Below are 57671 nucleotides of genomic sequence, written 5' to 3'. Positions count from 1 at the left end.
AGATAGTGTTACTCAAGGGCCAATAGGCCCTTTTTTATTGTTTTAAATAAAGTTAGAACATTGAAGCATAATTACAGATCAGACTTTAACTAACCTAATCATGTTGGATCACGATTTAACTACCTGAGTAAATTTACAGATCAGAGTTTAACTAACCTTTCATAAAACGACCTTTTTTAGGTGATTTTGCTGTAAATAGCGTTTACAGCAACTAAAAAAAGCGGATAAGTGACTGACTTTTGCTTTAATAGACAAACAGAGGAAATTTATAAACCGATTTTTTACTAACTTCTCGTTGCTATAAAACAAAATTTTACTAACTGAGAGGGTATAAACAGTGACTCAAACCGATATTTTACCAACTCAAGTTACAAAAAAGGCTATAAACCGAAATTTTACTAACTGAAGCTTTAGCTAAGTCCGATATTTAACTGTCACAGAAGTGTAAAGGGGGTTTACAGTTTGAATACTATAGCGGTAAATATAAAAGCCACTTATTTGAAGTGGCTTTTATTTGAACTATAAATTTTATACATAGAGTTTAGGGTCTGTTAATCTTTCAAGGTTAAATTTGCAGCAGCCTGTTTGGTATTCGGGCGAGGCAGAGCCTACATAGTGTGGTTATTTACCATAAGTAGGTGATGGCAAGCATAAATGACACTCGCTGCTATTTAGGTTTGACTTGGTGATGAAACCCTTTTGTTACCCAGTATTTTACTTATTCTTACAAGGATACAGCCATTAGAGTAATGCGGGCCGTATGAGGTGACTTGGTTACACATTTCACGCCGTGATTAAATAGCCTTTAAATTGAAATCATTTAACTCCGAAAGCTCACATACCTTATTAACTAAGAGGCTAAACTAATTTTATAGAACATTAAAGCAATCATAATAAAAACTACAAGTTGCGAATGAAAACTGTTAGTATTTTTGTTTTCAAACTAAATTTAACATCAATGAAACTCTCATCTATTTTATTTATTACGTTTGTTACTTTACTTGCTAAAAATTATGTACATGCAAGTTCGCAGCCTCTTAATCCACAGCGAATAGTGGTTGCAGGGGGCTCAATAACAGAAGTTATTTACGCCCTTGGTGAACAACAACGCATTGTTGGCGTTGATAGCACCAGTGTTTATCCAGCCGCTGCAACTCAGAAGCCACAAATTGGCTATGTTCGCAAAATAAGCGTTGAAGGTGTGTTGTCATTAAATCCAGATCTTATCCTCGCTGAATCAGATATAGGTCCTAAAAAAATGGTTGAGCAATTAAAGCTCACTGGCGCTAATTTGGTTATCTTGCATGAAAACGACAACTTTTGGCGTATTGAAAACAAAATAGAGCAAATAGCCAAACAATTAAATGTTGTGAGTAAGGGCGATATGCTCGCACAATCTTTGCAAGCGGACCGCAAGGCCTTGTCATATATTTTAGAGCAAACAAGTACTAAACCTAAAGTTTTGGTTATCCGCAGTAGTCAACTTATGGTTGCAGGGGCAGAGACGACTGCTGATGAGTTGGTAACTATTGCAGGTGGAGTGAATATGATGGCTCAAACAGTGGTTAATTGGCAGACGATTTCAAGCGAGGCTGCATTGGCACTAAATCCTGATGTGATTATTAGTATGGGAATTGGCGCCAATGATCAGCAACCAAGCGCTGAAATATTATCTGTTTTTAAATATTCAAATGCGATAAAAAATGGGCGTATTTACAATTTTGATGCGCTCTATTTGTTAAGTATGGGGCCTAGAACGCCTCAAGCGGCCGTAGAACTAGCGCATGCATTTTATCCTAAAACACGCTTGCCAGATGGCTATCAATATAGATTTTTAAAATTAGCTGAAAACAGCACAAAACAACAGGACGAGCGATAGTTATGCTGGCGTTAGGAAATAGGTTATTAGCGCAACAACGGATACGGGTTTTATCTATTCCTGTTTTGTTTATTATTTGTATATTGGTATTTTTTATTGCTCTAAGTCAGGGAGGGGTTGTGATAACGCTGCGCGAGACGATGCTTATGCTAACCCAGCCGGTAGATGATCAGCTTAAACACGCTATAATTTGGCAGATCCGCCTTCCTCGTATTCTACTTTCGATGGTTGTTGGAGCTGGTTTAGCAACCTGCGGTGCTGCAATGCAAGCTTTATTTAGAAATCCATTAGCAGATCCTGGTTTGATTGGCATTGCCAGTGGTGCAGCGTTAGGTGCAGTAGCAACTATTGTATTAGGAACAAGCTTGTTTGCTAATTTTAGCGACAACTTAGGCTACTATGCGGTGCCTGTAGGGGCATTTTTGAGTTGTATTGCGGTATGTATGTTTATCTATCGGTTGGGCGCGCAAAATGGGCGTTTTACTATTGTTAGCCTACTACTGGCAGGGATTGCCGTAAATGCGATTGTAAACGCTATTATCGGTATCTTAACACTGGTAAGTAATGAGCAACAATTACGTGATTTAACATTTTGGAGCATGGGCTCTTTGGCGGGGAATCACCTTGCGATGATAATGCCAACACTCGGTATTATTATTGGTTGTTGTATTGGTTTATTACGTTTATCTAAACCTCTTAACGTGTATTTATTAGGAGAGGCTCAAGCGAAGCATGTCGGCATTAATGTGACTAAATTGAAAAAGCAGGTTTTTATATATACGGCACTTTGCACTGCAGCAGCCGTAGCAATTACGGGCGTTATTGGTTTTGTTGGCTTAATAGTGCCGCATATTATGCGCTTAATATTAGGCCCTGATCACCGTTATTTATTACCAGCTTGTATGTTAGGGGGAGCATTAATGCTTAGCCTTGCTGATTTATTTGCCCGTACCATAATGCTACCAGCAGAAGTGCCCATTGGTCTAATAACCAGTGCTATTGGCGGTCCATTCTTTTTGATTATGCTGCTAAAAACTTACCAAGGAGCAAAGTGAACTATGTTAATTGGCAACCAGCTTAGCGTAAAAATTAAACATAAAACGTTGCTGGATAATATTGATTTTTATGTAAAACCACATGAAATTGTAGTTATCATTGGTCCCAATGGCGCAGGTAAATCATCATTAATGAAAGCATTATCAGGAGATTTGCCGTTAAGTGGCGGAACGGTAAATATTAATCAACGAGAGTTAAATGAGTATAGTTTGCTAGAGCTTGCTAAATTAAGGGCGGTATTAACCCAGAGCTACGAGTTAGATTTTCCTTTTACCGTTAATGAAGTTGTTGATATGGCGCATTTTAGTCATCAAGAACAGTGCACGCAGGCTACTTTGAAACAGTGCTCTAATGATGCAATGAAAGCCGTAGGGATTACTCACCTAGCACAGCAATGCTTTACTCAGCTTTCTGGTGGTGAAAAGCAACGTACTCAATTAGCTCGTGTATTGTGCCAATTACAGCCAAGTTTAACTCAGCAAAAAAATGCTTATTTATTAATTGATGAACCAACTGCTAGCTTAGATTTATATCATCAATATGAAGTCATGAACCAAGCCGTTACAACGGCAAAACAAGGCGCGGGAGTTGTTGCTGTTCTTCATGATTTATCACTTGCTGCGAGCTTTGCAGATCGAATTTACATGCTTGATAAAGGAAAAGTTGTTGCTCATGGCTCGCCTGAAGAAGTACTAACACAGCGCCATTTAAGTAATGTTTATAATATTAATGCAAAGCTGCAAACAGATATTGAAGATGTACTTCCTCACATTATGGTGGCGGAAAAAACACTCACAAATATATGATTTTAAGTTGTATCGATTACATATTATTGAGTGTTTTTATAAAGGGGTAACTAGGGCGTGTTGAATTTTGGTGGTTGAATTTGCAGAGGCCTGTTTGGTTCACTGCCCATAAATAGGCGATAACGCAGCATAAAGACCAAACATGCGCTTCCCTTTGAGGGACGATTAACTCTTTGTTGCCTTGTTATCGACACGATTTTCTTACCTCAAAATAGATCACTTAATTAAGCTAATTGGTATTACCGCAATGAGAGTGGACAAGTGTAGCTACATCTTGTAATTCAATATTTTCAGGTATCGCTATCTCTTTGGTTGATGCCTGCAGCCATGTTGCAGCATCATCAAGTGATTTAAATACGGCTCCAGGTATACCAAAGGCTTTTTGAACGCTCATATTCTGCAATTTTTGATATTGCTCCTCAGGAACAACGATAAGCATCGCTTGAACAAGTTGTAGCATTTTCTCTGCCGCACCATTTTTAAGCCATTCTTGTGTTGCAGGACCCGCCCCTTTAGGGTGTTGTAAGGATGCTTCATCTGTATAAACACGCACTACAATAAATGCTTCAGCTCTATCAAACCAACGATCCCATGATATTAAAGAGTCTAAGTGCATTGCTAGCGTGCACTCCCCCTTTGCTACTGTTACAGCTAATGGCCAGAGGCTGCTATCGTATTTAATTGTTGTCATACTTAATAACCTTTGTTATTGATTTTATAGATTTTTCCACGGCAAATGATTTAGCTTTGCCGTGGAAAAATCTGATTGATTAGAATGTATACTGTATGCCCGCACTAATAGTTCTTGGTTGGGTCAATACTGCTGTATCAAAGTTAGTATCAGGTTCATTGCTATCAGCAGGTGCTGTACCTGGATACAATGCAACAGGAGCATCTTCATCAAAAATATTACGTACTGAAAGATACACTTTAGCTTGCTCAGAGATAACGTAGTTCAAACTTGTATCAAAGGTCGCAAAAGCGTCTGTTTTACCGCCTTCATCGTTTGAAATACTGGTATACCAGCCATCAGTGTACTGGCCACTAACGTTAACAACCCAATTATTTGATTGCCATGTGGTCCCTAATTTCATAGAAGCAGAAGGAACCGTAAGTAATGAGTTCCCTTCTAGGCCTGAGTTTGGATAATCAGTGATCTCAGAATCTAACAGTGCAAAACCACCATAAAGATTGAACTGATCATTAATCTGCCAATCGGCATTAAATTCAAAACCAATAGTAGTTACTTCGTCTGCATTTCTAACTACATAAGCTTCATCACGTGAGTTTTCAGGTGTTAAATCAAAAGGTAGTTGCATGTCTGTATATTGCGAATAAAACAGGTTTTGAGATGTGCTTATACTGTTATTAGCCCATTGCTGACGACCATAGATTTCTAAAGAGTTTACGTACTCTTCATCATATTCATAGTTAACAATTGGTGCGCCAAAGGAAATGCCGCCGCCGCCTGCATTATACCCGCGAGATAATTGTAAACCGACAATATGCGTATCACTTACTTGGTAGCTGAGCCCAAGCTTAGGTAATAAGGCACTGTAGTCGTTATCAGATTCTATTTTTGCAATCGCTCTATCAGGATCACCGCCTTCACGTTTGCGGTTTTCTTTTTCGTAGCGTAAACCTGCCGTTAGCTCAAATTTGTCACTAAATGGGAGGGCACCCTCAGAGTAAATTGCAAAATTATCTGAATCATCAGTAAAGCTTTGTTTTACAATGAATTGGATCCAATCATCTTGTTTTGAAGTGTAGTAGCGACTACCAATAACCCATTGTTCGCCGTTATCACCTTGATAGCGTAGACGAGGTTCTATCACAAACTCTTTGTTATCAATATTCGCTTTAGAACCATCTGGCGTAGATTTACGTTCAAAATTAAAGTCTGTTGCTGAAGCCGTTACCTCTAACTGTAGTTGTTGAGTTAATGATGCGCTGTATTCAATGCCTAAGCTTTTAGTATGCGTAACATGAACGGGTTGTTGCGGAAAGTTAGAACGACGCTGATCAAATGGATAATCAATGATTTCACTATTTGGACCACTGTATTTGTTATCGGTTAGTGTGACAACAACGCGTGTACCGTATTTGTCATCGCCCTCATAAAGTAATTTCCCTCTAATTGCACGGCCTTCCATGTCAGCTGGGTCTTTAACACCAGGGTAAGATTCATAATCAACAGATGAACTACGTTCAAATTGATCTGCTGCAATTCGTAAGGAAAACTGCTCAGAAAGAGGTTGATTATAAATAGCTGAAAATCGTTTTTGGTCTAAATTCCCGCCTTCAGCACGAATTGTGAACTCTTGTTCAAACGTCGGATCTTGTGTTTCTACGCGTATTGTACCTGCTATTGCATTACGCCCAGCTAAAGTACTTTGTGGCCCTCTGAGAACTTCAATTTGTTCAAGGTCCCAAATACCTAAATCGCCAAAAACTATTTCGTTATAAGTAGCTGAACGACCATCAATTTGCCAGTTTAAGCGTGCTCTGCTGCCTGCAAAAAATGCATTCGCGTTTTCTGCGGCTCCAGTACCATCAATACCCCTTACTGTTGGAGCTTTACCAGTACCAGTGACCATTGTGATGTTTGGAATTTCGCTTAGTACGTCTCTTACTGTTCTTAATTCGGGGCGGCTTTCAAGTTCTTTACTATCGAAAACAACAACGCTATTACCACTTTGTAGTAGACTTCTTGATAATAACTCTCCAGTAACTTCAATAACGGTCATTTGATCCACTGCGTCATTGTTATCAGTATTAGCTAAAGCTGTAGTAGATGTAAGTGCTGCGAGGGGGATTAAAACATCCTTAAATTTCACAGGTATTCCCTTCTGTAAATGATAATGATAATTGCTTTCAATGCTATATTCAATTGTATTAAAATACAACACTAAAGTTAATTAATGTTGTATTTTTAACTTAATTGTTAATCAGTAGAGAGGTGGTTTGGCTGTTATTTCAATCTAGGGCGATTTAATCGCGGCGTGAGGTTTGTAACCTAGTGGGCTTGGTAACGGCTCCTGCGTTACCCTACTGGCAGCGCATATTTGGCATTTATTCAACGTTATCGCCTATTTATGGGGAATAACCACACTACATAAGCTCAGCCTTGCCTAAATACCAAGCATGCGGCTGAAAATTTAACCTCGAAAGATAAACAGGTCCTAGATAAATTTTTTATCTATTTGTTTCAAATAAAAATTTTAACGACGTATAGTGCAATTTAATTCGTTAAATTGCTCAAAGGTTTATGCAGGTTGGTATAACTAGGAATTTTTGAATTCGCACTCTGTGAGCACTACATTTTTGTCACATTGGTAAAATACGGTTAAGTAAGTGTCTTTAGGCACTTGCGGTGAAAGTGCTTGGGTTATTTTAAATTGCAGTTGTTGTTCATTAAAGGCAATGAGCGTAGCCGCTTCAAAGCCAAAAAATTGTTTCACACTTGCGTACAAAGCTTTAAAAATACTTTCTTTTGCTGAGAAGATAATGGTTAACGGGTGTGATACCTGCTCTGCGAACAATCTAAACTGAGGATAATCATTAGGGTGCAAAATTTGTTCTTGTAGCTCTCGCTCTTGTTTTGCGCTCATTAGCTGTTCGATATCAATACCAATGCCAGCGATATCTGTGCGCTGAGAGGCCATTGCCATTGCAATCCCTTGAGTATGGGTAATACTAGCGATAACTTTATCAGGCCATATCGGCGCGCGATCATTGCCAGAAAGAATATCAAAAGAGGAAATACCGAGTGCGTTTAGTACTTTTTTCGCACAAAATCGGCCAGCCAAATACTCGGCCTTTCGTTTTGTGACTGCTTTTTGAAGTTGCAGCGGTGAAAAAATCTGATAACTCGAAAAGTCACTATCAATAAAGTGGTTACTATCAAATTTACAACAAAAAGTGCTGTGGCTAAGGTAGGGTGTAAACTGAGTATAAGGGGAAAGTTCCATATGCTATTTGCATTTTTCCTAGAATTAAGAGTAGCGCTTTAATGGTACGTTAAAAATATAATAAATAAAGTAAAGTTTATGACCTGTGCTGAGCTTAAGCTCATTGCGTAATGTACAATATGAATGATTAATTAACCTGAGCTCTGGATAATAAATCTATATCGAGCAGCTATTTTCAGCGCTAACTGCGTTGAATTTACTTGCAATAGGCCCGCTATTGACGCGTAAATTCGTCTTTTTTTCACTGAGAATCTCTGGCTAGAGAAAATAAAGTTAAATATCACCATGGTTCAATACGTAGTAAATCTCTTAACCAGAGCCAGGTTACTTAGTTTTTGAGTGTTTAACGAGTTTGGCACAGAGCTTTGATCTCCTGAATAAGGGCAATGCTTGCTTCGTTATCGCTATGCACACATAAACTATCAGCATGTAAAGGTAATACCTTTCCCGATTGAGTTATTACACAGCCTGTAGTTAACAATTGTTTTACTTGCGCAATCAGTGCCGATTTATTATGCACGCTACCAGGAATATTCCGCGATACTAACAGTCCTGCATCGGTATATTGACGGTCCGCGAAGGCTTCTAAAATTAATGTTAATTGGTATGTTTTGGCAAGTTGCTGATGGCTTTGTGCTTTAGCCGTTGCAAGTAGCATGAGCTTTAATGGGGTTGGGTAGATGGCAATGGCATGCATGACAGTGTTTAATATTGTTTCATCAGCCATCATGTCGTTATAAAGCGCACCATGTGGCTTTACGTAGCTAAGTGTTAATCCCTGCACTTTTGCCATACCTTCAACCGCTGCAATTTGATAATGCAGGCAGTTTGTAAGCTCTTTTTCGCTAAGATTCATTGAGCGTCTACCAAAGCCTTGCCTATCGGGGTAACTTGGGTGAGCACCAATTTGAACATTATGCTGTTTGGCAAGTAGCAGCGCATTTGCCATTACGTCGGCGTCACCTGCATGGAATCCACAGGCAATGTTAGCCATATCAATATGTGGCATTACATCATCGTCTAGCCCCATTTTCCACGCGCCAAAACTTTCGCCTAAATCACAATTAAGTTTCATATTAGTGCGCCTTTTGCGATTTTATTGTAACAGGCAGTACGCCGTTAGCAGGCGCTTCACCAAGTAACACTTTTGCAAGGGCGGTAAAAGCAGGCCCAGATACAATATCGTTTTTATCTACATCAATATTATATGCGTAAGATGCAAGTACAGCATTTGCATAATTACCAAATTTAGCAATGTCGTAAGGGGCTCTTAAGCTTATAAACACAGTGTTTTTATTACTCTGCTTTGCCATATTTAATAATGACTCAAGTGCTTTTGGTTGCTCTGCATTATTAAGTGCAAAATTAGGATCGTCTTTTAAATCATCCATACCGCCAATTTCGACCGCACTTTGATTAGGCGTTGCATTGCCGGCTATAACTACATCAGCAGCGTGTATTTGTGTTTTTGCGAGTGCAGGGTCGAACCCTTGTAAGCTACTACAGCTATAGGTGAATTTTTGCAGGCTGGTAGCTTCAATTGCTTGCTGCATTGCCATACATTTACGCGTGTCGGGCATAATAATATGAACATTACTTCCTGCTTTTAAATTAAGCGGCAAAGTACTGTTATTATTTTTAACTTGCGTTATTGCCTCTACAGCAAGTTGCGCTTCTATTTCACGATGTGCTGCACTGCCAACAACCTGCTTAGCTTCAGTAAGCGCGGTAATAGGGTCAAAATTAGTGCTTAATCTAAATTTATTTTTAAGAGAAATTATACGCATCGCAGATTGTGCTATTTCTTGCTCATCAAGTTGGCTTGATTTAACCGCTGCAACAAGCTCTTTAATAAGGGCATCGAGCTTGTTTAAATCATCCGGTGTTCTTATTTCAACGGGCATTAGGGCAATGTCAGCCCCAGCCGCAAACGTATTTATTACCGCTTGAGTTGGTGTGAAAAAGTTACTAATGCCAGCCATATCAAGTGCATCGGTTACTACAACACCTTGGTAATTAAGCTCACCACGTAAAATGTCAGTAATGATTGCGCGCGACATTGTTGCCGGTTTTATCATAGTTTTGCCATCAATACTTACAAACGTTGTGCTATCGAGCGCTGGGTACTGAATGTGCGCCGTCATGATCATGCCAGGGTTTTGCTTGGCGATAATGTGTTTAAACGGTGCTAGGTCTTGCTCGTAAATAACTTCTTTTGCATGGTTTACTTTAGGCAAACCTGTATGGCTATCTACATTTGTATCGCCGTGGCCCGGGAAGTGCTTTAACGAGGTAATAACACCGTTGTTCTCAAATCCTGCTACCTGTGCGGCGCCTAACTTACTCACTAATGCAGGGTTTTCACCAAACGAGCGTACATTAATAACAGGGTTATCGGGGTTCATGTTTACATCAACCGTAGGCGCGTAGTTTACATTGATACCCAGCGAGTTTAGTTCTTTAGCTATAACAGTTGCTGTTTTTGTCGCAAAGCTTATACCGTGTTTTTTGTAGGTTGCGCCAATCGACATATTACCGGTAAATGATGTAGCAACATCGCGTGGTAACCGTGCTACACGTCCACCTTCTTGATCTATAGATATAAATAGAGGCAGCTTACTACTGGACTTACTTGCAGCTGTTTGCAATTGGCTATTAAGCGTAATGGTTTGTTCTATTGATTGAGTGTTTTCAGAAAATAAAATAACCCCACCAATATTATACTTTGTCACTATGTTTGCTAACTCACTTGGCAAACTAGTCATTGGCGTTCGGCATTGTTTACTCGCACCTTGCTCACAGTAGTAGCGAAAGTCGAGTATTAACTTTTGACCAAGCTGCTGTTCAAGAGAAAGTGTTGATTTAGCGAAAGAAGATTGTAATGGCATTAAACACCCAGATAAAAAAACGATAGACGATACAGCATACTTATTTAGCAAAACGCTCTCCAAAGCAAAGGTTTAGTCGTACTTATGTTATGCAAATATTTGTTTAGCTTAACTACTTTTGTAAACAACCGCAAAAGCGATTGTTATAAAGGCTACAACATAAAAGCATTTAGTTAAGTCAGCTGACTTAACTAATAAACACTTAAACGGGTATAATACTTAACTTCGTATAATACGCGCTGAATTTTAGTGCTTTGGGATGCAGCTTTGCTATATAAATTACTACCCGCTTCAAATTTAAGATTTCTTATATTGCTACTCGCATTCTCTGCAGCACTGAGCACATTGGTAGGGAGTTTTTATTCTACCTATCAGGTTCAAAAAGAGCAGTTAACATCATATACGCTAAAAAGTAATTTAGCCTATGCACAAAAATTAGCCTCCGCAACTGATAACTTTTTAAAGTCTGCGCTTCAGCAGCTTGAATACTCAGCTAAAATTATTGAGCAATCACCAAATAACTCCAAATTATTAAACGATGAAGCCATTCGTTTAAATCATCAAACGGATAGCTTTAACTCTGTTGTGATTAATTTACATGGTGTAGTTGCAGCGACGTCGCCTTACTTTGAAAGTTTAATAGGCCAACAAATACAGTCTCCAGGAGCAATAGAAGCACTAAAAGAAAAACGCCCATTAATTAGTGAGCCTTATTTATCGGCAGCTGATAATTTAATTGTTTTTATTTCGCACCCGCTATTTGATTCTGAAGATAAGTATTTAGGTTATATTGGGGGCTCTCTTTATTTAAAAGAGAAAAATATTTTAAATGAGCTTTTAGAACAACATTACTACAAAGGTGGTTCGTACCTTTATGTTGTTAGCTCAAATAAGCGCATTTTATATCACCCAGAACCTGCCAGAATCGGCAACGTTATTGCTAACAATGCTGTGATTGACGCTGTTATAGATGGCGAAATAGGCACTTCAACGGTTATTAATAGCTTAAATAAGCCGATGCTCGCAGGCTACGCACCCATTACTTTATCTAAATGGGGAATAGTGGCGCAAAGACCATTAGAATCAACGCTCTCTTCGCTAGATACATTAACTATTGAAGTCATTGAACAAACAATACCTATGGCATTAGTCACATTTATTTTTATTGGTTTATTCGCACACTTTATAGCAAGGCCGCTAAAGCGATTAGCCGATAACGCAAATACACTCGATGATCCAAAAAGCTTAGAAAAACTTAAAAGCGTGAAGTCGTGGTATTTTGAAAGTCAAAAACTGAAGTTAGCGATGTTAAGAGAGGTTACTTTATTACAAGCACAAATAGGTGTGCTACGCCATGACTCACAAACAGATCCCTTAACAGATACGCATAACAGAAGAAGCTTAAACGGCCTACTTAACCAGCTTATGCTAAAGCAAACCCCGTTCGCTATATTAGAAATTGATATCGACTTTTTTAAGCGTGTTAACGATACTTTTGGGCATGACAAAGGCGACGAAACTTTAGTTTCGCTAACAAATATAATTAAAAAACTATCAAGAAGAGACGACATAGTATCAAGAATCGGCGGTGAAGAATTTGTTCTTGTGCTACCAAATGAAAACAGCCAAAGTGCCTATAAAATAGCAGAGCGTTTACGTAAAACAGTAGAATCGACAGAAATAAACACCATTGGAAAAATCACTATTTCTATAGGTATTGCGACCTGGCCTGAGCATAGTACTGATATTGCCCAAGTATATAAATGTGCCGATAAGGCGCTATATCATGCTAAAGAGCATGGTCGTAACCGATGCGTAGTGGCCGATATTAGCTAACCACAGCTTTGTTAAGTAATACTCTTTATTACCTTAAATTGATAAATACTTTACACAGAGTGCATGAGTTTATTAAGCCAGCCATCTGCTTTTGATGGCTTGTAAATCATTTCTATGCCTTTGCTATAGTGACTGTTAACCCCCTTTACAGTTATTTTGTAAGCCCTAAATCGTCAATCACAAAGTTAGGTAAATACGCTAATCCCAAAGCAATTTCACTACTAAACTAACCTTTTAAAATCCGTTATATGTTGAAAAGCTAATGACAAATAAAACACAAAAAATGCATTTTCATTAGTAAAACTAACGCAGCAGCAAGGCTTGGTAATTCATAAAATACAAAGTAAACCAAGCTATGACTCGTTAAGATTAGAGCCGCTTACTAAGGGGGAGTATAACGGGGAATTAGAATGCGACAGCGCAATAAATACAACGCTTGCAAGTAAGCTAACGGCATGTTTTAAAAACGCCCCTAGCTATTTAGAAAACCAATACTTTGCGATTAATTAATTTATAAATAACGGCGATTTTGGCTTTAAAAGTGCTGTTTATATAAAGTGTTAATGGGCATTAAGTATGTAGAAGTGTACCTGAATATACTCACCATTAAGTAATTTGACTTGAGTAAATATGTGGCAGGTAAACGCTGCATACCCATGCAGCGTTTATTGCCATTTGTTTAGCCCTAATTAAAACTGATAGCTTACCCTTGCTGAAAAGTTACGCCCAGATTGGGTGTATTGGCTAAAATCAGCACTTTGCGATTGACCTGCAATCAACTCAAAAGGTACATATTCTTTATCGAGCAAGTTAAGTACACCTACATTTAGCTGCCACGCTTGCCATTCGTAGTGTGCGTATAAATCAACAACGCCGTAGCCATGCCCTTTCGTAGTTTTATCATCGTTTGCATCAAGTACTACATCCGATTGCGATTTAGCTAAACGCAACGCAGCGGTCCAGTTAATATTACCCAGCTCTGTACTTAACAATATTGAGCCATTTAACGGGCTAATACTGGTAAGTGGCTGATCGGTTTCTTTATTCTCACCATCAACGTAGGCTACGTTTGCCTCAAGTAGTATATTTTCAGCGACATACATGGCAATTCCTGCTTCTACACCGCTTATTTGTGTTTCGCTAATATTTTGATATTGATACAAAGTTTTGTTTACATTAGGAATGTACGTTGGCTCAACACCTACTACGGCGGTTTCAATAAAATCATCGAATGCTGCATAAAAAGCACTTAAATTTACGCTAATATCGCTGCTGGCGTATCTTAGCCCAAGCTCAAACGAATCACTGCTTTCAGGGTCTAAATCGGCGTTTGGTAATATTTGATAAAACGGCTCAACGCCGTGGCTTTGATAGGCTTGGTCGTGTGGTGGTATTTTAAAGCCTCGTACGTATTGCCCGTACCACGATAAGTTATCATCCACTTGGTATATAACACCTAGCTTAGGCGAAAAAGCAGACTCGGTAATATCGTCAAGCTGCGCATCAGCGTATAGCTCATCATTTTTAGCTTCAAGGGTGTAGTAATCATATCGCACGCCCGCAATAACCGACCATGCACTGTTTTTAAACGAAATACTGTCTTGTACATAAGCGCCAATTAAAGAGGTATCAGCTCCGGGAAATGCTTTTTGTTTTTGATCTGAAAAATCAACGGTGCCATCGGCTAAAATACGTGTTTTAAAACGAGGGCGGGTGGTGTCGTATAAGTCGATATCAACTCCATATACCACTTCATGATCGGTGGTTTCTCCTTTAAGCCCTTTATTAAATACCGCTTTTAAACCTAAAATATTTTGCTCAAAGCGATAATCGTTATAATCGGTGTAGGTGCTTGCGCCACTAATCGCGTCACTTTGCTGCTCGTAACTACTATAAGACACTTGCCCGTACCATTTATCAAACGCAGCTGTAGCTACTTCTGAATGATAATCTAGCGCCAGTGACCAACTAGTGTCGTCTTCCTCGGTTTCTTGAACCGTGGGGGTTATTACTTGCTCAGTCGTTTGATTAAAATAATCAAGGGTGTATTTAAGTGTGCGTTTTTCATCAAGCTGTTGCTCAAATTTAACTAATAAAGCGTCCGACTTTGCATCATAACCGGGTAAGTTTTCGTCGTAGTTTTGTACTTCTTCGCTGTCGCGATGGCTATAAACTGCGCTTACTGCAAAGTCGCCTAAGTCTTTTGCACCGGTAATATCAGCAGCAATTTGGTTACTTTGACCTTGATACCCCAGTGCTATTTTTACATAGCTACTGTTATCTTTTAGGTAATCGCTTGGATCTTTAGTGGTTATAACCACAATGCCACCGAGTGCGTCAGAGCCATATAAAGACGATGCAGCACCTTTGGCTACTTCTACTTGTTTTACGCCTGCTACATCAAAGTAATTGCGGCCAACTAAATAGCCCCCTCCGCCTGCATAACCATCGTTGGTGCGTCGGCCATCTTTTATAAATACAACACGGTTACCACCAACACCACGTACAGTAAGTGTTTGCGCGCCTGCACCACTGCCTGTGGTTGCAATGCTTGAATCGTATTTAAACATGGTTTGTAAATCTACAGCTAGCTGGCGCTCTATATCTTGCTCGGTAATAACAGTTACTGAGCCTGTTACATCTTTAAGCTTTTGTTCAAAACGCGAGCCACTCACAACAATATGATCGTCAATTATGTTTTCGGCAAATGCAGTGCCCGATCCGAGTAATAAGGTTGCTATAGCAGTAAATTTAAATGCAGAGGGCTTCATTTTAACTCCAAATGATAATAGTTATTATTTATGGCGAGGATGTTACAACTAAGTCAAATTAAGATCAATTAATTATGATAATCATTTTCATTTAGATTTAACTAGTTATAATAGCCGAAAAATAAAAGCCGGAGTTTGTAATGAAATACCTATTTATATTGTTTGCTTTAGTCGCTCAACCTGCACTTGCACAGGAGCGCGTTATTAGTGCTGGCGGCACCCTTACAGAAATAATTTATGCGCTGGGCAAACAAAGTACCCTTGTAGCGGTTGATCAATCTAGTATGTACCCACAGCAAGCTACGCAATTACCACAAGTGGGTTATTACCGTGATTTAGCGGCAGAAGGCGTGCTTTCTATGCGCCCAACCACCTTATTAGCGCTTGAAGGCGCAGGGCGAAGCCAAGCACTTAAACAAATTGAGGCAACTGGGGTTAAACTAATTCATTATAAAAAGCCCACCTCAGTTAATGAGCTACTTGAGCTAATTAAACGCCTTGGTACCAATTTAAACGCCAAGCAAAAAGCGCAATCACTTATTACGCACATTACAGACTCATTACCTGAAAAAGCAAAAGCGCAGACACACAGCGCGCTATTTTTACTCTCAGCTAATGAGCGCGGGCTTGTTGCCGCAGGGCAAGAAACCGTCCCTAATTTATTATTTAGCTATGCGGGCATTACTAATATAGGCGCTACACATTCAGGCTTTAAAGTAATTAATACCGAAGTACTTGCTGTAAATCAGCCTGACTTTTTAGTTGCGCCAAGGCATGTTGTACAAAGCATTGGCGGCAAGCAGGCTTTTTGTAAGCAACCGAACCTACGCTTATTAAAAGCTGCGCAAAGCTGTAACTTACTTGTTATGGATAGCCTGCTTTCGCTTGGCATGTCGCCACGTATTGCCACAGCAATTAATGAGCTTAACGAGTATAAAACCCGCTTATGAACACCCTAACATTGAGCCGCTTTGTGCCTATAACACTTAGCCAAACTCATAAATGGATGCTATTAGCCTCTGTTTGTATTTTTGCTTTGGCGCTACTAAGCATAGGATACGGCCCTGCAGGATGGGATTGGCGTTTAGCTATTGCTTGGCTTGCGCCCGAGTACTTTAATCAGTTTGATGCACTGCAAATTAATGTAGTAATGCAAATACGTTTGCCGCGTTTTGTGCTTGCTGTATTAGTAGGGTTGGTACTTGCCCAAACAGGCGCGTCAACCCAAGCGTTGTGCCGTAACCCATTGGCAGACCCATCTATTATTGGCATTAGTGCAGGTGCGGCAATGGTTGCAGTCGCGTTTATTGCACTTAGCGCGCAGTTTAATTTTAACGCTCAGTTGTATTTACCTTATGCGTCGTTTTTAGGGGCGCTTGGTGTTACCTCGCTGGTATATTTTATTGCCAAGCAGCAGGGGCAAATTAATATCACCACACTTATATTGGTGGGGGTTGCTATTAACGCGTTAGCATTCGCTGTTATTGGGCTACTGAGTTTTTTTGCCGACGATAGCGCGCTACGATTAATAAATTATTGGACCATGGGCTCATTAGGCGGAGCAAGCTGGAGCACGATTATTCAAGCTGCGCCGTTACTATTTATCAGCCTAATTGGCCTGTGGCGGTTAAAAAACCCCATGAACTTACTCCTTATTGGCGAGTCACAAGCTCAGTACCTAGGAGTAGACACTAATAAGCTTAAATTGTATGTCATTATACTCGTTGCATTAGGGGTAGGTGCGGTTGTAGCGCTTACCGGTTTAATAGGGTTTGTTGGCTTGGTAGTACCGCATATTGCCCGCTTAATGGTGGGGCCGCATTTACGTAATATGCTGCCGCTTTGTATGCTAATTGGCGTAGTGGTATTGCTACTTTCTGACTGGCTAGCACGCATTGTGATCATGCCATCAGAGCTACCCATTGGCATTATTACCGCGCTATTGGGTGCGCCATTGTTTATTTATTTAATAGTGAAAAATAAGCGAGGTTGGTCATGATCACGTTTAACAATCTAAGCGTTGGCTTTGATAATTATAGCATTTTAAACGATATTAATGGCAGCGCTAAACAAGGGCAACTTGTAGCACTACTTGGTGAAAATGGCGCAGGTAAATCTACCTTGTTGCATACCTTAGCAGGTATGCACTCCTTTACAGGCAGTGTACTTTTTAATGCTAAGCCGCTGGCCTCTCACGCTAAAAAACGCCTTGCAACACAGCGCGCAGTCATGATGCAAGCTAACCACGTAGGGTTTGATTTTAATGTATTTGAGCTTATTGCAATGGGCCGCTACCCGTATGTAGAGTCATTAAAAATGCAAAGCGAAAAAGTACATAAATACGCCGCTATTATGGATTTAAACCAGTATTTAACTCGCCGCGTAAGTGCGCTTTCGGGCGGAGAGCAACAGCGTGTTCATATGGCGCGTACTTTAGCGCAGCTCGATGCCTTTACACAATCGGCCGAGCCAAAACTAATGCTGCTCGACGAGCCTACATCAGCACTTGATATGCGCCACCAACATGCTTTGCTCAGCTGCGTTAAAACCTTTGTAGAGCAGGGCAACAGCGCCATTATTGCAATACACGATCTAAATTTAGCCAGCCTTTATGCAACCGATGCTATTTTACTGCACAACAAAAAAGTGTTGCAAAGTGGGCTTATAAACACCGTATTAACAGAACAAAACTTACAACAAATGTACGCCATGAAACTGCACGTAAATCCTCATCCTTATAACGATGCACCCATGGTTTTTTCTCAACGTCAGGAGTTTTTATGAGAGAGCAAGCATTAAACGATGCACGCACCTTGGTTTACAAAACCAATGCGGGTGTCATGTCGACTATTTCGAATAATTTACGCGGCTACCCGTTTGGCTCAGTAACCCCCTATATGTGCGACGAACAAGGCCGTATTTACTTTTTTATTAGCGATATAGCCCAGCACACTAAAAATCTAAAGCACGACTCTCGTATGAGCCTAACTGTGTTTGATGCCACCGACAGTGGCGATCAAAACGAGCACGGCCGCGTAACGCTCGTAGGTGATGGCTCTGTTGTGCCAAGTGAGCAAGCACACACTTTACTTGATAACTATATTGCCCTATACCCCGAAGCTGCTAGCTATCGCAATGCGCACGACTTTCAATTATGGCAATTAGACGTAATTCGTGTGCGTTACATTGGTGGCTTTGGCAAAATATTTTGGCTTGAGCAAAACGAATGGCAGGATGAGGCAAAAAACTGGGATGAAAACCAGCAGCAAAGCATGATAAGTCATATGAACGACGACCATCAAGATGCTATGTCGCTCATATTAATGCAGCACTACAGCGTAGCTGATAACACCCCAATAATGAGCGGCTTATTACCCACTGGTTTTTATATACAAAGCCAAAAGCGTAATTACTTTATTAACTTTAAAACCCAGTGCAACAGCCCGTTAGAGGTTCGTAAAGCGCTGGTTGCGCTAACCAATCAAGCACGCAATAACCTAACAGCAGAGGAAACAGTATGAAAAAATTAACACTCTTACTAAGCACTGCACTACTACTTAGTGCCAATGCGGCATATGCAGACGAATGTACACTCAGCCTAGATGCAAACGATATGATGCAGTTTTCAACTAAAACATTAAGCGCCCCTAAAAGCTGTAAAAAAGTAACCGTAAAGCTTAGCCATGTGGGTAAATTACCCGCCAATGTAATGGGTCATAACTGGGTGCTTGCTAGCGAGCAAAACATGCAAGCTATAATAACCGATGGCAACGCAGCAGGGCTTAGCAACCACTACTTAAAGCCTAACGATACACGCGTGCTTGCAGCTACAGACATTATTGGCGGTGGTAAATCAACGCAAGTTACCTTTAACACCAGCGGCCTAACCGCTGGGACTAATTACACGTATTTTTGCTCTTTCCCTGGGCATTACGCCATGATGAAAGGCACATTTACGCTTAACTAAATATCAAAGGTGTATTGCACTAACGCAGTGTAATACACCCAATTTTATTATTGGCAATACGTTTGCTCGCCTCGTTTAGCTAAAGCTTTAAAAGCAGCTTGCTGATGTTCTTTTTGCACATAACGGGGTGGCAAAGGGTTAACTTGCAACTGATACCCTGTTTGGCTAGCTTGCACACTTGTAACCGGCGATATCCACACAACATTTAGCTCTGGCGCTAAACGCTTAATAACGCGCGCTATACCTTCGCCATTTTTCACATGAAAATCGTCCGCTATATGCATTACCTGCGCATCTTTATGATTATTTAAATAGTTAACAATAGACTCCCCCATGGTTTCATCCCAGGTAACTTGCGCAGCATAATAGTTTTCGTTTTGACTTTGCGAACCATGGTGCATTGATTGCACAAAACGTTGTTTATAATCACTGGGGGATGTATCAATAGTGGCTGCAATATAGCTCTGCTGTGTTTCATCAAGTTTACTTAGGTAACTTATGCCTTGCCTGCCAATACAGGTGACTATATTTTTAGGGGCATTTGCAGCTATTACATCGCTATTGTTCGTTTTTGCCAGCTCTACCAGCGCACGGTAATCACTTTTGTAGTTAGGCCACGCTTGGGTGTTATCAATTAAGTATTGCTCACCAATTTCACTCTTAACGTACTGGTTTAAAGTATGCTGATCCGCGCGGCTAAATTGCTCAAGCGACAGGGCTGAGCGTTTATTACTTTTGCTTAATTGCTCAAATAACTCAGCCTGAAATAAATGCACGCCCGGATGTGTATGCAATTCACCCACTAAAACCACATCGGCATTTAATAGCTTGGGCTCTAATAATACAGAGCTAACAGGCTTTGCTTGTGCATTATAAAGTGCTGAGTAATAAAGCGATGAGCTTTTATCAGGCACCGTGGCTGTTGTGCTACAACCACTCAAACCCGTAACTAACGCCAGAGTTAACATAGACTTATTCATACACACCTTTAAAACCCTTTAATGCAAATAATTATCAATATCATATACTTGTAATACCTATTAAGCCAGCCAAACTGCTGCTTACTAACATAATCAAGGAAATGAGCGAAACGCGCATTTATATGCCTTAACTTTGCTTGTAAATATTAAATAGCTTTTGATAGCAATGCCTTAGGTAATTTGTTAAAACTGTATAAAGTAGAAACATGAGGGTGACATCGGCAGAAGTATGCTCGATTCGCGGCCTATAAAATTGTTAGATGTTAAATGGAGTTCTATGAAGCATCCACTTTTTAGTGAAAACATGGAAGATGGTTTTAGCCTATTCTTACTAAAATGTTCAGAATCAAGAAGCTGTCTCTTATTTGGTACCTCAGCTCTTTTGTTATTTATATTTGCAAGTCAAAACACCAGTTTTATGAGTTTCCTTAATGAACACTGGTTTGGTAACATTCTTAAGATTTTATGTGTAATTGGAGCTTTATTAAGTTGGTTTTCAGCACAAGCACATTCATATAAAAATGGACACTTTAAACTAGTAGCTTCCATATTCTTACTTTGGCCCATTAGCTATATATACTTGTTTTATATACAGTTAACTAAAAAACCTAACGTAAATATCAAATGAAAAAATTATAGCTGGCTGTTTTTTGTTCCTAAAACCATTTTGGTCAACTATATTTTTCCGCTTATGTAAGCGCTAGGCACTGGAGAAGGTTTAATAGATGGAACCAAATTATTCAGAATATTCTGTTACCGAATTGCAAGAAGCTATTACGTCTATTGATAGGGCTTTGTACCCTGAACGCTTTGAGCTATTAAAAGCCGAACTATTAAATAGAGACGAGGAAGAGCATAATGCTTCTCAATTAGTAAGTCTTTCATCAAAGGACTTACTTATTAAGCTCAGCAATGCATTTTTTGTAATTCCGTTGATGATCTATGTAGGAGTAGATGCACTTAATAGCGGTGAAATACTCCTTAAAGGAGCAGCTATATCAAAAAATGAAAACTTTATATTATTTACATTAAGCGTAATGTTTTGTTTTTTAATCTCAGCGGTACTGACATGTAGCCTGTTTGTGGATAAGAGCAAAAGTTCCTGACAAATACATTATGTCGTTCATAAATTCACTAGGACACAGTTCGATTGGTAGTGTTTTTCTGGAGGTTGATAATATTTTCAACTCAGGGCAAAACATGCTGCACAAGCTAAGCAAAAACAAGTTATAGAGAATAAGAAGACGGTGAAGTGTATTTAAAAACTCTATAACTGAAACAAAAAGGCCGCAGTAATAAATACTGCGGTCTTTGTTTTTAGCTAAGTGCTATTTAGTAAGCGCCTGCGCTGTAAATAAGCTCGTAGCTGTGGCTGTAAATCTCAAGGATGTTACCAAACGGGTCTTCCATGTAGATCATGCGGTACGGCTTTTCACCCGGGTAGTAATAACGAGGGGCTTGCATACGTTTTTTACCGCCAGCTTCTACAATACGCTCAGCTAAACCTTCTACATCAGGGTCTTGAACACAAAAATGGAAGATGCCTGTTTTCCAATATACAAAATTGTCTTTTGGGTTTTCTTGGTTTTTAAATTCGAAAATTTCGACACCAATACGATCCCCTGTAGATAGGTGCGCAATTTTAAATTTTTCCCACTTTTCGCCAAATACTTCTGTGCACATTTCGCCAATTGGACTTTTGTCTTCGGTAATTAAAGTGGGTTCCATTATGGTGTACCAACCCATAACCTTAGTGTAAAACTCAACTGCTTTTTCAACGTCGGGAACCGAAATACCAATGTGCGAAAAACTACGTGGATATGTATGACTCATAATGCTTCCTCTTTAACTTGTGACTTATCTTGTGACTAGTTGATGGAGTTAGTTTACGAATCGACCACCATTAAGTAAAATTATCATTAATCATCATTTTGAGTACGTTTTGTAATGATAAATCCAACATGGTTAAATACGTTTTGCACTTTGGTTGAGGTAAATCATTTTACCCAAACAGCTGAGCGCCTTTATATGACCCAATCTGGTGTAAGCCAGCACATTAAAAAGCTAGAGCAACAAGTTAACTGCGCTTTACTTGAGCGCCATGGTAAGCAGTTTTCGCTTACCCCTCAGGGCCAAAACTTATATCAGCAGGGCAGCTTACTTCTTAAAGATTGGCAGTTTTTAGAACAACAATTAAAAGATGATTCGCCGTACAGCGGAGCGGTAAAGATTCAATCTCCGGGCAGTTGTGGTTTAAAGTTTTATAATCAATTATTAGCACTGCAATCTGAGCATAAAGAGCTGATTATTGATTACCGCTTTGCGCCCAATGTAAGTGTTGAACAAGCTGTAGCAAACCACAGTACCGACATCGGGTTTTTAACTCAAGCTCCAACATTTAGCGAACTAACCAGCCATAAAATAAGCCAAGAGCCACTACTACTTGTAACGCCTGCAGGTATAAACATGCCTAATTGGCAAACCCTGTGTGAGCTAGGGTTTATTGCTCATCCCGATGCAAGCCATCATGCGCAGCTACTACTAAGCGAAAACTACAGTGAGTTTGAGCATATTGACCAAATAAGACGTACGGGATTTTCTAACCAAATTAGTTTAATACTAGAACCTGTAAGCTTAGGGCTGGGTTTTACGGTATTACCTGCTCATGCTGTAGGTGCATTCAATAAGCCACAACTTATAAAAACACATCATTTAGAATGTCCGGTTAGTGAATCTATTTATGTGTGCCATCACAGAAATAGGCCGTTGGCAAAACGTATGAATACAGTGATTGAGCTAATAAAGGTGGGAGTAAATAGTTAAAACGTAAACCCCCTTTACACCCACGGCACTTAATACCATAAGCAAAAGGGGGAATAGAAAATTAGTTAACGCTTTCTAATTTTGCTTTTAAATCGAGTAAATCGGTTGCAATAGTATTTGGCTGTATTTCCCACGGATCGAAAATTGATTCTTTAGATCGTTGAATCCACGCCGCGCGCATACCGTGCGATATGGCACCGGTTACATCAAACGGGTTACTTGATACAAGCCACGTGTTTGCGCCTGTTGAATTGGTTTCGCGTAAAAAGTGGCTATAAACCCCTGGGTTTGGTTTAAAGGTTTTAACGTCGTCGGCACTTACTACCCCTTCAAAAAGCTCACTAATGCCAGCGGTTTCTAATAAGGTATGAACTGCGTCGGCAGCTCCGTTTGAAAATGCAAACAAACGGTAATCCTTCGCTTTTAATTGCTCAAGGCCTGCTTTTACATCGTCGAACGCAGGAAGCGTTTTATAAAGCTCTAGCAGTTGCCCCTTTTGATCTTCGCTTAGCTCGGTTTTGTGCGCTAAGCAGGCGTAATCGAGTGCGTGTTTTGTACATAGCGAGAAAGGAATATAATTTTGCATTAACCCACGTCTAAATGAATACTCTAATTGCTTTTCGCGCCATGTATTTGAAAATGCTTGGGCGTTATCGCCAATCATGTCGTCGAGTAAGGACAGTACGCCGTGAGTGTTTATTAGCGTACCGTATACGTCAAATGCAAGTGTAGTTGCCATGTTTGCTCCGCAATAAAATAAATTAAGTTAGTTTTAGAGTACTTGCTTACAGCTTAACTTAATTTGAACAAACGCTCAAATTAATAAAACTTATAAGCATCGAGTGCTAAAATATCCATTTCTATATCTTCATGTATTTTTTCGGCTTTACCGTCACTACTTCCAAGCGCTGCAAAAAGAGGTAAAAAGTGCTCCTGGATAGGGTGATTAAATAAAGCATGGGGTGCTTCATTTAAATAGTTAAGTAACGCTTGGGTGTTTTGCGCTATTAATTTTTGCTCAACCCAATGAGTAAACTCATTAACCATTTGAACACGATTAGGTGTAGCAGGGCTTTTAAATATTTCACGTAGATTGTGACTAATCCCACCGGAGCCAATAATTAATACGTTATCGCTGCGCAGTGGTGCAAGTAACTGTCCGTATTTATACGTCGCCTGAGCGCCTAAACGCGTGTTAATAGACACCTGAACAATGGGAATATTAGCTGCTGGGTACATTAAGCGCAGCGGGATCCACACACCATGATCCCACCCTTGATCTGCACTTTGCACCGTTTTAATACCCGCTTTGTAAAAGTACTCACTAATAGTATTAGCAAGCTTAGGGTCTCCTGGTGCTGGGTATTGAATTTCATACAGGGGCTTGGGGAAGTTATAAAAGTCGTGAATAGTATGCGGCGCATCTCCTGATGTAATAACTATATCGTGCGCTTCATCAAAGTGGGCAGAAAACACCACAATAGCACGTGGTTTACTAAGCGTTTGAGCTAATGATGCAAGAAAATCTGACGTAGCCGATTGCTGAACAGCCATCATTGGCGAGCCGTGAGATATAAATAAAGCAGGCTGAGTCATACTAAAATCTTAAACAAATAGATGCGTTATAAACACTATATAAGTTTCTATTTTGACGATAAATATGATAATTATTTATACATTATCAACAAAGCATTGTTAAAAAATGGATAAGCTCACCACCATGAAGACCTTTTTAGCCGTTGTGCAAGAAGGATCGTTTTCAAAAGCGGCCGATAAGCTCGATATTTCGCCGCAGTTAGTCAGCAAATATATTTCTGCATTGGAAGATAATCTACGCACGCGTTTATTACACCGTACAACGCGAAAAGTAAGTGTTACAGAGGCTGGAAATCAATATTATCAGCGTTGTCAGCAGGTGATTATTGATATTGAAGACATGGAAAACTCACTAAACAACTTAAGCGAAAATGTATCGGGTGTGCTTAGTATTAGTGCGCCTATGTCGTTTGGTACTAAGCATTTAGCAGGTTTGTTGGTTGATTTTCAAAAGCAGTATCCAAATTTAAAATTAGACTTACGGCTCACCGACCAATATGTAGATATAGTAGAGCAGGGTATTGATATTGCTCTGCGCATTGGCGTATTAAAAAACTCAACGTTGATAGCTAAAAAAATTGCACCTATACACCTAGCGGTGTTTGCATCACCCGATTATTTAAAACGCCATGGCACGCCACAAACGCTTTTAGATTTACAATCACATAATTATTTACGCTATTTCCACAGCGAGCCCACAAAACGATTATTTGGAGTTAATGAGTTAAAAAGCGAGCTAAAGCTTGAAAGTAACTTTGCGGCTAACAATGGTGATTTGCTACTAAATACAGCCATTGCGGGTGGTGGTATTGCTATGCAGCCCACATTTATAGCAGGGGAAGCACTGGCTCAAGGTAAAGTAGTGCGCATTTTGAAAGACTATGAACCCGAGCCAATGGGGCTTTACATGGTGTATGCAAACAGACAGTTTTTACCCAGTAAAGTGCGTGCATTTGCTGATTTTACTAGTGGCTATTATGGCGATACACCTTACTGGGATTTAGCGTAATAAAAAGTAAACCGCTTAACAGGCATTATATAAAAGCTAAATTTTTAAAAAATTCCGTAGTAAATTTCTTAGTACTTTAAACACCTCTTGATTACTGTGTTGCTGATGCTGTAATACATCAACATTAGCCATCCAACCCATTTCTTCAAACTCAAGAGGAAGTTTAACCAGCTCCCCACTTTGTACTGCATCTACAGCTACATGGTTTGGTAATAAGCACCACCCGTTACCTTGTATTGCTAGCTCGAGTAATACAAAGTAATTATCGGCATACCAAATCTCTGGGCTAATTTTTAGCTGAAAGCTACTTGTTTGCGTATTGCGAGAACGAAGAAGAAGTTGTCGATGTAGCCGAAGGCCATCCATATTTTCACATCTGATCCCCGCTAAAGGGTGCGATTTAGCAACATATAAATCAAATTTTACCGATCCAATACATTCATAGTCTAAGTAGCTCGGTATATTTAATTCACTAAAAATAATACCCGTTATAGGCTTTTCGCTGTTTAGCATGTCAATTATGTCATGGCTGGATGCACTTAAAAACTCAAGCGATACGTAAGGATACTTACTTTGCAGCTTGCTAATAATACTCGCGATAGTTTTAAACGGGATCCCTTCGTCTAGTGCGATAGTGATTTCGGTTGGTGTTTTTTCGTTTAGTGCTAATGCAGAGTTTGTTAATCGCTGGTGTTGATTAAGCACGGCCTTAGCCTGGGGTAGTAACTGTTTACCGGCTTCGGTTAATTGTGGATAGCGCCCTGTGCGCTCAAATAATGTCGCATTACAGTCTATTTCTAAATTAATAATATGCTGGCTTATTACCGACTGCGCTTTACTTAAACCGCGCGCAGCAGCTGAAAACGATCCAGCTTCAACGGTAGCCACAAATGCTTGAAGCTGTTCAATACTAAACATATCGCTTTTCCCGATACTAAGTAACTAACACATATCTTTATAATGAATGAAAATACAGCCATCGTCATCAACTTAAGAAGTTATTTATATATGAACACAGCAGAACGTATTTTTCAGGCACTAATATTTGAGATGATAGCATTATCTTTTGTTGTACCTGCATCAGTTTATTTTGGTGGGTTTGCAACAGGAAAAATGGCAATAGTAGGTGTTGGTTTATCAATCTTCGCCATGCTTTGGAATTACATTTACAACATAGTGTTTGATAAAATAGTTGGGCATAACCGAATCGAGCGAGGTTTAGTAACCCGCATTACGCATGCATGTGGCTTTGAGCTGGGTATGTTAGTAATAACGCTGCCAATACTTGCTTGGTATTTAAATATTACATGGCTAGCCGCTACAGCATTAGAAGCTGGCTTTTTAGTTTTTATACTCATATACACGTATATTTTTAATGTGTTGTACGATAAGTACCAACCTTACAAAAGATGGGTTAATAAATCGCAATGTGCTTGATATTTTTAAGTTTATAAAAGCAACGCTGTGGAGTATTGAGATCGTTTTGGCAAAAGCGCAATGGCAATAAATAACGGTAAATGTGGCTTTTAATTAAACCAATTAGCACTGCTCAATTGACTAAGTAGTGCTAATTTACTATTTGTACTATTTACCGGCTAACTGTAATGGGGGTTTACAGTAACTTTTTGCTTTATATATTTAGCCCTTTCAATATGTTCCACACGCTCTCACCACTAGGATGAAGCGCAGCATGATACCGATACGCGTAATATGTAATAGGCACGTAATAATGCTTTTGACTACCTAATAACTAAGTTTAAAAACTTCGTTTTTAAACGCCAGCAAGCTGCGCTTATACAAATGCCCAACAATCAATGTACTTACTACTAAGCGTTGCTTAAAAATAAACCACACTGACTATAACGAGGTGTGCCAAGCAAATGGCACACCTATTTTGTTATGTGGGTATGGGGGCGTTTTCTGCAATAAGCTGTTTAGATTTCAATTCACTCCAAAATTCGCTTGGTATGGTAACTTTCATTGAGGCTACATTAGCTTTAATTTGCTCTGCCGTGCGTGCGCCAGGAATAATTGAGGATACCGTTGAAGGTGCCTCTGCGAATTGCAGTGCAGCTGTTTTAATATCAATCCCATGTTTAGATGCAATGTCGCTTATTGCATTAAACTTTTGCTGCATAGGCCCAGGAATTTTAGGTGAATAATTAAAGCGGTTACGACCGGCTAAAAAACCACCATTAAGCGGAGCACCAATGACTGCTGAAACACCTCGTTTATCAAGCATAGGAAAGGTTTTATCAAGTGCCTGCTTATGATCTAAAATTGAATATTGCAGCGCTAGTAAGCAAATATCAGGGTCTGACATATCAAGCGCTTTATAAATAGCATGAGGTGTATTTACTCCAAAACCCCAGCCTTTAATTATTCCTTCATCACGCATTTTAGTTAACTCAGGAATAGCCCCTTTTGCAGCCTGATCAAAATACTTAAGCCAATCATCTCCCATATCACTATTTTGCGGTGATAAATCGTGAATATAAACAATATCAAGTGAGGCGACACCAATACGATGTAACGTGTCTTCTATTGAACGACGCGTACCTGATGCAGAGTAATCATATTTATAATGAAAAGGTGAGTGATCAGCCCAATGCCAACTATTTTCTAGAGGCTCTGCTGAAGGGGTAAGAAGGCGACCTACTTTTGAGGATAAAACATAATCTTCACGCTTTTTGTTTCGAAGTAAATCACCGAAGCGCCTTTCACTTAAACTCAAGCCGTAAAAAGGTGACGTATCAAAATGACGAATACCAGAATCCCATGCTGCATTTAGCATTGTTAAAATTTCTGCATCGCTTGATATAGTATTAAAGCCATTCCCAGCGGCAAGACCGCCTAAGCCCATTCTTGATTCAGGCCGGTAATGCTTAGCGTTAGTAACATCGTTTGTGGGCAGAGCAGCGCTTTTATCTATTGATCCTTTAGTTTGCATAACACTGCCGTTAGACATTTTTACTTTTAATTGTTCAGCCAAAGCTGAAGCACTAAAAATAGAGCCTAAACTTAAAGCAGCGCCTGCTTTAATAAAATTTCTGCGAGATACCATGTAACTATTCTCCTTGAGTAAGGTTAAATATCTACGCTATAAACTAGTATAAATACCAACCAAACTCAAGCGAGAGGAAAGCAATAAATGTCAATACTTTCAATAAGATGGTTAAATTAACAAACGCTGAACGCGCACTTTAATTAACATTTTAGAATGATTATTTTCTTTACTCGTACAGTACTTTAATATGCACAAAATAGTGCACTTTAATAGCTTGATAAAAAAGCAAACTTCCAAATTGGTGCACGCCTTAATACTCATTTACACAACATAAAAATGGTTACATTTATTCAAGTGTAAAAATTAGTAAACAAAACCGGAATACATAAAAAGAGTGAATACCAAAGCTTAGTTAATCTCACTAGCAAAGCGATTGCGGTAACGCTTAGTTAATTTAACCGAGCGTAGCTGGTCGCTAATCAAAGTAAATATTGGTGAAGCGTTTGTTTTTACAGATTTGCCTTGGCCTAAACGGCGTATTTGCCTTTTTACCAGTGCCATAGTGGCAAGCCCTGCAAGGGTTTTATCTTGCCAAGTAACACTGGGTAATACGGCTAGTTGCAGTGGCTCATTTTGCCATTTGTTTGGTAAATTTGGTTGGTATGCAAGCGCAGTGGCAATACCCACGAGGGCCACTCCACTTTCAATCACGTTGTTGGCAATAGATAAGCGACTAATGCCGCCGGTGGTCATTATTGGGATTGATGAGCGGTGGCTAATCGCTTTTGCAAACTCTAAAAAGTATGCTTCGCGGGCAAGTGTGCGTTCGTCACCTGTTTTACCTTGCATGGCAGGGGCTTCGTAGCTACCACCCGAAAGCTCTACAAAATCAACATTGAGTTCATTCAATAAATCCACTACAACTTGCGCGTCACTGGGTTCGAACCCACCACGTTGAAAATCTGCAGAGTTTAACTTTACTGAAACCGAAAAGGTCGGGGAACAAACCGCTTTAATACTGCGGGTTATTTCGAGAAGTAAACGGGCTCTATTTTGTAAACTTCCCCCCCATTTATCGTCGCGCTTATTGGTAAGTGGCGATAAAAACTGGGCAAGTAAATAGCCATGCGCTGCATGTATTTGTACGCCATTAAAACCGGCTTTTTCGGCTAGTAGTGCAGTTTGTGTAAAACGGGTAATAACATCGTCAATGTCGGTTTGAGTCATTGCCTTTGGTACGCCAAATAAGTGCGAGTGCTTACCCATATTAAGTGCAACACTTGACGCTGATAGAGCCTTTCCACCCATTTTTTTAAATACTTGCCTACCAGGGTGATTAATTTGCATCACCACTTTGCAATTATTTTGCTTTGATAAACGAGCAAGCTCGGCAAAGGCTGTAATATCGGTACTTTGCTCAAGCACAAGGCCACCTGGGCCTGTCATCGCTAAATGATCAACCATTACATTGCCGGTAATAATTAGCCCTGTACCGCCTTTAGCCCATGCGCTATAAACGTTTTTAAGTGCTTGGGAGGGTGTTTGGTCCTCTTGTGCTAGGTTTTCTTCCATAGCGGCTTTGGCAATACGATTTTTTAATACTAAACCACTTGGCAAGGTAAAGGAGGTAAACACAGGGTTGCGCATAATTATTGGCTAATTAAATTGACATTAAAACAACTATAACCTTAAAGTTAGCTTGAAGGTCAACCTACTAAGTTTATGTAAAGTGGAGTTATTATTAGTTATGAAAATAGGCGAACTTGCAAAACTTACCAACATACCTGCCAGCACTATTCGTTTTTACGAAAGCAAAGGGTTATTAACACCAACCACTCGCAGTGCTAATGGTTATAGGCTGTACACCCAACAAAACTTGGAAAAACTGCAATTAATTAAATTTTCACAAAGCTTGGGTTTTTCACTCAACGAAATACCTTTATTACGTAACGAAAACGGCGAGCTAAACCACACAATAATAATCGAGCGTTTAGAAAAAAAACAAAAAGAAGCTGACATTTTGATTGAGCAAATGCAGAAAAAGTCACAGCGTATTGGCAGTTTAACTGCGTTACTAAACTCTTATTGGGATAAAGGCGAATGCCTACCAGAAAGTAAATTAAATGAATTACTAGAAGTGATGGATTACAAATAAACTAATACAGCTTATTCAGGGCCTGTTTATCTTTTGAGGTTAAATTTGCAGCAGACTGTTTGGTATTTAGGCAAGGCAGAGTCTATGTAGTGTGGTTATTCCCCATAAACAGACGATAACGTAGTATAAATGCCAAACATGCGCTGCCCGAAGGGTTCTGCCTAGGGGCAATTTACTCTTTGTTGCCTACATGGATGTAGGTAAGGGGCGAGAGCAGGACGCGGAAGCTTTGCTCGGTTTTTACTTATTATTACATGGATGTAAGCCATTAGAATAACGCAGGAGCAGTTATCGAGCCCACTAAATTACAAACCTCGCGCCGCGATTAAATAGCCCCTAGATTGAACAAATTTTATCCTGAGAGGTCAACAAGCCCCAGTAAGCTGTATTTTATTTATGTTACTTAAGCTTTTTAATGCCAATTAACACACAGATGGCACCGCCAATAATACCCGCCCATGCTTCTATTGGTGTATCACCACTAAATGCACGGCTTAGCTGCGAAGCCGCCGCATCATACACGTCATATCCCCACATAATTAAAGCGATACCTATAACGATTAAAACAATACCTATAATCTTATTATTCATAAACACCTCTGGTTTCTAACGTACATTATTTAACATACTTAATTGAAAACACTTAATAAATCTAATCAAGCTCTAGCTGCGCACGTTCAACGCTCTCACTAGGTAACTCTTTTTGTACCGATACACCAAGCTCTTTAAACTCTGATGCTTGTTTAATTAAATTACCTTTACCGCGGTATAATTGCGAGAACGCTTTGTCGTAACTTTCTTTCGCTTTATCAAGCTGCTTACCTACGCCTTCCATACTTAATAAAAAACCATTGAGCTTGTTATAAAAACGCTCAGCGCGATTTGCCAGCTCTTTTGAGTATTTGGTTTGCTCTTCAAAACGCCAAAGCTGTTTAACAATATTTAAACTAGTAAGCAAGGTAGTAGGTGTAGCTACCAGTATATTTTTTTCGATTGCTTGTTGGTAAATATCACTTTGATATTTAAGTGCTTCTACAAAAGCTGATTCTATTGGTACAAACATAACCACAACTTCAGGCGAATTAAGCCCTGGTAAACGGTCGTACGATTTACTCGCAAGCTCATTAATACGTGCTGTAACGGCGCTTACATGCTCTTTAATTGCTTGATTAGCATCTAGCTCATTTTCAGCGTTCACATAGCGTGTATAAGCATTTAATGATGTTTTAGCATCAATGACTAAGTGGCGACCTTGTGGTAAGTAAACAACTACATCAGGGCGCAAGCGGCCATCTTCAGTGTTAAACGACACTTCGCGCTTATAATCAACGCCAGCACGTAAGCCAGCGCTATCTAAGACGTTTTCGAGCATGAGTTCGCCCCAATTACCTTGGGTTTTCTTTTGCCCTTGTAACGCGTTGCTGAGCTTGTCGGCTTGATCTGTTATAGCTTGGCTTTTAGCTTGCAAATGCAATAGCTCGGTTTTAAGCGCGGTTCGTTGTTTTATGTCTTCAACATGTATTGATTCCATTTTTTCTCTAAAGCCTTTTAGCTCGCCTTGAACCGGTTTTAATAATTGTTCAATGCTTTCTTGATTTAAGGTTTTAAAGCTTTGTGATTTTTCTTCTAGAATCTTATTGGCTAGGTTTTCAAATTCTTTTTTGAGCATATTTTTACTTTGCTCAATTTGCGCGAGTTGCTCGGTAAAGCTTTGTTGTTTTTGCTCGAGGGTGGTGCGCATATTATTATATTCAACATCGCGTTGATTATATTGCTCACGAAGCGCTGCAAGCTCGCCTTCGGCTTTACGCCAAAAGTGATTGTATTGAATGCTTTGTTTTTCTTGTTCGCTAAAACGCGTTTTAAAATGCTGGGCTTCATCGCGCTGTTCTTGGTGAGTATGTTCTAGCAGTTCGTGATCTTCTTGCAAGGCGCTATATTGCAGCTCTTTATTATCAAATTGATTTTGTAATAGGGAAAGCTGTTGCTGCTGTTCGCTTATTTGTAGATGTAGCTTTTTGCGAAGCTGTGTTGATACAACGCCGTAAAATACAACGCCTAACGCAACACCAGCACCGGCGCTTAGCCAATCAATATTAGTGAGTACTTGAGTGAGCATAAAATAAACTTATAAAATTTAGAGACATGCCATCATAACCAATAACAAGCAATAGAAGTAGGGGAGCAAAGAAATTACAGACATAAAAAAACCAGCTCAAAATAAGCTGGTCAAATATTACTAAATTAAGTAATCAAAGGGAAAATCAACATGTGCCCGAGTAAGCTGTAACTTAAATACATAATCACCAAAATAACTAATATTACTGGGTGAGGCTATATAACAACAGGCATTAGAGTAGACCGGAAAACAAAATAATTAATTCAAATTAATTTACGAAAGATCATTTATTTTTATTCGGGTTGATTTAAACAAATCAAATTATGGGCATAAAAAAAGCCAGTTCAAAATGAACTGGCTTAATCATTACTAAAATTAGTAATCAAATAGGGGGAAATCAACATAAAACCTGTATTAACTGCAATTAATCAACAAGCATAATAGTAGACGCCGCTCTTTGAATTAAGTTCATAAAAAGATCAAAACTTTTAAAATAAAATTGAATGCTAAATTTAGGCATAAAAAAAGCCAACTCAAAATGGGCTGGCTCAATCATTACTAAAATTAGTAACTAAATCGGGGGAATCAACATGAAAACTTGTATTAACTGCAATTAATCAACAAGCATAATAGTAGACGCCATTTTTTAAATTAAGTTCATAAAAAAGTAAAAACTTTTAAAATAAGTGCCGAACGCTAAATTTTAGGCATAAAAAAAGCCAACTCAAAATGGGCTGGCTTAATCATTACTAAAATTAGTAACTAAATGGGGAATCAACATGATGCTTGTGCTAACTGCAATTAACCAACAAGCATAATAGTAGACGTCCGCTTTTTAATTAAGTTCATAAAAAGATCAAAACTTTTTAAATCAATTTAGTTTTTAATTAGCGATAACATTTGTTGTTCATCAAACTTTGTAAAGCTCATTGATTTATCAGTAAATAACGCATCTACAAGGGCTTGTTTGTCTTGTTGCATTTTAAATACTTTTTGCTCTATTGAATTACTCATTATGAGCTTATACACAAATACAGGGTTAGTTTGGCCAATACGGTAAGCTCTATCAGTCGCTTGCTTTTCTACTGCAGGATTCCACCATGGATCAAAGTGAATAACTGTATCGGCTTGTGTTAGGTTAAGGCCTGTACCGCCGGCTTTTAAGCTAATTAAAAACACAGATGTTTTACCACTGGTAAACTCGTCGATTACTTTATCTCGGTGGCGCGTTTGGCCCGTAAGCATACTAAAGTTAATGTTTATTTCTTCGAGGCGTTGGGCTATTAAATCGAGTGCTGATGTGAACTGACTAAATATAATAATCTTACGACCGAGACTTAACATAAGCGGTAAGTGTGTTGTTAACCATTCAAGCTTAGCGGAGCCTGCTTGAGTGTCTGGATCTATTAATTTAGGGTGGCAACAAATTTGCCTTAACTTTAAAAGTGCCTCTAAAAATGCAAGTTTACTTTTTTGTGCGCCTTGTTCGGCAAATAAGTCTATTAGCTTCTCTTCTAATGAACGTGTAATACCTTGATACATTTCTTTTTGCTTAGGCTCAAACTCAAACTCTTTAGTTAGCTCTGTTTTTTCAGGCAGCTCTTGCGCTACTTGTGCTTTAGTGCGGCGCATTATAAAGGGCATAATTAACGCTTTTAACTGCTCAGCTCTCTCCATATCAGCTTCACGCTCAATAGGCGTTTGAAAGTGCTGCTTAAAGTGGGCTTGAGACCCAAGTAACGATGGCATAGCAAAATCGAGTAACGATTTAAGCTCAAGTAAATTATTCTCGATTGGAGTACCACTTAAACAAAGTTTAAAGTCGGCATTTAAGCGTTTAACTAATCGCGAAACCTGTGCGGTATCGTTTTTAATGTATTGTGCTTCGTCGAGGATTATATTTTCAAAATATAATGGTGAATAATATGCAATATCACGCTTTAAAAGTGGATATGTAGTAAGTATACACTGCGCTTGCGCTAAGTGCTGTAAAGGATCGTTACGATTTGAACCAAAAATAGTGGTGACTTTTAAGCTTTTAGCAAACTTAATAATTTCGTTTTTCCAGTTACTCACCAAACTAGTTGGACACACTATTAGTGTAGGGCCCGCTTGCGGGCGGTTAAACGTACTGGCTAAAAATGCAATAACTTGCAAAGTTTTACCCAGGCCCATGTCATCAGCTAAAATACCACCTAATTGGTGACGTTTTAAAAAGCTAAGCCAGTCAACACCTTGCTGTTGGTACTCACGAAGTGTTACTGAGTCATTTAAGCCATGTAATGAAACCTTAGTAATTGCTTTATCGGGACTATTTAGCTCTTGTAAGTATAGCTCTAATGAGTCGTCGTGAAGCTCTACGTTTATAGCAGTGTGCTTTACTAATTCAGGTAAATACGAAAGAGGAATATTAAATTCGTCACGTGTTTTTACAAATTCAAAACGCTCTTTAAATTCATTTAATAAGTTAATTGCTGACTTATTAATAACCCCAAATTCACGACCAAGCGGATAGTAGTAAAATAGTTCACTTTGGCGATTTAATGACTGATATAGCGGGTCAGTATTAGTAAACAACAGCGATGCCTTAGCATCACATAGCAATACTTTGCAGTGCATTTGATGCCCTGCTGCGCGGTGTACATGTAAACTAACTTCACACTGCGGATTAGGACTCGTTACTTTACTTACACTTACTTGCCAACCGCGTTGCTTAAAGCCAGGGAATACTTCGTATATTAGCCAATGCAAATGGATTGAAGACTGCTTTGTAAATACCAGTTCACTTTGTAAACCCCCTTTACAAAATTCAAATCCTAAGTTAATTAGCTCGTTAGTTACAGTATTTTCAAATGCACTATTAATCGTACTTGCAGGTGCAGCACCTGCTAAATAGTTTTTATTTTTATACTTAAATAACAACGAAAGAGATAAACCTTGATCGCCCATAGTTACTTTTAAAACAGCATTACTAGAGATTTTAGGCAATGTTGGCTGTAAATTAGTAGGGTGGGGTATTACACCTGCACCAAAGTTATCGGCAAGCTGCTTGTATATTCTATCAAAATTAGCGTCATGCAAAGCAGGCATAGTTTGTAAATGTGCTATTTCGTCTGCACTCAATGGGGTGCGAAGACGGCCCGCTTTTAAATGATCTAAATCGAGGTAAGTAGGTGGTGTTGTTTTTAATAAAGCCCAGTTTTGTGTTTGCTCAAGCTTAATAACTAATTGTGAGAGATCTTTATCTTGCTCCCAACTAAAACTTAATGCTTGGCCAGATTGCGCTTTAATTGGCACTCGAGAACGCTGGAAAAACAGGCGTTCTGTAGCTATCAACTGTTGTAAGGCACTAAAACCCCACTGGCCTTTTAGCTCAATACTCCCAACTGCATTTTGTGAGCGTATCCAACTAAATAATCTAAAATCACTTTCGAGTAAGTCACTCGGCGTTACAAAACTATTTAACTGCTGCTCGGTCAGGTTTCGACCTAGCGTGTAATTCTTTTTAGTCTCAACATTCGCTATTTTAGGTGTTAAGAATACTTTGTTATTTTCAATATCTAATACAAATAATAATACTTGCGATGGCGTATTTTGATCACCACTTTTAAGTGCGCTTAATTCGCTAAACCAGTCATTAATAAAGTAATCTTCGCCATATTCACCAGAGTGCTCTATTTTGAGCTTAAATAAAATAGCAGCTAAGTGTCGGCATTTAGTTTTTGCATTACACGTACAATGCGTATCAACAGAATAACCAGTTGGTACTTTACTGATCTCAATACGTTGATTAAACGATGATCCATTATCCACTTGTACAGTAGAGTCGACTACAGAAAAATTAGGGGTGTGTTCTAGCCAAGTGATTTGACCTTTCTTGTAATATTCTTTGCCTTTATCTAAAACATTTTCACGGAAAAGTTTTTTAATAAAGCGTTCAGACAGAGGAAACTGGGTAGCCTGCTCATTTTTAATTTCTTCAAAAATAGCCATTAAATCATTTTTTGATAAGTTAGCAGACATGTCACTCTAAGCATTAAATTTTAAAAATAATCCTGCCAGTATATGCCTTATGTGCTCTGAGCTAAAGCACTATTAACAAGATATAAACTGGTTGGAGCTGATAACTTAGTAAAAAATCGGTTTGTAAGTAAAAATAAGCATCCAATTTTACAAAATAATATTTAAAACAACTGCAATGGTAGAAGTTACATATAGTTAGAAACATAAAAGTAGGCATTACAGATCACGATTTTACTAACAATAATAATAAATGAAGGAATGTAGCTAAAAAGAGGAGATTAGTTAGTAAAAAAGTGATCTTGAAGAAGGAATATGATTATTTAAAGAGGAAATAGGCCAGTAAAGATCAGATTTTTACTAACAAAACAATCTGCCAGATCACTATTTAACTAAGTAAATATGCCTGACAGATCATTATTTAACTAACTAATTAAAGGCACTTAATAACTTAGTTAATTGCTCTAAGCGCTTGTCTGTCATTACTTTATTATCAATTTTGATAGAGACATCACCGCTTTTTAAATTGCGTTGTACCGATATAAAGTTATTTTCTAGTACAGCTTCGCGCTTAACAGCTACTTGTGGCTCTGAAGTTAGGCATTTAGTGATCGCCATTGCACGCTTGTCGTCGCTTGTAATCGCATTTAACTCTTCATCACTAGCAAGGGCACTAACAAGTTGATTAAACGCCTCTTCGTCTCGCTCCTTTGCGCTAACAAGCTTTTTAGCCACTTCGCGACCTACGTGATTAGCAGTAGGGTAAAGCGCAATAACATCAGCAGGAATTTGCTCATAAGCTTTAATTGCATCTGCAATTGCAGTATGCGATACACCTTCTATCGCGGCAATCTCTCTATAAGATCCTTTTTTACCTTGCTCAATAAGCTCATTTTTAGTTTGTTGGTATGCTTGGCCAAGCTCCCATAAACTAGGAGCAATGTATTGATCTGAAGATACCGCTAAAATTTTTGCATCTTGATCAGTAAAATCGCTTGAACTAAGTACTAAATAATCTGCGTTACCTAAAATACAGGCCATACGACGACGTGAACCTGCCAGAACTAAACTTTTGTCACCTTGATCCCAAAGTAGGGCAGGATGTTGATTTCGGCCATCTTCACGAATTGCAGGAAGAATGTCTGATACTGACTTTTCGTTTAGAAGTGCCTGTACACGACGATTTTTGCCATATACACCAGTGGTAGATTCAATATCAGCATGTGCGATCACTTTACAAACAAGCGTAATTTGACGAGCAGGGTCGCTCGGTGCAGGCATTCTAATTACATCGCCAGCATTCGCTTGTTCTAGTAATGCATCAAGGCTACTACTGCCTACAGCAGTTGCGAATGGATCTAAGCGGGTGTCATTTTTACGTTTTTTAGCCATTTTTATTTAACATCCTTACTTAGGGGTATTGAGTGTTGATTGAGTTGACTGCCAATTTGAACGAATAAGCATTTCTAGCTCATCGACCACATCTTTAATATTTTCTTGAGCGCGCATTAATGACTCACGACTTGCTAAGCTGTCTGACGCTTTTTGATCAAAAATAGTGTTGAAAGACGATGAACTAGCGGTAATCGCGGAGCTGTGATTGATTGGGTAGCTCATTACTTGGCGACCAAATGCACTACGAACATCTTTAACGATATCGCGCTGTGAGTGATTACCTTTCACATAGTTGGTCACTAAAAATTGCATAAAATCCCAGCCCTCATGGCCAAGTGCTGCAACTGTATGGTAAATCTCACCTAGTCGTTTTAAATATTTGTTATTAGCATCAAAATCTACAGCTTCCGGATGAACAGGAATAAGCATCGCTGTAGAGGCCATTAATGCATTATAAAACATAAAGTTAAGGGTAGGTGCTGTGTCAATTAAGATAATATCAAACTCGTCTTTAACGGGATCAATTACTTTCTCAAGTAACTTATGGTAGTGGCGAGTTTGTTCATAATTAGAGGTATCTTTGAGCAATGTTGCTGTTTCGTGCTCAAAGTAAAAGTCATCCATACCCGATGGTAGTACACGAATATTTGGTATATGCGTTGGTAAAAATGAGTTAGACACAAATTCAGGCCATGTTTCACCCTCGTCTAAATCTATACAATCGCGCATTAAATCACCGACAGTAATCGGCTCGTGCTCACTTGAAGGAAAAAAGCTTGAGGATGAACCTTGTGGATCTAAATCAATAATACCAATGCGATAACGTTTTATATTTGTAGTTGCTAAGGCTGCTGCAATATTAACCATGCTAGTTGTTTTACCACAACCGCCTTTGAGGGAGTTAATAACAATAACTTGCAGTTTGTCATCACCAGTACGGTGATCTGGTTTAATGTCCATAATATCGGCCATAGCAAAAATATTTACTAATGTGTAAGCATAGTGACCGTTAGCACCGCGTTTTATGTTTAAATCATCGAAGTCGCCATTATCATGACGTCTTTTTAAAGTACGATTATTACAACCTAATAAATCAGCAGCTGCTTTTTGCGTATACGTTCTTAATTCTTTTTCTTCTGATTTAAGATGGGCACGGTAGTGCTGAATACGTCCTTCTAATGATTTTTCAGCAACTTCAGCTGTGGCTTTCAAAAGCCGATAGGTACTTAATGCGTTATTGTTGATAGACATACTTTCTTCCTCAAAGTTAGGCAGTTAGTATAATGTCCATTCAAATAGCTGTAAACAACTATTTAAGACGACATGCATTTTAAGAACAAGACATCTAAAAATATTTTTACACCTTTAATATTGCTTAGTATAAATAAAGAAGTATAAAGGTGGTTAAATATATAAGGTAATAAAGGTTAAGGGTGTAAAAATAACACATAACATTATGATTTATATGAATAATTTTTAAAAAAACAGATCAGGTTTATACTTGGTTAAGATCAGATCTTTATCTACCTGCGGATCAGCTTTTTACTAAGGTCTATTTTAAATATAGAGTTATGCACAGGTTACGCATGAAGTTATGAACAAAAAGAGCCCTGCAGATCAGTTTTTTACTAAGTAAATTATAAAGTTATGCACTAGTCGCAACATAAAAATACGCTTTTAATTAGTATAGATCTGATCTGTACTTGGTACAGATCAGATCTATTCTAACTCGGTAAGGCTTTATCCACAGGGGAATATATTTTTTGGTGTATTTGTCGTGCTTAATTTTAAAATTAAGCCATTGTAATGGACAAAATAACAGCTGAGTTAGTAAAAATTAGATTTGTGATAGTCCAGTTAGTATAAATATGATCTGAAATCGTAAGTAATGTACATCACTTAGTATAATAGTGATCCAAACGTTTTATTTAAAGTCAGATCACTTTTATACTAACTTAAACATTTAACTTTTGTTGCTTAATGTGTTGTTATTAGCTGTCGCAATAAAAATGGAAATAAGAACAATGAGCCGAAAGGTCAACATCTCGGTAGATAACTTGCCCGATACACTTAGGGGCCAAATCCACGGGGTGGAAAGTGCAATAGATAACGAAAGTTTAGCACTATTTACAGACAACAAAGACGTGCGAATTTCTATTGAAAATGCAGCACATGGATTACGTGCATATTCAAACACGTTTAATCACTATGATTTGTGGGGACGCTTTGTTCGCTCGGGCTATAAAAAATTGCCACTTGAAGAAGCGCCTAAAAAAACAATTATTACGCGTAAAATATCTGAAAAAGTAGATGGTATTTTGTACGATGGCGAAATAAAAATAACGCCAGCTGTTGTAAGTACACGCAAAGATGGCGAAGATGTTGAATACCTTGTTTGGCCATCAGATAGAGAAGAAAAAGTAGAGCGAGCACTTATTCGTTTAGCTTCTAAAGGCAAAATAGTTAAAATTAATTTTAAATCCGGTATTCAATATGCGGTTGTTTTTTCTATGAACGAATTAGCACAAGAACTCAAAGCGGTAGGGCAGTCAATGCCATATCCTGCAATAAAAGAGTCACTTGAAGCATTGCAAGGTTCTAAACTTTCATTTAAATATTCGGCAACAGATACTAAAAATTCTGATATAGATGATTCGTTTTACGAGTCAAACATGAACTTTTTATCGTCACTCCATTTTAGTGGCAAAAAAGGTCAGGGTGGCAATGTAAAATGTGTCGCCTGTTTAAATGCATTTGTTCATAACATGATTGATAACCTTGAATACAAAGGGTATTACTTTAATAGCGCTCAAGAATTAAAACGTGGATTATCGCGTTGGATGATGCTTCGTTTGTATCACCTTTGGCGTTATGCAGCACCAGGTAAAACGTACCATTTTAGATTACTCTCTATTATGGAAAAATACGGATCTATTTATTCAACTGATGATATTACCGAAAATAAATTAAAAGCACTTCGTCGTGATATGACCACCACAATGAAAGATTTGATTGAAAAAGGTGCAATATCAGAATACAGCATTACAAACGTTAAAGATGAAAAAACCGGTAACATTATCGATTACACATACGAAATGCACCCGTCTGATCAGTTTTGCGATGAAATTCTTACATTGAACAAACACAATAAACGCATTGAAATCCAAGGCGGTAAACGCATTGTTGAAAATGCCGTGCTGATTGATGAAGATAAAATTGAAGAAATAGTAGAAAAATAATAACCGTTATTTTAAATACTGTACGCATAACTAAAAAGGCCACATAGTGTGGCCTTTTTAACATAATGACTAACGCTCAACCTGTTCTAAATATAACCTATCAACCAAAAAATCATACTCGCGCTTACGAGGGTGAGTTTCAGGTTTTTGATAATCAGGTAATATACCTAATTTTACGTCTGGTTCTGGATTAATCAGAATAAAGGGTAATGCAGCACTCACATGATAGCGATTTTGCGCCGTATATCTCACATTTACCTGTGGACTCACACGAGTAGGGCGGCGAATTCTAAGTTTTTCCTTTTCGCCTAAACTAGCAACCCTTAATTGTTCTTGAGCTACAAGTGATTGCCATTTTTGTTGATCTATCATTCTTGGATTTCGATAACTGGCCGATTTGTCGAGCATTTCGAGAGCCATTTTTTTAGTCAGCGTTTTAGTTGCGTGTTTGTGCATCCAAGTAAACCTAACCGAAAATGGCGATTCGCTTTCACTATGAATTTTACGATATGCGGCAAGCGTTATTAAATTTGGTATAGCATTGTGAACTGCTTCAAATCGAGCATCGTTGCTATCAATAGCTAAAATACATTCTTTAAACGTAGCTTTAGCTTTATTTACTTGAGCTATACGATTATTTAAAGCTTGTTTATCTGCATTTTTAATAACGAGCAAACCAGGGTGCCTTTTTAAAACACGACTGCTTAATCCTGATTTTTTATACATGTCTGAAAAAGAGTTTAGGATTGCTTTTTGAGCAGGTACTCCAGTGATTTTAGAAACAAGTATAGATTCTGGAACTTTACTCTCATCGAAACTCCTTACATCTGGTAATTGATAATATTCCGCTTTGGAGAATTCACACTCTTTTAGTTCTTCAATCAATCTCAAAGTTAATTCGTTCATTAAATCAAACTGACTTCTAATTTGTACCTTCGTTACCATTACACACCTCAAAGAACACATCTTACTAGCCTTATATTATTACATGCACTTTGCTTTGTCTAAATTAATAATTAACAGTACTCGGTGCTCACTCTTACATTATAATTAAATTAAGTATGATGTGTTCTTTATGGTGAGAATATATATACTAAGAAAGATTGAAACTCCTTACTAATTCATATGACATTGGAGTATTTACTTTGTCGTATATAAAAAGGCTAATACGCCAAGTACTAGATTATCTACGTAGTAGGTGATAAAACTAAGTTTAGAAAAATGAGTTAAGCGGAGTTATATAATTTTCATATATTTATCTAACAGTCTTAGTATTTATAATTATTGACTCATATTACACCGTGTTGGCAGTACGGTGATCAGGCTAAAGGTTACAATGACTACAAATGCTTTTTGATATCAGTTTCTCTTTAAGGATACTTCAAGCAGTAGGGGCTTTAATCATGATGAATTGTAAATTAGCACTATCACTTTGAAGAGAAAACTTAATGGCCTACCACACCTTTAAGTTGTGGCACTTGTGAATATAGTCCTGCATACGAGTGCTATACAAGACTATGCGTCTAGGATTTAAAGCGCAGATAAATGATCACCACAAACGGTCATATCATACATTAAGCTCTGCACATAGCACTTGATAGCTTTTAATTAATTGCCCGCGTAAAGTTAAGATTACAGAAGCAGCTATTTAAGTATGATGTGTTCCTATCTAAATTACGTATAACATACCCTTATGTACTATTTATTCTCAATGCGTTAAAATTGTAAATAGTTAGCTCTAAACTCATGTATTTAAACACTTTAGTTTCTTCGAAATAAAACTAAAGTGTATGTTATATAACCACCTAGGTTAAGTAAGATTACTATTATACTTAACTCATAACTAAATAATTGGAAAATAGTGAATTTAGTCCTTGAACATAGGGGCCTGCATACGTTAATTTCTTCTTATCAGGTAATGTAGGAATGAGGAAAAATTATGCAATCGTGGAACCCAAATAGCTGGAGAGAGCTGCCAATACTGCAGCAGCCACAGTACCCGGATCAAGAAATACTTAAATCAGTAGAAAGCCAATTAAAAACGGCACCACCTTTAGTTTTTGCTGAAGAAACAAGAAGCCTATTCAAACAACTTGAAGATGTGTGCGAAGGGCGTGCTTTTTTACTTCAAGGTGGTGACTGTGCAGAATCATTTAGCGATTTTAATGCCGCTAACATTCGCGATACATTCAAAACAATCTTACAGATGGCTGTTGTATTAACTTACGGCGGTAAATGCCCTGTAGTTAAAATAGCGCGCATGGCTGGTCAATACGCTAAACCTCGTTCAGCAGACTTAGAAACAATTAATGGCGTGTCTTTACCATCTTACCGTGGCGACATTATTAATAATATCGAGTTTACAGAAGAAGCACGTATACCCGATCCACAACGCTTAATGACTGCATACCATCATAGTGCCGCTACGTTAAACTTATTACGTGCTTTTGCACAAGGTGGTCTTGCCGATCTTCACCAGGTAAACCGTTGGAACATGGGCTTTGTTGCTGCAAATCCACTTAAAGAAAAATACCAACAGCTTGCTGATAAAATTCAAGACGCACTAGAGTTTATGGAAGTGTGCGGAATTAACTCTACAATTGCGCCAAGCTTAAAAGAAACCGATTTATACACTTCTCACGAAGCGTTACTACTTGGTTACGAAGAGGCGCTTACTCGTCGCGACCACTTATCTGGTGATTGGTACGATTGTTCTGCTCACTTTGTTTGGATTGGTGAACGTACTCGTCAACTAGATCATGCACATATTGAGTTTTTCAAAGGCATTAAAAACCCAATTGGTGTTAAAGTTGGCCCAGGTATGGACCCAGATGACCTAATTCGTTTAATTGATGCATTAAACCCAGATAACATTCCTGGTCGTTTAACGCTAATTACGCGTATGGGTGCAGATATACTTCCTGAAAAACTTCCAGCACTAGTAAGAAGAGTTCAACAAGAAGGCCGTAAAGTAATTTGGAGCTCAGATCCAATGCACGGTAACACTGAAAAAGCGACATCAGGTTACAAAACACGTAACTTCGACAATATTATGCGCGAGATCAGTCAGTTCTTCGCTGTACACAAAGCTGAAGGTTCATACGCAGGTGGTGTTCACCTAGAAATGACAGGCCAGCACGTTACAGAGTGTACTGGCGGTGCTTACGGTTTATCTGACGATGACCTAGCACAGCGTTACAAAACGCAGTGTGATCCACGCCTTAATGCCGACCAAGTATTAGAGTTAGGCTTTTTAGTAGCTGATTTACTAAAAGACGCACGTAAATAATATTTATTGATACAAAAAAACCGCTTAGTTGCGGTTTTTTTATTTCTTTGATGAGTAAGTTAGTACTTACGTCGCTCCAAGTCTGTTTCTATCAATATTTTTGCAGATATTTCTTCAACAGAATGATGCGTAGAATTAAAGTAAGCAATTTTATGACGCTTATACAACATTTCCACTTCGCGAACCTCAATACGACACTGTTTAATTGAAGCATACTTAGAGTTCGCCATACGTCGATGCCTAATAGCCGCAAGTCTCTCAGGGTCAATCGTAAGTCCAAATAACTTATGTTTATAAGGGACTAAACACTTAGGCAAACCTTCATTGTCTAAATCTTCTTCTGTAATAGGGTAGTTAGCCGCTTTAATGCCGTACTGCAGTGCTAAGTATAAGCTTGTGGGTGTTTTACCACTTCTACTAACACCAATTAAAATGATGTCTGCTTCAGAAAAGTTTTTAATATTTCCGCCATCATCATTCATAAGAGCATAATTAACGGCATCAATTCTAAAATCATAACTTTTTTCGTGGATGGAATGCGTACGATGCATTTTAGGAACTGGGGCTACATTGAGTTCTTTTTCTATTTTTTCGCTATATGTAGTTAAAAAGTCATACGTGACTGCATCAGCCGATTTTATAATTTCACTTAAATTGTGGTTAACAAAAGTAAAAAAAACAAATGGCTTTTCGCCTGTTTTTGCAGCGGTTGCATTAATTAATGCTTTAATTTCGTGCGCTTTTTCTTCAGTTTCTACAAATGGAATTGTTTTATGATTAAAATCGATAGGAAACAACGACAAAGTCGCATGCCCAAACACCTCTGAAGTAATAGCGGTTCCATCTGATATATAAAAAGCAGTTCTCATAATTAACCTTTTTATTGCGTTTAAATCCCTAAAATGGGTTTCTCACGGTTTACGTGAGGACTATTGCCAGTGTAGAATGATGATGACCTTTATAAAAGGTTTTCTTTCTTAACTCTCACAGTTAGACCTACAATTTGTTTTTTTTGGAGAAAGATCCGTGCAAGAATACGTTCTCTGGTATCAAGAGCTTGGTATGCAAGATGTTCCTCGAGTTGGCGGTAAAAACGCTTCACTTGGCGAAATGATTTCAAACCTAGCAAACGCTGGTGTACAAGTACCGGGTGGTTTCGCAACTACCGCAGATGCTTTTAATGAGTTTTTAGATCAATCAGGACTCACAGCAAAAATTCACAACATCCTAGATACACTTGATGTTGATGATGTAAATACACTCGCTAAAGTCGGTGCCGACATCCGCCAATGGATAATCGACACACCATTCCAACCAAACCTAGATCAAGCCATTCGCGACGCATATAGCCAACTCCATGGCGATACTGAAGCAGATGTATCATTCGCAGTACGTTCATCAGCTACCGCTGAAGATATGCCAGATGCATCATTCGCAGGCCAGCAAGAAACTTTCCTTAACGTTGTTGGTATCGATTCAGTCATGGTCGCTATTAAACACGTATTTGCTTCATTATTTAACGACCGTGCAATCTCATATCGAGTTCACCAAGGTTACGATCACCGTGGTGTGGCCCTATCAGCGGGTATTCAGCGCATGGTACGTTCAGATAAATCAGCATCTGGCGTAATGTTTAGCATTGATACAGAGTCTGGTTTTGAAGACGTTGTATTTATTACATCAAGCTACGGCTTAGGTGAAATGGTTGTACAGGGCGCAGTTAACCCTGATGAGTTTTATGTTCATAAACCAACACTCCTTAAAAATAAACCTTCAGTAGTACGTCGTAACATTGGTTCTAAAGCCATTCAAATGATTTACTCAGAAGATAAAGCGCACGGTAAGCAAGTTGACATCGTTGATGTTGCCCCTGAGCTTTCAAATAAGTTTTCAATTACAGATGAAGAAGTGCAAGAACTTGCCAAGCAAGCTGTAATCATCGAAAAACATTACGGTCGTCCTATGGACATCGAATGGGCAAAAGACGGTAACGACGGCAAACTATATATAGTTCAAGCACGTCCAGAAACTGTTCGCTCAAACGAAGACTCTAACGTAATGGAACGCTTTCAATTAAACGGCACAAGCAACGTTGTTGTTGAAGGCCGTGCAATTGGTCATAAAATTGGTAGCGGTGTTGTTCGTGTTCTTGATTCAATCAAAGAAATGGATCAGGTACAAGTAGGCGACATTTTAGTAACCGATATGACCGACCCTGATTGGGAACCAATCATGAAACGTGCTGCAGCGATTGTTACAAATCGTGGTGGACGTACGTGTCACGCGGCAATCATTGCACGCGAACTTGGTATACCGGCTGTTGTAGGGTGTGGTAACGCAACTGATTTAATTAAAGCGGGACAAGAAGTCACTGTATCGTGCGCCGAAGGCGATACTGGCTTTATTTACGAAGGTATTTTAGACTTTGAAATACTAACGTCACGCGTTGATAAAATGCCTGAACTACCAATGAAAGTTATGATGAACGTGGGTAACCCCGATCGTGCATTTGACTTTGCACGCTTACCGCATGCAGGTGTTGGCCTTGCGCGAGTTGAATTTATTATCAACCGTATGATTGGCGTTCATCCTAAAGCATTATTAAATTTTGATGCTCAAACAGATGCATTAAAAGCAGAAATTACTGACATGATTGCCGGTTACGAATCACCAGTAGAATTTTACATAACAAAACTGGTTGAAGGTATTTCTACTCTAGGGTGTGCATTTGCACCAGAGCGTGTAATTGTTCGTATGTCTGATTTTAAATCAAACGAATACGCAAACCTAGTTGGTGGCCAGCAATACGAGCCAGAAGAAGAAAACCCAATGATTGGTTTTCGTGGTGCCGCACGTTATATCTCTGAAGATTTCCGCGATTGTTTTGCACTAGAATGTGAAGCTATAAAACGCGTAAGAAACGACATGGATATGGCTAATATCGAAATCATGATCCCATTCGTACGTACCCTTGAAGAAGGTAAACGCGTAATTGAATTACTAGAAGAGCATGGCCTTAAACGCGGCGATAATGGTCTTAAAGTAATCATGATGTGTGAGCTACCTTCAAATGCATTACTTGCAGATGAATTTTTAGAAATGTTTGATGGTTTTTCTATCGGCTCTAACGATTTAACACAGTTAACGCTTGGTCTTGACCGTGATTCTGGTTTAATCGCACATTTATTTGATGAGCGTGACCCTGCAATTAAAAAGCTACTTTCTATGGCAATTAAAACAGCTAAAGCAAAAGGAAAGTACGTAGGTATTTGTGGCCAAGGTCCTTCAGATCACGAAGACTTTGCAGCATGGTTAGTAGAGCAGGGTATTGACTCTGTTTCACTAAATCCAGATACAGTAATAGAAACATGGTTATACCTAGCTAAAAAATTAGCAAAGTGATAAATATGTAGGCTATAAAAATGCCAGCAATGTATTGCTGGCATTTTTTTATGCTCAATTAAAAGTAAATTAACGGGCTAATTTTTTATCTAAATAAACACATGATTTAGTTAACGTCTTTTGACAAAGTGATAAATAATGTCGTGCTTTAGGGTAGTAAAACGAAAAGCATAATAAACCCGCCATAAAAAATATAAGTGAAGGCTAAGGGCGTGTTGATCTTTGTGGATTGAAATTTGTTCAATCTAGGGGCTATTAAATCGCGGCGCGAGGTTTGTAACCTAGTGGGCTAAGTAAAAATAGAGCAACAAAGAGTTAATCGTCCCTAGAAAGAACCCATTGGGCAGCGCATGTTTGGTATTTATGCTGCGTTATAACCTATTTATGGGGAGTAACCACACTACATAGGCTCTGCCTTGCCTAAAAACCAAACATACTGCTGCAAATTCAACAACCAAAGGTCAACAACCAAAGGTCAACACGCCCTAGCTACAACCGCAAAAAATAATCCTAGCAAAATAAATAACACGCCACTGATCTGTAATAGCAATTTTTTCATATAATACGCCTCGCAAATGGTTAACTTGAGTATAATTTAAGCTGGATTAAAATCGATTAAAAGAGTGTTACAAACTGTAAAATCTTCAATTTCTATTCGCCATCACCATGATATAATTAGTCAAATGCCCTAAAATATCGCCGTCATGATAGCAACAATTACACAGCAAGATGCCGCGACAGAACTTGTCGCAAACTACCTAAATACCATTGCAAACCAAGGCTTTACCGGAGATACCGACGCAAGTTATGCAACGCGTATTACCGCTTCAACCGATAACAGTGTGTATCAGCAAATACCGCAAGGTGTTATTTTTCCAAAAAGTGAAAAAGATATTCAGCTCGCATTGCAAACAGCATCTCGCGACCCGTTTTTATCATTAACTTTTGGTCCTCGTGGCGGTGGAACAGGCACTAACGGACAATCGTTAACACCTGGTATTGTTGTAGATTTGTCTCGCTATATGCGCGAAATCCTCGAAATAAATGTAGAAGAAGGCTGGGTACGCGTTCAAACCGGCGTAATAAAAGATCAACTTAATGACTTTTTAAAACCTTATGGCTTTTTCTTCTCACCCGATTTATCTACCAGTAACAGGGCAACTATTGGTGGCATGATAAGTACTGACGCATCGGGGCAAGGCTCGTTAGTTTACGGTAAAACGAGCGATCATGTTTTAGGGCTAACAACTTATTTAGTTGATGGCACACCTATGTGCACCTCCCCAATAGACATCGACAAAGCACAAATTATAGCGAATCAAGACTCACTAATTGGTAGTTTATATAAAACAGTTTTAGATATATCAGTTAATGAACGCGCTGCTATTTTAGCTAAGTTTCCACGGTTAAATCGTTTTTTAACCGGCTACGACCTAGAGCATGTACTAAGTGATGACTTACTTACCTTTGACATGAGCCGACTAATAACGGGTTCAGAAGGCTCATTAGGTATAGTAACTGAAGCAAAATTAAACCTAACGCCTATTGCCGAATTCAAAACGCTTATTAATATTAAGTATGATAGTTTTGACTCAGCACTTCGTCATTCACCATTTTTAGTCGATGCACGTGCAACATCGGTAGAAACCGTTGATAGCAAAGTTTTAAACTTAGCGCGTGAAGATATCATTTGGAATTTAGTATCGGACTTAATAACCGATGTACCAAATAAAGATATGCAAGGCCTTAACATGGTCGAGTTTAATGCAGTATCAAACGATGATATAAAAGACAAAGTAGACACGCTTTGTAAGCTTCTAGATGAATGCGTAAAAAATCAAACTAATGGCGTTATTGGTTATCAGTTAACCAGTGATAAAAGCGATATACTAAAAATTTACGCAATGCGTAAAAAGTCAGTGGGTTTATTAGGTAATGTAAAAGGCAGCCAAAAACCTCTCGCCTTTGCAGAAGACACCGCTGTACCGCCTGAAAATTTAGCAGATTATATTGTCGAATTTAGAGCATTACTCGACAGTCATAATTTACAGTATGGTATGTTTGGCCATGTTGATGCGGGCGTTTTACACGTACGCCCAGCACTTGATATGTGTGACCCAGAACAAGAAAAACTACTTAGAACTATTTCAGATCAGGTCGTAAAACTAACCGCTAAGTACGGCGGTTTAATGTGGGGCGAGCACGGTAAAGGTTACCGTAGTGAATATAGCCCTGAGTTTTTTGGTGAGCATTTATATACGCAACTTCGAAAAATAAAAACAGCTTTCGATCCTAACAATCGCATTAACCCCGGTAAAATATGTACTCCTATCGATAGTGAAGACTCACTAGTTAGTGTAGATGGACAAAAGAGATCGCACTTCGATAAGCAAATATCAATAGACGTTAAAACTAGTTTTAACAACGCAATGACCTGTAATGGTAATGGTATATGTTTTAATTACGATGAAAATTCACCCATGTGCCCATCGTATAAAGTGACCGGCGATCGCCGTAATTCACCAAAAGGGCGTGCAAGTTTAATGCGCGAATGGCTGCGCCTTCAAGAGTCAAAAGATGTTGATTTACTCGAAGTAGAAAAGCAACTTAACAAAGGTGAAGTCATTACCTGGTGGGAACGTTTTGTTCATAGCCGCGAAAAACGAAAAGGTATTTACGACTTTTCTCACGAAGTAAAAGCGTCAATGGATGAATGTTTAGCATGTAAGGCATGTACAACAGCATGTCCAATTAAAGTAGATGTACCCACTTTTCGTTCGCGCTTTTTAAATTATTATCATAGTTATTATGCACGCCCGCTAAAAGATTACCTTGTTGGTAACATAGAAAACAGCGCGCCATTAATGGCAAAGTTCGCTAAAGTCATAAATCCAATTGTTAAAACATCATTAGTCAGTAATGTTATTAAAAAAACGGTTGGCTATGTTGATACACCACAGTTAAGTATTCCTGCACTTTCAAAGCGTGTTACTAAAACACAAAAATTCGATTTTGATTTACTAAATAAATTAAATGCAGAGCAACAAAGTGAATATGTATTAATAGTACAAGACCCATTTACGAGCTTTTACGAAGCGGAATTAGTAGAAAGTTTTATTACTTTAATAACCCAACTTGGCAAAAAACCAATGCTATTACCTTTTAAACCAAATGGTAAACCGCAACACGTAAAAGGTTTTTTACATGAATTTAAAGTTACAGCTAAAAATGCAGCCGAGTTTTTAAATAAATTAAATGATATTAATGCACCGTTAGTCGGTTTAGACGCGTCACTCGTTATGTGTTACCGCGATGAATATAATACAATTTTAGAAAATAACCGTGGTGAATTTAATGTGCAACTTGCCCATGAATGGCTCGAAACACAATCGTTTAAATCACTAAGCGCAAAACAAAATACAGATACCGAATTTACATTACTGAGTCATTGTACTGAAACAACTGCGCTGCCAAAAGCAGCAAATGTATGGCAAACAATTTTCAATGATATTGGTTTAACATTAAAAACAACAAATACAGGTTGTTGTGGAATGGCGGGAACTTATGGCCACGAAGCACAAAATCAAGATAACTCACGTGCGCTTTACGAAATGAGCTGGAAACCAATTGTAGATAAAAATAAACCTGAGCAACTTTTATCTACGGGATTTTCTTGTCGTAGCCAAGTTAAACGTTTTGAACAATTTAAACCAAAACACCCAATTGAATTACTAGCACAGGTTCTTAAATAACTTTATAAAATAAGAGTGCTTAAATAAGAACACTTATATAAGAGTACTTAAATAGTTTTATCTAAATAACTATTTAGTAAATTATTTATAAAATACAAAAAGGCGCAACGATTAACTTCATCAGTGATGAAAATAACCGTTACGCCTTTTTTAATACGTATTCTTAATTTATCTAGTTTAAATAATTATTTTTTAACAAAACTATCGGCAATAGGTCTAGTGCTAATACCATGTATAAATACACTAAACAAAATAGTCGTCATTGCTATTGTCGCTATTTGATATTTGTTTTCTATTTGCGTATCTATCACCATCAATGTAAAAACAATTGATGCTAACCCTCTTGGTCCAAACCACGCAAATGTAAAACGCTCTTTGATACTCAGTGCCGTAAACTGCAGAGACAGCATAACTGGAATTATTCTAATCAATGTTGTACTTAACAAAGCGTAAATTATAATTTCAGTATTTAATTTAGGAATAACTAAGTAAGCACAAACAAACCCGAACAAGCACCAAATCATTAACGATGTGAAATCTGCGATATGCTCTGAGTCTTCAATTAATTCTGTTCTAACTTCTTCGGTCGAAAATTTATCAAATAATAAGCCTGCAATAAACACCGCAATAAATCCACTGCCATGAAAATACTGAGTGACAGAAAACACAGCCATAGCAAAACCGAGTAATAAAAACGGACTGGTATTTTGTGCAAAGTAATGACGTTTCATTGCAAAGTTTAAACTCGGTATAAAAACAGCAATACTTGTAATAGCTATTAATAAAGCCAAGCCAAGCTCTCGTCCAAACACACTTAATGTTTGTGTTGCGGTAATAGCTGAATCAGGATTTTTAGCGAGTAATATAAATATTAAAAATATGGGTACGCATAATCCATCGTTCAAACCACTTTCAGTATTTATTCCTTCGCGTATTTTTTCAGGCACTTGTGTACTTGCTAGTAACCCTTTACTTAATGCCGCATCGGTAGGTGTTAAAATAATAGCGAGCAACGCTGCTTGAATAAGTGAAAGCTCAGCAAAGAAAAATAAAGCAACAGCAATACCAAGTAACAAAGTTAAGGGTAGGGCAACAAACAACAGTAAACTAGGATACTGAAAACTATGCCTTAATACACTCAACTTTGATTTAGCTGCATCAGAAAATAAAAAAATACTTAGCGTAAGCTCTATAAATGGTAATAAAAGATCAACGCCTTCTTTTATTTTATGCCCTTCGTTGGGTAGCACTAAAGCTAAACATATTCCGCCAACAACAAAAAACATTGGGCCTGTTACTTCTGTTTTTTCTAACTGGCGAAGTGTTAAAGAATAAATTAAAAATAATCCGCCTATAAATGCTATTACTAAATACTCCATTAAATTTTCCTTTTAAGTCCTGACTTTGCTCGCTCTTTAATATTTGTTTGAATATAAATTTGATCGGTAGTCGCAATTTTAGAATGACCTAAATCTTCTGATAAATGTTTAAGCGGTCTGGTTTGCGCATCATGTGTGGCACCAGTATGACGAAGCCAATGTGCAGTTGCAGCGCCAAGTTGTTCAGCATCATCTTTAAAACCATCATCAAGTAATGATTGCTGTGCATAATCAAAACTTTGTTGAACTAAACGCCTAATTTGCCTTACGGTCATACCACCTTGCCCGCGAATTTTATGAACCAAGGGATCTGATTCATCAACACGGGGAAGGGCAGGTAAACCTCTGTATAGTCTATAACGTTTTAAATATTCAACAAAATCATCGCTTAAGGTTACATCTCGTAATTTATTACCTTTGCCCATTATACGTAAAAACCAAAAGCCATCATTATCTTGCCAAAAATGGGACATCACCGGCGACCATTGTGGGCGCTCAGATAATTCTGAGATTCGTAGATAAAGACCTTTTAAACATGCAAGCGTAAATAAGTTTCGCTCTAAATCAGGGTTATGTTCGCATAAATCACGCGTTACACCAAAAACGTATTCCCATTGAATATCGCTTAATGTGTCTGGAATTTGAATTTGTGATTGAACAACTAAGTACGGACTATTTTTTTTAACAACAGGGACAAAGTTAGCAAATGTTTTTTCTTCTAGTAAGGCAAACTTATAAAACACATTTAATGCTGTAAACATAGACGATAAAGTTTGCTGACTAGCAATGGATTCTTTAAGCATAAAAGGGCGCCAGTTTTGGTTTAATCGACGAATTCCTTGTTCATCTTTATAACGCCATTGCACTGAAGTTGCAGCCCATGCTTTATCGGGTTCGACCATAAAATCAACGTAAGCTTCAATATCTTCACGTTTTAAATCGAATACTGATTTTTCTGCTATTAACCATGACCATAAATAAAAGCGTTCAAGCTCATTTCGAAAACGACTATAAGTCGCTTCTGACTTTCGGCCATAAACATATAAAAACTGATACAAGAATGTCAGATCGGCTTTTGATTCAGTTACAGTCAAGCCAATTTCCTGTATAAAGGATGCAAGTTCTGGGTATTCTGAATTGAGAGTACCGTCATCTAGATGGGCAATTTGATATCTTAATTGTTTTAACGTATCAACCAAAGCAACAAGCATAATGTATAAATATTCAATTAAATAATAGACTTACAGAATAACGTTAAAGTCCGATACTGTCTAGTATTGGACATAGCAAAGTTCTAATTATTTTAATATCGTGATTATTCTATGGTTGTTGGTTGCTATATCTTATTAAGGAAAACATTATGAAAAAACTAATTATACTAAGTGTACTTGCTTTCACTGTTGCGTTAACTGGGTGTGCTACTACAGGTAGTGCATCGCCAAGCGAAAAACGTTCACTTGTACAAAGTATGAAAGCAAACACATTAGATAAATTATACGCTGAAAAACCTGATGTTAAAAAACAAATTGCTAACTCTGCTGGTTATGCTGTATTCGATAACGCAAATGTAAATGTAGTGCTTGCTAGCTTTGGCGGTGGTTACGGTGTTGTTAGAAATAATCTCACAGGTAAATCGACTTACATGAATATGGGCGAAGCCGGTTTAGGACTTGGTTTAGGCGTTAAAGATTTTAACGTTGTAATGGTTTTTCATAACCAAGCTGCACTAAATAGATTTATTGAACATGGTTGGGCATTTGGCGGAAACGCTGATGCAGCAGCAAAATATGAAGATAAAGGCGGTGCACTAGTTGCCGAAGCGATTGCAGATCAAGTTACTGTATATTCTGTAACCGAAAATGGCCTTGCACTACAAGCTGTATTAAAGGGAACTAAGTTTTGGGTTGATTCAGAGCTTAATTAACCACCAAATTACTCTCCTAAAAGCGAGCTGGTTTGTATAATCACGCTCGCTTTATTAAAACCCAACCAATTTAACATAACGTAATTTATGGGCTATCGCTGTTACGCAAATGCGTCCTCTGTTGGGCCATTTGCTAAACCTGCAACTAGTGTTAGCGCTACACATGCTGCACTAATCTTTTTTACAATATCTGACCAGATTTTACCTTCTTCTGTACTTTTAGATTTTTCGATAGCAAGATTCAAAAGAGCTTCTTTCTGATCCATTCCTATTGCATTGGCCATAGCTATGCACTGGTTCGCGGTCAAGCTACGCTTACCTTTTTTAATTTGTGACATGTTCCCAGAATTGAATTCCGAAAAATCAGCGATAACTTGTTTATCCTGACTATAACTCATGGAATTTTTATATTTTTCAATTAGTTCGTAACTAAAATTCATAGCAATCTCCTCACTGTGTTAAGTATAACTGTCAAACCTGATAAATAAACATTTGACAACTGTCAAACTCGAACGCTACACTCTCAAAACATTCAAGGTTGACAGTTTGTCAGTATACAGGGATTAACAATTGAAATTCTATCTTCAATACATTCAAGGCATAGAAGAATACGCATTAGGTTTCAATAAAATTGAACACCCGCTTATGTATTCTTCACGTTCAGAAGCAATGGCATTTTGCATTGATTACTGTAACGGTGAAAGCTTCGAAATTATTGATGTAGACGACAATAATTGGCAAGAACTTTTCGATTCTGGGGTGTTCGATTATGACCCAGAACGCTAAAAATCCAGCTCAACAACTCACTAAAATCGATTATTTAACGGTTGTTTTCTCTCCAAATGAAGTTGCTCGTTGTCGTTTTGATGCTAAATTAGCATTCGGAAATGGTGATTTTTCATCCTATAAAGAAGCATATAACGCCATGTTATGTGCTGAAATGTTCGCCAACAATCCAACAGATGACTTCACAAATGATACTAAAACGTCACTTGTTGCAACTGATGATTTAGACGTTGATGTAAGCGAAACAGTACTTTTCAACTCAGATTATTACTATAACGAACTGTTTGATAATAACCTTTCTGGCTCTTCTAAGTACCGTCAATACAACTCAATTCAAGAAATCCCAGAGGAAGATAGAAAGCACTTTCTTAAAAGTGTTGTAAGAAAAACAAAGCGTTACAAAGCACTTACATCTTTAATTGAAGGTGATATTTCTAAATTTATGCACCTATTAAATACAGAAGTTGCTACCGCTGCCGACCGTTTAACTAGTGACACACTGAGCTGGTCATACCGTGACAATTCCGGTGGCATGTTCACTTACGAGAAGTCAGCAACACTTTATCGTCACGATATTAACTCAGGTGTAATTGCTTGGGGCGCTAATAATGGTGGCGTTATGATTTCATTTTCTGGTACTGGATGTGCTGGTTTAGATATTCCTAAACTGCATACCATGTTGCAAAAAATGCCTAATGTAAAAATCACTCGTTTAGATATTGCTTACGATGATTACGAAGGTAATAGAACTGTTCTTGATTACTTCCAAAATTTAGAAGAAGGCGGCTTTTGTAAAACCAATCAAGCGCCCTCTTTCTCGTTTATTCAAACTGGTGAACTCAAAAAGCTAACCGATTTACAACAAGCCGAGTTTAAGAAAAAACACGGCTGGCAAAAACGCTATGACTGTGTGGCCAATGGCGGCAATACGCTTTACGTAGGGAGTCGTAAAAATGGAAAAATGGCACGTATGTATGAAAAAGGAAAGCAAATGGAAAGTGAATCTCAGCCTAACTGGGTTCGTGCTGAGCTTGAGTTGCGCAGTATTGACCGTGTTATCTCCTTGGATGCACTTCTCAATACCGATGCTGTATTTGCTGCTGCCTATCCCGCTTTTGCTTTTATTACTGCTGAACGTCTTGAAATTAGAACCACAAGCAGACAAAGACAAAACAGCGGCGCTTTAATTGCCGAACGTTTAGAACGTTACTGCGTTCAGTCTTACGGTAAATACTTAAATTTTTTACGTCATGTAAAAGAATTAACAGATATAGAAATAATTAATCGACTAACTAAAGGCCTAAATCCTTGGGATATACCCGACTCTATTAACAAGGCCTGTATTACCCCACCCAACCAAATGGAGTTAACAACATGAAAGTAATTTTATTATCTGCGGCTATGGGTCGTGGTGTTTCTAGTAAATCAGGCGCTGCTAAACCTTATTCGTTTTCTTCTATCTCGTACTTAGTACCAGAGCAAGACTACATTCAAGGCGATCTGTAGTGGTACAGTGATTTTGGCCACCCATTAAGAAAGAAATGTTATGCTAATAAGCATACAAATTTGGGTGAAAAAATGACGAAATTAAAACGCGCAACGTATTCTGCAGCAATAAAATT

General features: G+C 38.4%; 45 protein-coding genes. 22 read left to right on the top strand and 23 right to left on the bottom strand.

The genetic code is table 11. The features are described 5' to 3' along the window. Positions 1–913: 913 nt before the first annotated feature. The 3 genes from I6F40_RS05305 to I6F40_RS05295 are packed head-to-tail and all read left to right on the top strand — an operon-like array spanning position 914 to position 3741. A complete protein-coding gene (locus tag I6F40_RS05305; RefSeq protein WP_166377516.1) occupies positions 914–1879 on the top strand; it encodes an ABC transporter substrate-binding protein in 966 nt (321 codons plus the stop codon). A gap of 2 nt (positions 1880–1881) precedes the next feature. Beyond that, positions 1882–2934, top strand: coding sequence for a FecCD family ABC transporter permease (locus tag I6F40_RS05300; RefSeq protein WP_033023434.1), 1053 nt, complete (start codon positions 1882–1884; stop codon positions 2932–2934). 3 nt (positions 2935–2937) lie between these two features. Further along, on the top strand, positions 2938–3741 hold the full coding sequence (locus I6F40_RS05295; RefSeq protein WP_008139336.1) for a heme ABC transporter ATP-binding protein: 804 nt from the start codon (positions 2938–2940) through the stop codon (positions 3739–3741). A gap of 229 nt (positions 3742–3970) precedes the next feature. On the opposite strand, the gene I6F40_RS05290 is transcribed toward I6F40_RS05295, so the two are convergent. From I6F40_RS05290 to I6F40_RS05270, 5 genes are all read right to left on the bottom strand, one after another. Next, the gene (locus I6F40_RS05290) at positions 3971–4432 is read right to left on the bottom strand and encodes a hypothetical protein (RefSeq protein ID WP_166377515.1); all 462 of its coding nucleotides are present in this window, start codon (positions 4430–4432) and stop codon (positions 3971–3973) included. A 79-nt stretch (positions 4433–4511) separates the two neighbouring features. Beyond that, positions 4512–6578: a TonB-dependent receptor gene (locus I6F40_RS05285; protein WP_197192595.1), complete on the bottom strand. Its 2067-nt coding sequence runs from the start codon at positions 6576–6578 to the stop codon at positions 4512–4514. A gap of 447 nt (positions 6579–7025) precedes the next feature. Continuing rightward, a complete protein-coding gene (locus tag I6F40_RS05280) occupies positions 7026–7712 on the bottom strand; it encodes a 4'-phosphopantetheinyl transferase family protein (RefSeq protein ID WP_166377513.1) in 687 nt (228 codons plus the stop codon). A 343-nt stretch (positions 7713–8055) separates the two neighbouring features. After that, positions 8056–8787, bottom strand: coding sequence for a 5-oxoprolinase subunit PxpA (locus I6F40_RS05275; RefSeq protein ID WP_166377512.1), 732 nt, complete (start codon positions 8785–8787; stop codon positions 8056–8058). 1 nt (position 8788) lies between these two features. Further along, positions 8789–10600, bottom strand: coding sequence for a glycoside hydrolase family 3 protein (locus I6F40_RS05270; protein WP_166377511.1), 1812 nt, complete (start codon positions 10598–10600; stop codon positions 8789–8791). Between the two features lie 312 nt (positions 10601–10912). Here I6F40_RS05270 and I6F40_RS05265 point away from each other — a divergent pair, with 312 nt between their 5' ends. Continuing rightward, entirely contained in the window at positions 10913–12436 is a 1524-nt protein-coding gene (locus tag I6F40_RS05265; protein ID WP_166377510.1) for a sensor domain-containing diguanylate cyclase, read from the top strand. Positions 12437–13125: 689 nt separating this feature from the next. Here the strand turns inward: I6F40_RS05265 and I6F40_RS05260 are convergent. Next, positions 13126–15207, bottom strand: coding sequence for a TonB-dependent hemoglobin/transferrin/lactoferrin family receptor (locus tag I6F40_RS05260; protein WP_197192594.1), 2082 nt, complete (start codon positions 15205–15207; stop codon positions 13126–13128). Positions 15208–15347: 140 nt separating this feature from the next. On the opposite strand from I6F40_RS05260, the gene I6F40_RS05255 reads away from it, so the two are divergent. Genes I6F40_RS05255 through azu form a run of 5 tightly spaced genes read left to right on the top strand, consistent with a single transcriptional unit; the run spans position 15348 to position 19174 of the window. After that, on the top strand, positions 15348–16157 hold the full coding sequence (locus I6F40_RS05255) for a heme/hemin ABC transporter substrate-binding protein (protein ID WP_166377509.1): 810 nt from the start codon (positions 15348–15350) through the stop codon (positions 16155–16157). Then, positions 16154–17206, top strand: a complete 1053-nt coding sequence (locus I6F40_RS05250) for a FecCD family ABC transporter permease (protein ID WP_197192593.1) — start codon at positions 16154–16156, stop codon at positions 17204–17206. The genes I6F40_RS05255 and I6F40_RS05250 overlap by 4 nt, the downstream gene beginning before the upstream one ends. Next, positions 17203–17991 (top strand): heme ABC transporter ATP-binding protein, encoded by a 789-nt coding sequence (locus I6F40_RS05245; protein WP_197192592.1) that lies wholly within the window; start codon positions 17203–17205, stop codon positions 17989–17991. Before I6F40_RS05250 ends, I6F40_RS05245 begins: the two co-directional genes overlap by 4 nt. Beyond that, the gene (locus tag I6F40_RS05240) at positions 17988–18728 is read left to right on the top strand and encodes a HugZ family pyridoxamine 5'-phosphate oxidase (RefSeq protein WP_101216051.1); all 741 of its coding nucleotides are present in this window, start codon (positions 17988–17990) and stop codon (positions 18726–18728) included. The genes I6F40_RS05245 and I6F40_RS05240 overlap by 4 nt, the downstream gene beginning before the upstream one ends. Further along, entirely contained in the window at positions 18725–19174 is a 450-nt protein-coding gene (gene azu / locus I6F40_RS05235) for an azurin (protein ID WP_197192591.1), read from the top strand. The genes I6F40_RS05240 and azu overlap by 4 nt, the downstream gene beginning before the upstream one ends. Before the next feature lie 47 nt (positions 19175–19221). Here the strand turns inward: azu and I6F40_RS05230 are convergent, their stop codons facing one another. Beyond that, positions 19222–20154, bottom strand: coding sequence for a ChaN family lipoprotein (locus tag I6F40_RS05230; RefSeq protein ID WP_197192590.1), 933 nt, complete (start codon positions 20152–20154; stop codon positions 19222–19224). A 725-nt stretch (positions 20155–20879) separates the two neighbouring features. On the opposite strand from I6F40_RS05230, the gene I6F40_RS05225 reads away from it, so the two are divergent. Further along, on the top strand, positions 20880–21260 hold the full coding sequence (locus tag I6F40_RS05225) for a hypothetical protein (protein WP_101163553.1): 381 nt from the start codon (positions 20880–20882) through the stop codon (positions 21258–21260). A 226-nt stretch (positions 21261–21486) separates the two neighbouring features. Here I6F40_RS05225 and I6F40_RS05220 read toward each other — a convergent pair whose 3' ends face one another. Continuing rightward, entirely contained in the window at positions 21487–21987 is a 501-nt protein-coding gene (locus I6F40_RS05220) for a lactoylglutathione lyase family protein (protein WP_197192589.1), read from the bottom strand. Positions 21988–22101: 114 nt separating this feature from the next. Here I6F40_RS05220 and I6F40_RS05215 point away from each other — a divergent pair, with 114 nt between their 5' ends. Next, positions 22102–22977, top strand: a complete 876-nt coding sequence (locus I6F40_RS05215; RefSeq protein ID WP_197192588.1) for a LysR family transcriptional regulator — start codon at positions 22102–22104, stop codon at positions 22975–22977. A gap of 61 nt (positions 22978–23038) precedes the next feature. Here I6F40_RS05215 and I6F40_RS05210 read toward each other — a convergent pair whose 3' ends face one another. After that, positions 23039–23716, bottom strand: a complete 678-nt coding sequence (locus I6F40_RS05210) for a haloacid dehalogenase type II (RefSeq protein WP_002959247.1) — start codon at positions 23714–23716, stop codon at positions 23039–23041. A gap of 80 nt (positions 23717–23796) precedes the next feature. Then, the gene (locus tag I6F40_RS05205) at positions 23797–24573 is read right to left on the bottom strand and encodes a DODA-type extradiol aromatic ring-opening family dioxygenase (RefSeq protein WP_197192587.1); all 777 of its coding nucleotides are present in this window, start codon (positions 24571–24573) and stop codon (positions 23797–23799) included. Positions 24574–24679: 106 nt separating this feature from the next. Here I6F40_RS05205 and I6F40_RS05200 point away from each other — a divergent pair, with 106 nt between their 5' ends. Beyond that, positions 24680–25582: a LysR family transcriptional regulator gene (locus I6F40_RS05200; protein WP_197192586.1), complete on the top strand. Its 903-nt coding sequence runs from the start codon at positions 24680–24682 to the stop codon at positions 25580–25582. A 36-nt stretch (positions 25583–25618) separates the two neighbouring features. Here the strand turns inward: I6F40_RS05200 and I6F40_RS05195 are convergent, their stop codons facing one another. Continuing rightward, positions 25619–26500 carry a LysR family transcriptional regulator gene (locus I6F40_RS05195; RefSeq protein ID WP_197111862.1) on the bottom strand — a complete coding sequence of 294 codons (882 nt, stop codon included), beginning with the start codon at positions 26498–26500 and terminating at the stop codon, positions 25619–25621. A gap of 90 nt (positions 26501–26590) precedes the next feature. Here I6F40_RS05195 and I6F40_RS05190 point away from each other — a divergent pair, with 90 nt between their 5' ends. Beyond that, positions 26591–27019, top strand: coding sequence for a PACE efflux transporter (locus I6F40_RS05190; protein ID WP_197192585.1), 429 nt, complete (start codon positions 26591–26593; stop codon positions 27017–27019). A gap of 460 nt (positions 27020–27479) precedes the next feature. Here the strand turns inward: I6F40_RS05190 and I6F40_RS05185 are convergent, their stop codons facing one another. Then, the gene (locus I6F40_RS05185) at positions 27480–28646 is read right to left on the bottom strand and encodes an aldo/keto reductase (protein WP_197139434.1); all 1167 of its coding nucleotides are present in this window, start codon (positions 28644–28646) and stop codon (positions 27480–27482) included. Positions 28647–28997: 351 nt separating this feature from the next. Beyond that, entirely contained in the window at positions 28998–30236 is a 1239-nt protein-coding gene (locus I6F40_RS05180; protein WP_197192584.1) for an NADH:flavin oxidoreductase/NADH oxidase family protein, read from the bottom strand. A 100-nt stretch (positions 30237–30336) separates the two neighbouring features. On the opposite strand from I6F40_RS05180, the gene I6F40_RS05175 reads away from it, so the two are divergent. Then, positions 30337–30744 carry a MerR family transcriptional regulator gene (locus I6F40_RS05175; RefSeq protein WP_101163560.1) on the top strand — a complete coding sequence of 136 codons (408 nt, stop codon included), beginning with the start codon at positions 30337–30339 and terminating at the stop codon, positions 30742–30744. Between the two features lie 399 nt (positions 30745–31143). Here I6F40_RS05175 and I6F40_RS05170 read toward each other — a convergent pair whose 3' ends face one another. From I6F40_RS05170 to I6F40_RS05150, 5 genes are all read right to left on the bottom strand, one after another. Then, positions 31144–31335, bottom strand: a complete 192-nt coding sequence (locus I6F40_RS05170) for a DUF3185 family protein (RefSeq protein ID WP_007583678.1) — start codon at positions 31333–31335, stop codon at positions 31144–31146. Positions 31336–31396: 61 nt separating this feature from the next. Continuing rightward, positions 31397–32863 (bottom strand): DNA recombination protein RmuC, encoded by a 1467-nt coding sequence (gene rmuC, locus I6F40_RS05165; RefSeq protein ID WP_121954823.1) that lies wholly within the window; start codon positions 32861–32863, stop codon positions 31397–31399. Between the two features lie 876 nt (positions 32864–33739). After that, on the bottom strand, positions 33740–36886 hold the full coding sequence (locus I6F40_RS05160; RefSeq protein WP_010552907.1) for a DEAD/DEAH box helicase: 3147 nt from the start codon (positions 36884–36886) through the stop codon (positions 33740–33742). Between the two features lie 426 nt (positions 36887–37312). Continuing rightward, positions 37313–38275, bottom strand: coding sequence for a transcriptional regulator (locus I6F40_RS05155; RefSeq protein WP_010552908.1), 963 nt, complete (start codon positions 38273–38275; stop codon positions 37313–37315). A gap of 15 nt (positions 38276–38290) precedes the next feature. After that, positions 38291–39529, bottom strand: coding sequence for an AAA family ATPase (locus I6F40_RS05150; protein WP_166376676.1), 1239 nt, complete (start codon positions 39527–39529; stop codon positions 38291–38293). 773 nt (positions 39530–40302) lie between these two features. Here I6F40_RS05150 and I6F40_RS05145 point away from each other — a divergent pair. Beyond that, positions 40303–41517 (top strand): replication protein A, encoded by a 1215-nt coding sequence (locus I6F40_RS05145; RefSeq protein WP_166376675.1) that lies wholly within the window; start codon positions 40303–40305, stop codon positions 41515–41517. Positions 41518–41586: 69 nt separating this feature from the next. Here the strand turns inward: I6F40_RS05145 and I6F40_RS05140 are convergent, their stop codons facing one another. Beyond that, a complete protein-coding gene (locus I6F40_RS05140; RefSeq protein WP_166376674.1) occupies positions 41587–42462 on the bottom strand; it encodes a DNA replication terminus site-binding protein in 876 nt (291 codons plus the stop codon). Positions 42463–43456: 994 nt separating this feature from the next. Between I6F40_RS05140 and I6F40_RS05135 the strand changes: the two genes are divergently transcribed. Beyond that, positions 43457–44806: a class II 3-deoxy-7-phosphoheptulonate synthase gene (locus I6F40_RS05135; RefSeq protein WP_008167282.1), complete on the top strand. Its 1350-nt coding sequence runs from the start codon at positions 43457–43459 to the stop codon at positions 44804–44806. 59 nt (positions 44807–44865) lie between these two features. Here the strand turns inward: I6F40_RS05135 and ppsR are convergent, their stop codons facing one another. Beyond that, entirely contained in the window at positions 44866–45675 is an 810-nt protein-coding gene (gene ppsR, locus I6F40_RS05130) for a posphoenolpyruvate synthetase regulatory kinase/phosphorylase PpsR (RefSeq protein ID WP_007583184.1), read from the bottom strand. Between the two features lie 157 nt (positions 45676–45832). Between ppsR and ppsA the strand changes: the two genes are divergently transcribed. Then, positions 45833–48208, top strand: a complete 2376-nt coding sequence (gene ppsA, locus I6F40_RS05125; protein WP_166376673.1) for a phosphoenolpyruvate synthase — start codon at positions 45833–45835, stop codon at positions 48206–48208. Positions 48209–48912: 704 nt separating this feature from the next. After that, positions 48913–51960: a D-2-hydroxyglutarate dehydrogenase YdiJ gene (gene ydiJ / locus I6F40_RS05120; protein WP_166376672.1), complete on the top strand. Its 3048-nt coding sequence runs from the start codon at positions 48913–48915 to the stop codon at positions 51958–51960. Between the two features lie 185 nt (positions 51961–52145). Here ydiJ and I6F40_RS05115 read toward each other — a convergent pair whose 3' ends face one another. Together I6F40_RS05115 and I6F40_RS05110 are read right to left on the bottom strand one after the other, a co-directional pair. Further along, positions 52146–53339, bottom strand: a complete 1194-nt coding sequence (locus I6F40_RS05115; protein ID WP_197159918.1) for a cation:proton antiporter — start codon at positions 53337–53339, stop codon at positions 52146–52148. Then, the gene (locus I6F40_RS05110; RefSeq protein ID WP_007583195.1) at positions 53339–54550 is read right to left on the bottom strand and encodes a tyrosine-type recombinase/integrase; all 1212 of its coding nucleotides are present in this window, start codon (positions 54548–54550) and stop codon (positions 53339–53341) included. The genes I6F40_RS05115 and I6F40_RS05110 overlap by 1 nt, the downstream gene beginning before the upstream one ends. A gap of 149 nt (positions 54551–54699) precedes the next feature. Between I6F40_RS05110 and I6F40_RS05105 the strand changes: the two genes are divergently transcribed. Continuing rightward, entirely contained in the window at positions 54700–55263 is a 564-nt protein-coding gene (locus tag I6F40_RS05105; protein ID WP_166376670.1) for a YSC84-related protein, read from the top strand. Positions 55264–55364: 101 nt separating this feature from the next. Here I6F40_RS05105 and I6F40_RS05100 read toward each other — a convergent pair whose 3' ends face one another. Continuing rightward, entirely contained in the window at positions 55365–55703 is a 339-nt protein-coding gene (locus I6F40_RS05100) for a DUF3693 domain-containing protein (protein WP_197192583.1), read from the bottom strand. Positions 55704–55833: 130 nt separating this feature from the next. Here I6F40_RS05100 and I6F40_RS05095 point away from each other — a divergent pair, with 130 nt between their 5' ends. The 3 genes from I6F40_RS05095 to I6F40_RS05085 are packed head-to-tail and all read left to right on the top strand — an operon-like array spanning position 55834 to position 57555. After that, positions 55834–56049, top strand: a complete 216-nt coding sequence (locus I6F40_RS05095; protein WP_033023739.1) for a hypothetical protein — start codon at positions 55834–55836, stop codon at positions 56047–56049. Beyond that, a complete protein-coding gene (locus tag I6F40_RS05090) occupies positions 56033–57427 on the top strand; it encodes a replication initiation factor domain-containing protein (protein ID WP_197192582.1) in 1395 nt (464 codons plus the stop codon). The genes I6F40_RS05095 and I6F40_RS05090 overlap by 17 nt, the downstream gene beginning before the upstream one ends. After that, positions 57424–57555, top strand: coding sequence for a hypothetical protein (locus I6F40_RS05085; protein WP_197192581.1), 132 nt, complete (start codon positions 57424–57426; stop codon positions 57553–57555). Before I6F40_RS05090 ends, I6F40_RS05085 begins: the two co-directional genes overlap by 4 nt. Positions 57556–57671 lie beyond the last annotated feature (116 nt).

It is taken from the genome of Pseudoalteromonas sp. SWXJ133 (assembly GCF_015864365.1).
In the GTDB taxonomy this organism is placed as follows: domain Bacteria; phylum Pseudomonadota; class Gammaproteobacteria; order Enterobacterales; family Alteromonadaceae; genus Pseudoalteromonas; species Pseudoalteromonas arctica.
Note: the sequence above shows the minus strand (reverse complement) of the source record. Positions and strands in the feature narration are given on the sequence as shown.

Bases quoted from the DNA above. Each gene is read 5' to 3' on its own strand.
- I6F40_RS05275 (WP_166377512.1), bottom strand. From the start codon at position 8,787: ATGAAACTTAATTGTGATTTAGGCGAAAGTTTTGGCGCGTGGAAAATG.
- I6F40_RS05215 (WP_197192588.1), top strand. From the start codon at position 22,102: ATGATAAATCCAACATGGTTAAATACGTTTTGCACTTTGGTTGAGGTA.
- I6F40_RS05135 (WP_008167282.1), top strand. From the start codon at position 43,457: ATGCAATCGTGGAACCCAAATAGCTGGAGAGAGCTGCCAATACTGCAG.
- I6F40_RS05105 (WP_166376670.1), top strand. From the start codon at position 54,700: ATGAAAAAACTAATTATACTAAGTGTACTTGCTTTCACTGTTGCGTTA.
- ppsR (WP_007583184.1), bottom strand. From the start codon at position 45,675: ATGAGAACTGCTTTTTATATATCAGATGGAACCGCTATTACTTCAGAG.
- I6F40_RS05250 (WP_197192593.1), top strand. From the start codon at position 16,154: ATGAACACCCTAACATTGAGCCGCTTTGTGCCTATAACACTTAGCCAA.
- I6F40_RS05225 (WP_101163553.1), top strand. From the start codon at position 20,880: ATGGAACCAAATTATTCAGAATATTCTGTTACCGAATTGCAAGAAGCT.
- I6F40_RS05230 (WP_197192590.1), bottom strand. From the start codon at position 20,154: ATGAATAAGTCTATGTTAACTCTGGCGTTAGTTACGGGTTTGAGTGGT.
- I6F40_RS05260 (WP_197192594.1), bottom strand. From the start codon at position 15,207: ATGAAGCCCTCTGCATTTAAATTTACTGCTATAGCAACCTTATTACTC.
- rmuC (WP_121954823.1), bottom strand. From the start codon at position 32,863: ATGCTCACTCAAGTACTCACTAATATTGATTGGCTAAGCGCCGGTGCT.
- I6F40_RS05155 (WP_010552908.1), bottom strand. From the start codon at position 38,275: ATGGCTAAAAAACGTAAAAATGACACCCGCTTAGATCCATTCGCAACT.
- I6F40_RS05115 (WP_197159918.1), bottom strand. From the start codon at position 53,339: ATGGAGTATTTAGTAATAGCATTTATAGGCGGATTATTTTTAATTTAT.
- I6F40_RS05090 (WP_197192582.1), top strand. From the start codon at position 56,033: ATGACCCAGAACGCTAAAAATCCAGCTCAACAACTCACTAAAATCGAT.
- I6F40_RS05145 (WP_166376675.1), top strand. From the start codon at position 40,303: ATGAGCCGAAAGGTCAACATCTCGGTAGATAACTTGCCCGATACACTT.
- azu (WP_197192591.1), top strand. From the start codon at position 18,725: ATGAAAAAATTAACACTCTTACTAAGCACTGCACTACTACTTAGTGCC.
- I6F40_RS05175 (WP_101163560.1), top strand. From the start codon at position 30,337: ATGAAAATAGGCGAACTTGCAAAACTTACCAACATACCTGCCAGCACT.
- I6F40_RS05255 (WP_166377509.1), top strand. From the start codon at position 15,348: ATGAAATACCTATTTATATTGTTTGCTTTAGTCGCTCAACCTGCACTT.
- I6F40_RS05160 (WP_010552907.1), bottom strand. From the start codon at position 36,886: ATGTCTGCTAACTTATCAAAAAATGATTTAATGGCTATTTTTGAAGAA.
- I6F40_RS05140 (WP_166376674.1), bottom strand. From the start codon at position 42,462: ATGGTAACGAAGGTACAAATTAGAAGTCAGTTTGATTTAATGAACGAA.
- I6F40_RS05240 (WP_101216051.1), top strand. From the start codon at position 17,988: ATGAGAGAGCAAGCATTAAACGATGCACGCACCTTGGTTTACAAAACC.
- I6F40_RS05210 (WP_002959247.1), bottom strand. From the start codon at position 23,716: ATGGCAACTACACTTGCATTTGACGTATACGGTACGCTAATAAACACT.
- I6F40_RS05190 (WP_197192585.1), top strand. From the start codon at position 26,591: ATGAACACAGCAGAACGTATTTTTCAGGCACTAATATTTGAGATGATA.
- I6F40_RS05300 (WP_033023434.1), top strand. From the start codon at position 1,882: ATGCTGGCGTTAGGAAATAGGTTATTAGCGCAACAACGGATACGGGTT.
- I6F40_RS05290 (WP_166377515.1), bottom strand. From the start codon at position 4,432: ATGACAACAATTAAATACGATAGCAGCCTCTGGCCATTAGCTGTAACA.
- I6F40_RS05180 (WP_197192584.1), bottom strand. From the start codon at position 30,236: ATGCGCAACCCTGTGTTTACCTCCTTTACCTTGCCAAGTGGTTTAGTA.
- I6F40_RS05280 (WP_166377513.1), bottom strand. From the start codon at position 7,712: ATGGAACTTTCCCCTTATACTCAGTTTACACCCTACCTTAGCCACAGC.
- I6F40_RS05110 (WP_007583195.1), bottom strand. From the start codon at position 54,550: ATGCTTGTTGCTTTGGTTGATACGTTAAAACAATTAAGATATCAAATT.
- I6F40_RS05205 (WP_197192587.1), bottom strand. From the start codon at position 24,573: ATGACTCAGCCTGCTTTATTTATATCTCACGGCTCGCCAATGATGGCT.
- I6F40_RS05270 (WP_166377511.1), bottom strand. From the start codon at position 10,600: ATGCCATTACAATCTTCTTTCGCTAAATCAACACTTTCTCTTGAACAG.
- I6F40_RS05085 (WP_197192581.1), top strand. From the start codon at position 57,424: ATGAAAGTAATTTTATTATCTGCGGCTATGGGTCGTGGTGTTTCTAGT.
- I6F40_RS05295 (WP_008139336.1), top strand. From the start codon at position 2,938: ATGTTAATTGGCAACCAGCTTAGCGTAAAAATTAAACATAAAACGTTG.
- I6F40_RS05195 (WP_197111862.1), bottom strand. From the start codon at position 26,500: ATGTTTAGTATTGAACAGCTTCAAGCATTTGTGGCTACCGTTGAAGCT.
- I6F40_RS05150 (WP_166376676.1), bottom strand. From the start codon at position 39,529: ATGTCTATCAACAATAACGCATTAAGTACCTATCGGCTTTTGAAAGCC.
- I6F40_RS05245 (WP_197192592.1), top strand. From the start codon at position 17,203: ATGATCACGTTTAACAATCTAAGCGTTGGCTTTGATAATTATAGCATT.
- ydiJ (WP_166376672.1), top strand. From the start codon at position 48,913: ATGATAGCAACAATTACACAGCAAGATGCCGCGACAGAACTTGTCGCA.
- I6F40_RS05185 (WP_197139434.1), bottom strand. From the start codon at position 28,646: ATGGTATCTCGCAGAAATTTTATTAAAGCAGGCGCTGCTTTAAGTTTA.
- I6F40_RS05200 (WP_197192586.1), top strand. From the start codon at position 24,680: ATGGATAAGCTCACCACCATGAAGACCTTTTTAGCCGTTGTGCAAGAA.
- I6F40_RS05100 (WP_197192583.1), bottom strand. From the start codon at position 55,703: ATGAATTTTAGTTACGAACTAATTGAAAAATATAAAAATTCCATGAGT.
- I6F40_RS05170 (WP_007583678.1), bottom strand. From the start codon at position 31,335: ATGAATAATAAGATTATAGGTATTGTTTTAATCGTTATAGGTATCGCT.
- I6F40_RS05305 (WP_166377516.1), top strand. From the start codon at position 914: ATGAAAACTGTTAGTATTTTTGTTTTCAAACTAAATTTAACATCAATG.
- I6F40_RS05220 (WP_197192589.1), bottom strand. From the start codon at position 21,987: ATGAGTCATACATATCCACGTAGTTTTTCGCACATTGGTATTTCGGTT.